Genomic DNA, 53,862 nt, shown 5'->3' with positions numbered 1-53,862 from the left:
CAGGTGCCCGGGGCGCTTGCCGCCCAGGCGCAGGCGCGCGCCTTCGGCCAGGGCGTCGGCCACCAGGCCTTCGACCACGGCCAACTGCTGGGCGGTGGCCATCGGGCCCATCTCGCTGCTGTCGTCCTGCGGGTTGCCGATGCGGATGCGCTGGGCGCGGGCCACCAGGCGCTCGACGAATTCGTCGTAGATCTCGTCCTGCACCAGCAGCCGCGAACCGGAGACGCAACTCTGTCCGGACGCCGCGTAGATCCCGGCGATGGCACCGTTGATCGCGCTGTCCAGGTCGGCATCGGCAAAGATGATGTTCGGCGACTTGCCGCCCAGTTCCAGGGACAGCTTGGCGAAGTTCTCGGCGCTGCTGCGCACCACATGGCGGGCGGTGGCGGCGCCGCCGGTAAAGGCGATCTTGCGCACCAGCGGGTGGCGGGTCAGGGCGGCGCCGGTGCTCGGCCCGTAACCGGTGACGACATTGACCACGCCGGGCGGAATGCCGGCTTCCAGGGCCAGCCGTGCCAGCTCCAGCACGGTGGCCGAGGCATGTTCGGAGGGTTTGAGCACGAGGGTGTTGCCCGCGGCGAGGGCCGGCGCCAGCTTGATCGCGGTCAGGTACAGCGGGCTGTTCCAGGGGATGATCCCGGCGACCACGCCCAGGGCTTCGTGCACGGTGTAGGCGAACAGGTCCGGCTTGTCCAGCGGCAGGGTGCCGCCTTCGAGCTTGTCGGCCAGGCCTGCGGTGTAATGGAAGAACTCCGGCAGGTAGCCGACCTGGCCACGGGTCTCGCGGATCAGCTTGCCGTTGTCGCGGCTTTCCAGCTGGGCCAGGCGTTCCTTGTTATCAGCGATCAGATCGCCGAGGCGGCGCAGCAGCTTGCCCCGGGCGGTGGCGCTGAGGCCGCGCCAGGCCGGGTTTTCGAAAGCCCGTTGCGCGGCCTGGACGGCGCGCTCGACATCCGCTTCGTCGGCGTCGGGCAATTGAGCCCAGGGCGCGGCGAGGGCCGGATCGAGACTGTCGAAGGTCTTGCCGGACAGGGCATCGACCCATTCACCGTCGATGCACATCTGGAAGCGGGCGAGTGTCATGCAACGATCCCCTTTATTGGATTTGGACGGGTATGCGCTGTCGCGAGGAATTCCAGGAGCATCTGGTTGACCATGCGCGGCGATTCTACCGGCATCATATGCCGCTGCTCGGGCAGCACGGTAACCCGTGCGCCGGGTATGCGCCGGGCCAGTTGCTCGGCCATTTCCGGGGTGGAGCCCGGGTCCAGTTCGCCGGTGGCGATCAGGGTTGGCACCTGGATGCTGCCCAAGTCCTCGGCGCGGTACATGTCCTGGGTGGCGAACAACTCGTAGGTGGTCAGGTAACCCAGGGGATCGTTGCCGGCCAGGGTCTGGCGGATGGCGGCGATCTGTGCCGGGTTCGCCGCCTGGTACTCGCGGCTGAACCAGCGTGACAGGGCCGCCTCGGCGTTGGCATCCGGACCGTGTTGCGCCGCCTGGCTGGTGCGGGCGATCACCCCGGCACGCTGCTCGGCGCTGCGGTTGAACACGCTGTTGAGCACCACCAGGCCTTGCAGCTGTTGCGGGTAGTGCAGGGCGAAGGCCCGGGCCACCAGGCCGCCCATGGAAAAGCCGATCACATGGGCCGCCGGCACCTGCAGGTGTTCGAGCAGTTCGTGCAACTGATCGGCGTACCCGGGCAGCCCGCAGTCCGGGTCGGGGCGGGGGCTGGCACCGTGTCCGAGCATGTCGTAGGCGATCACCCGGTAGTGCGGCGCCAGGCCGACGATCTGGCCGCCCCACATTTCTTTGTTCAGCCCTACGCCGTGGATCAGGACCACGGGCGGGCCCTCGCCGGTCGCCAGGTAACTGGTGCCGGCCGGGGTGCGTTCAGCAGTGTGCCGAATCATGGAGCGCTCCTGCCTTGCTTGTTGATTACCGGGCTTTCTCGGCGGCCAGTTCTTCCAGGTCGATGTAGCGGTTGCCGATGCGCGGGTGCACGCGGCCACCGTCGGCGCAGCCCAGCACCACGACGATCTCGTCGGCGCGCGGGGCGTCTTCGATGCGCATTTCCAGGGTGATGTAGTGCGAGCGCAGGCCTTCGTCGTCCTTGTGCATCATCGGGATCTGGATCGAGGTGCCGGGACCGCCGCGCTTGTTGGTGAAGCTCAGGTAGCTCTTGGCCTGGACCGCCTCGCGGTAGTGGTTGCCGAAGCGCAGGGTATGGATCACCGCCGAGGCGTGTTCGATTTCACCGTCGGCGCCGACCACCGCGGCCTTGCCATAGGCTTCGATGCGCTCGGCGCCGCCGATGGCCGCCACCAGGCGTTCGACCATCATGGCGCCCAGGTCGGAGCAGTTGGCGCGGATTTCCGGTTTCAGGTCTTCGACGAAACCACGACCCAGCCAGGGGTTTTTCATCACCACGGCGAGGCCGATCATGGTCACCGGTTTGTCGGTGGCCTTGCCGCCTTCGATCAGGGTCTGTTCGGCATAGCTGACGATCTTGCGGATTTCGAAACTCATAAGGGGCTCCTGAGGTGCACGTTGAACATATGGTCTGATGGTATACCATAATATTTGACGTGCAAGCCCCTTGTGAAAGTTTGTGGGTCCTGTCTCCGTATGGGATCTTGAAAATTCCGAAAAACCTGTAGGCGCCAGCTTGCTGGCGATGAGGCCCGTCAGTCTTGTATCGACTTCAGGGACGCCATCGCCAGCAAGCTGGCTCCTACAGGGGGCGGTGTTTTTTAGCGACAGCCGGTCAAGGTGACCTTGCAGGTCGACGGCGTTCCGTCCGATTCAGCGGCGTAGCGCCGGCAGTTATCCAGCGCTTTCACACTGGCGCTCTTCACGCTCGGTCCCCAGGCCAACCCGCCATCCCCCAGCGTCGGCACCGCCTTGGCGTAGCAGGCGTAACCTTCGACCGGGGTTTGCGAACGCCTCCCCGAGCAACCGGCGATCATCGAAAAACCGAGCGCCAGCATCAGCAGGCAGGGGATGCTTCGTGAGATGTGTCCGTTCATGTCAATTGTCGCTGTTGCAGAGTAAGTCCCGCCTATTGTCCCGTCTTATTGATGAACCGGATAGTCCCGTTGCAGAGCCAGGTTCAGTGCCAGCACATTGGCCCGCGACTCGCCGAACACTCCCAGCGAGGGTGCCTGGGTATTGGCCTGGACCAGCGCCAGTACTTTATCCAGGGCCACGCCGCGTTGTTGCGCCACGCGGCTGGCCTGCAGGGTGGCATTGGCCGGGCTGATGTCCGGGTCCAGGCCGGAGGCCGAGGTGGTCAGCATGTCGGCGGGCAGGGGCTGGCCGGCAAGCTCCGGCTGGGCCTGCTCCAGGGCATGCCGGTCAGCGGTCAGCCGATCGCTCAGGGCCTGGCTGGTCGGGCCCAGGTTGGAGCCCGAGGAGCTGGCCGCGTTATAGGGCGACGGCACGGTTTTCAGCGGGTCCTTGGGATCGGTGTCGGTGGTGGCCGACGGGCGTCCGTGGAACCACTGCGGGGCATCCCACTGCTGGCCGATCAGCGCCGAGCCGATGACCTGGCCTTCGGGGCTCTGCACCAGGCTGCCGTTGGCCTGCGCGGGAAACAGCAGTTGCCCGATCCCGGTGATGGCGAACGGGTAGGCCAGGCCGCACAGTACAAAGGTAACGGCCGTCACACGCAGGGCCGGTGACAAGAACTTGATCATGATCGGATCCTCCTACAGGAAGGGCACCAGGCACAGGTCGATGAGCTTGATGCCGACAAAGGGCGCAATCAGCCCGCCGACGCCGTAGACCAGCAAGTTGCGATAGAACATGGTTTCCGCGCTCTTGGGCATGAAGTTGACACCGCGCAGGGCCAGGGGAATCAGTGCCGGAATGACCAGTGCGTTGAAGATCAGTGCCGACAGGATCGCGCTTTGCGGCGTCGCCAGGTGCATCAGGTTCAACGCCGCCAGGCCCGGCAGGGCGACCATGAACAGCGCCGGCAGGATGGCGAAGTACTTGGCCACGTCGTTGGCGATGGAGAAGGTCGTCAGCGCGCCCCGGGTGATCAGCATGCGCTTGCCGATGGTGACCAGGTCCAGCAGCTTGGTCGGGTCGGAGTCCAGGTCGATGATATTGGCCGCTTCCTTGGCCGGCATGGTCCCGGTGTACATGGCCAGGCCGACATCCGCCTGGGCCAGGGCCGGGGCGTCGTTGGTGCCGTCACCGGTCATGGCCACCAGGTGCCCGGCCGCCTGCTCGCGGCGGATCAGCTTGAGCTTGTCCTCGGGGGTGGCCTGGGCGACGAAGTCGTCGAGCCCGGCCTGGGCGGCGATCACACTGGCGGTGGTCGGGTTGTCGCCGGTGATCATCACCGTGCGGATGCCCATCGCGCGCAATTGCGCGGCCCGTTCGCGGATCCCCGGCTTGAGCACGTCGGACAGCTTGATGATGCCCAGGATCCGCCCGTCGATGGCCACCGCCAGGGGCGTCGCGCCTTGCTGGCTGACGCCCAGGGCGATGCGTTCGAGGTCGGCGGGAATCTCGCTGCCATAGCTGTCTTGGACGTAGCTGACCAGGGAATCCACTGCGCCCTTGCGCACCACGCGCCCGTCGGCCAGGTCCGAACCGCTCATGCGGGTCTGCGCCGAGAAGTCCATGCCCACGGCTTCTTCCAGCCGGCTTTCTTCAAAGATGCCCTGGGCCTTGGCAAAGGCCGTGGTGGACTTGCCTTCCGGGGTGCTGTCGAACAGCGAGGCGAGGTAGGCCGCCTGTTGCAGTTCCTGACGTGTCACCCCCTTGACCGGCAGGAGTTCGGTGGCCTGGCGGTTGCCGATGGTGATGGTGCCGGTCTTGTCCAGCAGCAGGGTGTTGACGTCGCCGGCGGCCTCCACGGCCTTGCCGGACATCGCCAGCATATTGAAGCGCAGCGTGCGGTCGATGCCGGCGATACCGATGGCCGAGAGCAGGGCGCCGATGGTGGTGGGAATCAGCGCGACGATCAGGGCCACCAGGTCGGCGACGTTGATCTGCGCGTGGAGGTAGCTCGCCACCGGGGCAATGGCAGTGACCACGATGACGAAGATCAGGGTCAGCACCGAAAGCAGCACGGTGAGGGCGATCTCGTTCGGGGTTTTCTGCCGTTTGGCGCCTTCCACCAGGCTGATCATGCGGTCGAGGAAGGTGTTGCCCGGCGTGGCGGTGACCAGGATCACCAGCGAGTCGGAGATCACCTTGGTCCCCCCGGTGACCGAGGAGTTGACGTCCGAGCCTGACTCCTTGATCACCGGTGCGGATTCTCCGGTGATCATCGACTCGTCGACATAGGCCGCGCCTTCGACCACTTCACCGTCCATGGGAATCAGCTCGTTGCGGCTGACCCTGATCAGGTCGTCCTTGCGCAGCGACGCGGCGGACACCACTTCCGTGCGGCCGCCGGCGAGCAGCCGCGTGGCATTGAGTTGCGTGGTGGTCTGGCGCAACGACGCGGCCTTGGCCTTGCCACGACCCTCGGCCATGGCTTCGGCGAGGTTGGCGAACCACACGGTGATGAACAGGATGAAGGTCACCACGCCGTTGTACAGCGAGGTGGCATTCGACGGTCCGAACAGCTGCGGGTCGAGGGTCAGCGCCGCGGTCACCAGGGTGCCGATCCAGACCACGAACATGACCGGGTTCTTGATCTGCACCCGTGGATCGAACTTCTTCAGCGGCTCGACCAGGATCAGCCGCAGACGCTCCTGCCGATTCTCCTGGCGCCGGTCCTTGCGGGCCTTGACCGGGGTCGACAGCGGGGCCAGTGGCAATGCTTTTTCAACTTTCATGTCAGTCTCCTCGGCCTTAGAACAGCAAGTGCTTGTTCATGGCGAAAAACTCGGCGATCGGTCCCAGGACCAGCGCCGGCAGGAAGGTCAGTGCGCCGACGATGACGATCGTCGCCAGCCACCAGATGCCGAACAGCGGGGTGTCGGTGCGCAGGGTGCCGATGTTGGGCTCCAGGGTCGGCTTGGCGGCCAGCGAGCCGGCGACCGCCATCAGGAAGATGATCGAGGGATAGCGACCGATCATGATCACGCAGGCGATGGCGAGGTTGTACCAGGGCGTATTGGCGTTCAGGCCGCCGAAGGCCGAGCCGTTGTTGGCGGCGGCGGAGGTGAAGGCATAGAGCACTTCCGAATAGCCATGCACGCCGGCGTTACCCAGCGCGGCCACGCCATAGGGCACCACCATGGACCAGGCCGAAGGGGCGAGGATCACCAGCGGGTGAATCAGCATGGCCAGCGAGACCAGGATGATTTCGCGTTTCTCGATCTTCTTGCCGAGAAACTCCGGGGCGCGCCCGACCATCAGGCCGGCGACGAAGATCCCGATCAGGCCGTAGATCAGGAAGTTGAGGAAGCCCACGCCCTTACCGCCGAAGACGCATTGCAGCATCATCTGCACCAGGGTCGAGAGGCCGCCCAGCGGGGTGAAGCTGTCGTGCATCGAGTTGATCGAACCGGTGGTGAACGCCGTGGTGTAGGCGGCGTACAGTCCGCTCTGGGCGATGCCGAAACGTACTTCCTTGCCTTCCATGTTGCCGCCGGCCTGCAGGGCGCTGGCGTGGGTGTCGATGCCTAGCTTGGTCAACAGGGGTGTACCGGCCTGTTCCGGAATCACGCAGAGCAGCAGGAAACCCACCAGCATCAAGGCCATGACGCCGTAGATCAGCGTGCTCTGGCGGTGGTTCCTGATCATGTGGCCGAACATCACCACCAGCGCGGCGGGCAGGCTGGCCATCAGCAGCATCAGCACGAAGTTGCTCAGCGCGCTGGGGTTCTGGAACGGGTGCGCGGCGTTGACGTTGAAGAAGCCACCGCCGTTGGTCCCCAGGTTTTCAATCGCTTCCTGGGCCGCGACCGGCCCCAGGGTCAGGGTCTGGTGGCCGCCCTGGAGGGTGTCGGTCACCACGCTGGCGTCCAGGGTCTGGGGCACGCCTTGCCAGATCAGGAACAGGCTCAGCAGCACGACCACCGGTAGCAGCACCCGGGTGGTGAAGCGGATCAGGTCGCGGTAGAAATTGCCGAGATTGGCGCCGCCGTCGCTGACCAGCAAGGCGCGGATAAAGGCAATCGCGACCACGAAGCCGGTCGCCGCCGAAGTGAACATCGGAAAGGTGATGGCGGCCATCTGGCTGAAGTTGGACAGGGTGCTTTCCCCGCCGTAGCTCTGCCAGTTGGTGTTGGTGATGAAGCTGATGGCGGTGTTGAACGCCTGCATCGGCTCCATGCCGGCGAAATGCTGCGGGTTGAGCGGCAGCACATTCTGGAAGATCAGCACCAGGTAGATGAGCAGGGCCATCACCAGGTTGGTCGCCAGCATGTGGAAGGTGTAGCTCTTCCAGTTCATGGCCTGGCTGCAGGCCTGCTTGCCGATCAGCCGGTAGAGCAGGTTGTCGAACGGATCGAGCACCCGGTCGAGCACGGTTTTCTGATCAGTCACCACCCTGGCCAGATACCGTCCGACCACCAGGCTCAGCGCCAGCGTGGCGATCAATGTAATGATGATTTGTAGCCAGAGGTGTGACATTGCATGAACTCCTGAATCAACGGACTGTTCTGGCGTGCTCCAGCAAACATGAAGAGAACGCTCAGAACTTCTCCGGGTTGATAACGGCATAGAACAGGTAGATCACTACGCCGACCACCAGCGTCAATAACAGATCAATAGCCATATCGAACTTTCCTTCTTGTTGTTCCTGAGTGGGGCCGCGGGCGCAGATCGCCCGCAGCGCTGGTTCAAGCCCTGTCGATGAGCGGTTTGCAGGATCAGTTGCGGCTGTGCCGGTTTGGCAGGACAGGCTTGATGTCCGGGGCTTTCGAGGGCGTGATGACGGTCTCGGCAAAGAAGACGATCAGCCCGCACAACAGATAAAAGCCGATGATCGCTGCGAACAGGAGTGCGCTGAGTAACATGGCGTTAGTCCTCGATACCTGTAGCGTTAGTGGGCACTTTCAATCGACTGGGTCGATCTCGGTGGGTACACCTAAAGTATAAGTAGAGGATTATTCGGGCCCGATAAGGCCTGCGTCTTTTTAGGCTTTCGCGCTATCAATTTTCCGTAAAAAAACTTGGCGTAATTGATACGCAGGGTCCTAACTGACCATAAGGCGATAAAACATTTAATGGGTGGCGCTCATGCTCAAACTGGAACGGCTGGCGCAGGGGCTTATCGGGCCCGCGCGCGATCCACTGGCCCCCGATACACGCGCCCATACCTTGCTGGTCGGCCTGTTGGCCTGGGCTGGCCTTGGCGCCAGTGGCCTGTCTTCCGTCAGCTACGGTCCGGAGAGGGCCTATCTCGCCTTGGGCGCCCATCCTCAGTTGGGGGTATTCCTGGCGCTGGCGACGCTGCTGACCGTCTGGGTCCTGTCGCTGGCCTATCGTCAGGTCGTCGAGCTGTTTCCCTCGGGCGGCGGGAACTACAAGATCGTCTCGGAACTGCTGGGTCCCAGGTTTGGCCTGGTGGCGGGTTGTGCCTTGCTCGTCGACTATGTGCTGACCATCTCGGTCTGCCTGGCCAGTGGCACGGACGCCTTGTTCAGCCTGCTGCCGGTCGCTTTCCAGAGCCACAAGCTGACGGTGGAGATCGGTCTGGGGCTGCTGCTGATCCTGGTGAATCTGCGCGGTATCGCCGACTCGATCCGCTTGCTGCTGCCCCTGACGCTGGGGTTCGTGCTGGTGCACGTCGGGCTGATCGTTTATGGCGTTGCATCGAAAGCCGCTGACCTGACCGGCACGCTGGCCAGAAGCACCACCCAGACGTTGGCATTGTCCGGGGATATCGGCTGGCCGCTGCTGATGGCGCTGTTCCTGCGTGCCTACTCTCTGGGCGGGAGTACCTACACGGGGCCCGAGGCAATCGCCAACAACGTCAACCTGTTGGCCGAACCCCGGGTCAGGACCGGGCGTACCACCTTGCTCTCGGTGGGTTTTCCACTGGCGTTCATGGCCGGCGGCATGATTCTTCTATACAGCCTCTGGGGCGCGCAACCGACCTATGGCCAGACCCTCAACGCGGTGGTGTTCAAGTCCGTTATCGAGCAACTCGGGATTGCACCGGGCGTCGGCCATGGGTTGCTCTTGCTGACCCTGGCGCTGGAAGGCGGCATTGTGTTCGTCGCCGCCAACGCGATCCTGATCTTCGCCCCCTCGCTGCTCGGCAACATGGCCGCCGACTCCTGGCTGCCGCATCGTTTCTGCAATTTGTCCAACCGCCTGGTCAAGCAGAACGGAGTGGTCTTCGTCGGTGTCTGCGCGTTGCTGATCCTCCTGCTGTCACGCGGATCCCTCGGGATGCTGGTGGTGCTCTACAGCATCAATGTGTTTCTCAGCCTGGCCCTGGCCAAGGCCGGGTTGTGCCGGCACTGGTGGCAGCATCGGCGCGAAGGGCCTTGGTTGGGGCGGATACTGGTGGCGGCAACAGGCTTTTGCGTGGCCTCGGGCATCCTGCTGGTGACCCTGACGGAAAAATTCTTCGAAGGCGGCTGGGTGACGCTCTGCCTGACCCTGCTGGTGATCGGCGGATGTGCCGTGGTCCGGCATCACTACGCCAGGGTGGAAGCCCTCCGGACGCAGATGGACACCGAGTTCACACTGCCGGCGCAAGTGCTGGCAACGGTTACCCGTATCGAGCCCTCGCCGCAGGCGCCGACGGCGGTGATTCTGGCCACCGAACATTGGGGCGCGGCGATCCATACCTTGCTCTGGGTGCAACGTCTGTTCCCGAACCGCTTCACCCATGTGCTGTTCGTCGGCATCGTCAAGGTGGAGGGCCAGGTCTGGGGGCGGATCGACGGTGTGCAGCAACGCAAGACCCGGCTTGACGAATCCATGGATCAACTGGAGGCCTTCTGCGCCCAGGCCGGTCTCAGCTCGACGCGGCGGATCGGCTACGGGACCGACCCGGTCGCCGAGCTGCAGAAGCTGCTCGGCGAAGCCACCCGGCATTACCCGGGTTGCGTGTGCTTCAGCAACAAACTGATCCTGCAGAACAGTTGGGGCTTCAGCGAATGGCTGCACAATCAGACGCCGCTGTTATTGCAACGTCAGTTGCATCTGGATGGCATTCCCCTGGTGATTCTGCCCCTCAAACTGAACGGGGCCGGGCACAAGAGTGTGATGGCTTGAGTGCTCCGGGGTACCGCTGGGGGAACGCACAGGTGTTGATGGGTATCGAAGGCGGAGTGCTTGTTTTATATAAAATGTAAAAAATAGACTATTCATATAATTTTGCATATTCTCTGTCCAAGGCCTGATGTCCCTGACGCGAAGGCCGTGACCTGAACAGACTTGGGGGAAAACGCATGGCCACACTTCCGGATTTCCGACTGGAAACCTACTTTTCCAAGTGGGAATTCTCCGCGCGCTACCACATGACCGCGTCCGATGCGCAAAGCATGGCCCTCAAGGACCTGCTGGCCCTGGCCGATGCGGCGGACCGCGAAGCCTTCGAGACGCTGTCCCTGGGCTACACCCAGACATTCGGCGCCCCCGAGTTGCTGGAAGTGATCGCTTCAACCTACGAGCGCCAGACCCCGGCCGACCTGCTCTGCTTCGCCGGGGCCGAGGAGGGGCTCTACGTGGCCATGCATGCGCTGCTGGACAAGGGCGACCATGCCATCGTGGTGACGCCCAACTATCAGTCCTCGGAAACCATTCCCTTGAGTCTCTGCGAGGTCACCGGCGTGGCCCTGGACCCGGAGCAGGGCTGGACGCTGGATATCGATGCGCTGGCGGCGGCGATTCGGCCCAACACCCGGCTGATCTCCATCAACTTCCCGCATAACCCCACCGGCAAGATCCTCGAACGCGAGCGTTTCGACGCCCTGGTGAACCTCTGTCGCCGGCACGGTATCTACCTGTTCAGCGACGAGGCCTATCGCTTGCTGGGGCAGGGTGCGGGCGGGCAACTGCCGGCCGTGGCCGATGTCTACGAGCGCGGTCTGTCGCTGGCGGTGATGTCCAAACCCTATGGCTTGCCGGGGCTGCGGATCGGCTGGATCGCCTGCCAGGACCGGGCGTTGCTGTCGCGCATGGAGCGGATGAAACATTACCTGTCGATCTGTAACGCCGGCCCCAGCGAGGTCCTGGCACGGATCGCGCTCAAGGCCCGCGAGCCGATCCTGGCGCGGATTCACCAGTTGATGCGCCACAACCTGACGTTGCTGGATGGGTTTTTCCACGAATTCGACGGGCTGTTCGAGTGGTATCGCCCCGATGGCGGTTGCATTGCCTACCCGCGTTACCTGGGGGCCGAAGGGGTCGAGCGTTTCGCCAGCGACCTGGTGGAGCGCACCGGTGTGCTGTTGTTGCCGTCGAGCATCTATGAATCGGCGCTGGGGCCGGTGCCGCGGGATCGCTTCCGTATCGGTTACGGCCGGGCGCACATGGAGGAGGGGCTGGAGGTGTTCGCCCACTACCTGCGCGGTCGCCGCCCGTGAGCCCGCTGGCGCTGCCGGTCCACGGGCTGGGGGAGTTGCGCAGCGTGCTGCTGCGCAAGGACATGCTGCGGGTGGTGCGCGAGGCCTTTGTCCGTCATGCCGAGGGTGAGGTCGTCGCGCCTAGGGGCGGTGAGCTGCTGTTCCAGGACCCGCCGGGGGACTGTCATATCAAGTTCGGCCATTTTCGCGATGGCCAGGTGTTCGTGGTCAAGGTGGCGATGGGCTTCTATGAGAACGCCGCCAAGGGCCTGGAAACCAATAACGGCCTGATGCTGGTCTTCGATGCGCGGACCGGGGCGACTCTGGCTGTGCTCAATGACCAGGGTTGGCTGACCAGCTGGCGGACCGCCGCCGCCGGGGCGCTGGCGGCCAAGGCCGGTGCGCCGTCGCGGGTCTCGGCGCTGGGCATTGTCGGCAGCGGCCATCAGGCCGAACACCAGGCGCGCTGGACGGCCGAGATGTTGGGCGTCGAGCGGGTGTTTATCTGGGGGCGCAGCTCGGAAAAAGCCGCGCGGCTGGCCGCCAGCTTGAGCCATCAGGGCTTGATCGCCCAGGCTGTTTCGAGCGTGGAGCCACTGTTCGAACGGTGCAATGTGGTGATGACCTGCACGCCGTCGACCTCGGCGATCGTTCCGGCCGCGGTGGTGCGGCCCGGTACCCATATCGTCGCGCTGGGGGCCGATAGTCTCGGCAAGCAGGAGCTGGATCCGGCGATTCTGGGCCGGGCTCGGGTGATCATGACCGATGACCGTCATCAGTGCGCCGAACGAGGTGAGCTGGCCCATGCCCTGGCGGCGGGGTTGGTCGAGACCGGGGTCGATGTTTCACTGGGGCAGGTGCTGACTGGCAAGGTCCCGGGGCGTTTCAGCGACGATGATGTGACCGTGGCCGACCTGACGGGGCTGGCGGCCCATGACATCGCCATTGCCAGCCTGGCGGTCGAGTCGTTACGCAACGCAGAGTGGTAGGTGATAGCCTGTGGCCATCATTGGCGCGCTCGCTCCAGATGGGGGTATTGCGTACAATTCCCTTTCATTTTCAATAGCCCGGCTCCCCTATGGTCGATATCGCCTTCATGAACGCCGCTGCCGAGGGCTTCGCGGCGCTGCTGTTTCCCGACCTCGAAGCAGTGGTCCACGATGTCCGCAGCGGACGGATCACTCATATCGCCAACAGCTTTTCCAGGCGCAAGGTCGGCGATCCCTCGTTGCTCGACGACCTCGGTGAACTGGAGCAGGGCGCGGACGTGATCGGCCCCTACGAAAAGAACGGCGCCAACAACCGCCAGTTGCGTTCGATCAGCATTGCCGCGCGGGCCGACAGCGGCGAGATCGTGGCCCTGCTGTGCCTGAATTTCGATGTGACGGCGCTGTCCCAGGTGCAGAAACTGCTGGGCGGCTTTGCCGCCGGCCTCAAGCCGCAACCGCGTCCGCAGGCGTTGTTCAACGCCGATTGGCGGGAGAAGTTCAACGATATCGTCGAGGCTGTCTCGGTCCGCCAATGCGTGCGCCGAAGCGATTTCGGCCGCGCGGAAATCCGCCAGGCGCTGATCGAGGCCAAGGTCAGCGGGCTGCTGGATATCCGCAATTTCATCGATTATTTCGCGGAGTACTTCGAGATTTCCCGGGCAACGGTTTACAACTACCTGAAAGCCATTGCCGTCGACGACGGAAACGGATGATCCTCCGGGCGCATTAATGGCATCATGGCGCACTTGTCGAGGCGCACGAGCCTGTGCGCCGATCTTTCGAGTCTGGAGAGTTGATCAATGGCTGTGCAGCAAACCCTCACCGTGATCCCGCCGAACGCGTCCCTGAACGGAAAGGTGACGCCGCCCGGTTCGAAGTCGATCACCAACCGGGCCCTGTTGCTCGCCGCCCTGGCCAAGGGCACCAGCCGCCTGTCCGGGGCGCTGAAAAGCGATGATACCCGGCACATGTCCACCGCCCTGCGGCAGATGGGCGTGCAGATCGACGAGCCGGACGAGACCACTTTCGTGGTCACCGGCAATGGCCAGCTGCAAGTGCCTGAGCAAGCGCTGTTCCTCGGCAATGCCGGGACAGCGGTGCGCTTCCTGACCGCGGCGGTGACCACGGTGGACGGTCGCGTGGTGCTGGATGGCGACCACTATATGCGCAAGCGTCCCATCGGCCCGTTGCTCGAAGCCCTGCAACGCGGCGGCCTGGACGTCGCCAGCGAGACCGGTTGCCCGCCGGTGATCGTGAACGGCCGTGGCGGTGTGCAAGCCAGGCGCTTCGAGATCGATGGCGGCCTGTCCAGCCAGTACGTGTCGGCCTTGCTGATGCTCGCGGCCTGCGGCGAAGGCCCGATCGAGGTGGCGCTGACCGGCAAGGACATCGGTGCCCGCGGTTACGTCGACCTGACCATCGCCTGCATGCAGGCCTTCGGTGCCCAGGTCGAGGTGCTGGACGAAACCCTGTGGCGCGTCGCGGCCACCGGCTATCGCGCCTGTGACTACCGGATCGAGCCCGACGCGTCGGCCGCCACCTACCTGTGGGCGGCGCAGGCCCTGACCGACGGCCAGATCGACCTGGGCGTGGCCGGCGAAGATTTCACCCAGCCGGACGCCAAGGCGCTGGAGGTGATCCAGCAGTTCCCGCACATGCCGGCGGTGATCAACGGTTCGCAGATGCAGGATGCCATTCCGACCCTGGCGGTGCTGGCGGCGTTCAACGAAACCCCGGTGCGCTTCGTCGAGTTGGCGAACCTGCGGGTCAAGGAATGCGATCGGGTCCAGGCGCTGTTCGACGGCCTCAACGGCATTCGTCCGGGGCTGGCGAGCGTGGAGGGCGACGACCTGCTGGTGGCTGCCGATCCGGCCCTGGCCGGCACCACGTGCGATGCGCTGATCGACACCCACTCCGACCATCGCATCGCCATGTGCTTCGCCCTGGCCGGCCTGAAAGTGGCGGGTATCCGCATCCAGGACCCCGATTGCGTGGCCAAGACCTACCCGGATTACTGGAAGGCCTTGGCTTCGCTGGGCGTACAGTACGCCTGAGCGATCTGATCAGGCCTGGACCAGCGCCAGGCCCTGTTCGTTGATATCGACGGCGACCTGTAGGTAATCGGCCAGCACCCGGTGCGGGGTTTGCATCGGGTGGGCGTGGGTGGCACTGATCACCACCACCCGTGCAGCAGCGGCTTCTCCCGCCGCGATGCCCGCCGGGGCATCTTCAAATACCAGACAGTCTTGTGGCCTGACGCCCAGGCGCTGCGCCGCCAGCAGGTAGCAGTCGGGCGCCGGCTTGCCGTGGGCGATGTCTTCGGCGGTGATCACCAGGGGTGGGAAGTCCAGGCCGGCGGCGGCCATCCGGCGTTCGGCCAAGGCTCGCGGCGCCGAGGTGACAATGGCCCAGCGCTCCGCTGGCAGGGTCGCGAGAAAGGCTTTCGCGCCTTCGATGGCGATCACGCCCTCGACGTCGTCGATTTCGGCCTGGGTGATCGCCGCCGCCTCTCGTTCGGGATCGACCCCGGGCAGGTTCTGGCGGCGCACGGTCTCGACACTGCGCACCCCGTGAATGGTCTGCAGGAAGGCTTCGACATCGAGGCCGTGGCGCGCTGCCCAACGGGCCCAGACGCGCTCGGCGCTGGCGATGGAATTGAGCAGTGTCCCGTCCATATCGAATAGAAACGCCGCGAATCGCTGACCTTCAACCATCTCTGTTCTCCACTGTCGACCCCTGTCCCAGGGCAAGGCCCGCATGCTAGCACGGGCTTTTCGATTAATCGTTCAGCGCCGGCAAGCCGTTTGTGCCAGGTGAAAGGGGGGCGAGGGGCGGCAGGCTGTACCGGCATTGCCTACACTTGAATTGACAGCCCGGACGGTCCGGGCTGCTGATGCGAGGTGCGTATGGATACTCAACCTGCTTCCCCGTTCACGGCGTTTGCGCAACAGCGCGTCCAGGCCATGCCCTGGCGCAAGGTGCCGATCCCGGATGAGGACGAAGATCCGCCCAGTGAGAGCACGGACGACGAAACCGATCACGAGGCGCCGCCGCAAACCTGGAAACACCCCGATGATGGCAAGACCCTCTCGGAGCAGGACGAGGAGCTGCCGCTCAAACCCTGAAACCCGCGGCCCGGCGCGGAGCCGGGCCGCGCTGTGTGTGCGCCGCTGATACGCCGACAGTGCGAATGCGATCCTCGAACTTGAAGGTGGCGCGGCAAGGACTCATGATCGCTGACGACTTCATCTCCCTTTTCCAGGAAATACCATGAACCATGAAATTCGTGTTGTGGCCATTCTGCATGCCAAACCGGGCAAGGCCGCGGAGTTGGAAGCCCATCTCAGGGCCTGCGTGGTGCCGTCCCGTGCCGAAGCCGGCTGCCGCGAGTATGTCCTGCATGTCGATGAGGCCGACCCCGAGCGTTTCGTGTTCGTCGAGCGCTGGATCGACCATGCCGCCATCGAGCATCACCGCAACACCGGGCACTACCGGGCGATGGGCGCGGCGATCGGCGATTTGTTGAGTGAACGCCAGGTCCTGCTGCTGGATGAAGTGCCAGGGCAGTAACGAGGATGAACCTGGCGTGCCAGCGCCAGGCCCATTGCGGGTTGCCTAGAAGCGCACGGTCGCGCCGGTGGTGAACCAGCGGTCCCGGTCGCCGTTCAGGTGCTGGCCGAGCACCAGGTCGATATCGAGTTTCTCCCCGATATGCAGGCGCGGTCCGGCCTGCCATCCCTGGTCGCCACTTTGTTGGCCGAAGCGCTCGGCCACCAGGGTCAGCGACTTCAGCACATCGTATTCCACGCCGGTGCCCCAGGTCAGGCCCTCGCTCGGCTTGCCGTCGTTATAGGCGTGGTACCAGCCGGTACTGAGCGTCATGCGCAAGGCTTCGAAGGGTTTGTAGGTCAGTGGCACAGCGATATCGGCGCCGTCGAAGGCGTGCCGGCGATTCGTGGCGATGTGCGCCTGGCTCAGCACGGCGGCTTCGAGTCCGAGGTCTTCGCGACTGAAGATCGAGGCCTTGATGTGCGGACTCAGCAGGGTGGTGTGTTCACCGTCGTCGCGGCTGCGGTTGATGTCGGCGCCGAGTTGCACGGCGGGCAGGCCGGTGGGCGTGCAGTCCGCCGAGAGCACGCTCTCGCCGCGGGCGGCGTGGTGCCGTCCGCTCTTGTACCAGGTGTCGACATTGCACTGGCCGGGGTCGTTGATCCCGCCATCATCGACGACGTACGAGCCACCGGCTGCATGGGCCTTGGCGTAGAGGGACAGCAGCAGGAAGGTGCCGAAGGTGGTACCGACAAAGACCACCCCGCGCCGCAGGGCGCGGCGTTGGGCGGCAGGCAAGTGCTTGAACAGGGCGTTGGAAAGCATTGGCTGTTCATTCATGGTTGATGCTCCTTATTTCGATATTCATGGCCTTGGCCTGGGCCACCAGTTCTTCGGTGTCGCTGCCGCCCGGAAAGGCAATCACCAGCTCTGGTTTGCTGTCCATCAACATGAACTGGTTGCGCCGGCGTTCGGCCTGCTTGCCGTAGAACTGCCAATTGGACGGATAGCGCACCAGGTGCGTGCCGTTTTCCCGGGCCCAATCCTCGATTTCGCTGCCCAGGAACTGGTTGCCGCCGTGGATCAGCACACTGATCGTGCGGGTCTGGTGATAGGCCTCCAGCACCTTGCGGCACATGGCGGCGTTCAAGTAGTAGCGCCCGGCGCAGATCAGGACGCGCATGGGTAGTTGTCCTTGTCGATCAGGCTGTCGTCGTTGAGTTCAAGGGCGTGCACGGGCCCTGGCGCCGGTTCGCTCGCGCCCGGCGGCTGGGTTTCCAGGGCACGTTCTCCCGAACGTTCGAGGACCGGATAGGCCAGCGCCGCGATGTGGTGGTGCACGCGCCGGTAATCGCGCAGCACCCGTTGGAAAATATCCCCCGATTCGGCCCAGGTGCTCTTGTCGGCGCTGAGTTTGCGAAAGTGTTCGCGGCTGGCGCGGGCTTCCAGGCGGCGAATCACTTCCTTGCGCTCCACCAGCCGATGCGCGGTGGCGATGTCTTCACGCAGGAACACGGTGACCGCCAGGCTCAGGCTTTCGCGCAGTTCCTCGTGCAGCGGATGGATGTGCCCCAGCTCGAAGCCCGAGAAGCTTTCGCCACGGCGCCGACGGCGTGCCGCCAACTGGGCGAGGTTGGTGGAGAGAATGTCGCCGGCATGCTCCAGGTTGATCACGAACATCAGGATTTCCTGGGCGCGGTCGGCATCCTCGTCGCTCAGGCCGTCCTGGCCGATATCCGCGAGGTAGGCTCGGATCGCCGCGCTGAGCAGGTCCAGGGACTGGTCGAGCTGGCGGATAGCCTCGGCCGAGACTTCGCCGGGTTTCTGGAACAGCTGCAGCACACGCTCGAGCATGACCGAGAGCATGTCGGCGATGCGCAGGGCTTCGCGCACGGCGTTCGACAGACCGATATTGGCCACTTCCAGGCCGGCCTCGTCGAGGTACTGCGGCATGCCCGGGTCGGCGGCCTGTTCCGGCGTCGGCAGCAGGCGTGTCAGACCCTTGGCGAGCTCGTCCACCAGGCCGATAAAGCCCAGGGCCAGGAGCAGATTGAAGGCGATATGCAGGTAGACCACCCGATGCGCCGGGGTGACGGCGGCCTCGGCCAGGCACTTGCCCAGCAGGTCGGCGAACGGCAGCACCAGCAGCGCGCCGAACAGTCGTACCAGCAGATTGCCCAGGGGCAGGCGCCGGGCGACCGGGGTGGCGGCATTCATCAGCGAGGGCAGGGCGCCGCCGATATTGACCCCGAGCACCAGCGCCAGGGTGGTGACCGGCGACAGGGTGCCGGTGCCGGCCAGGGAGGCGATCAGCAGGACCACCGCGACGCTGGAGTGGCAGATCCAGGTCAGCAGCACCGCCACCAGCAGGGCGATCAGCAGGTCGCCGTCCAGGCCTTGCATGACCATATGGAACAGCGGTGTGTTTTCCAGCTGTTCAAGGGCGGCGCTCAGCAGACTCAGCGCGAGCATCATCAGGCCCAGGCCGATCAGGGCGCAGCCGATGCTTTCATGGCGCGAGTCGTCGCGCAGGCGGAACACCACGAAGCCCGCCAGCAGCACCAGGGGGATGGCGATCGAGGTGTCGAAGCTGAGCAGTTGCACCACCAGGGTCGAGCCGATATTGGCCCCCAGCATCACCGCCAGCGCCGGGGCGAGGCTGAGGGTGCCGGCAGCGGTGAAGGAGGTGGCCATGAGGCTCACCGCGGTACTGCTTTGCAGCACGCTGGTGATGCCGATGCCGCAGAGCAGGGCCTTCCAGCGTTTATCGAGATTGCGGCCCAGGCCATTGCGCAGCTGGGTGCCGAAGCCGCGCAGCAGTGCCGTTGAAATCATGTGGGTGCCCCACAGCAGCAGGGCAATGGCGCCGGCGAGGTGGATCAACAGAGCGGTTCCAGACATGAGGATTCTCCACGTACTGGTTTTTTACTTTCTGGGTGGGCGCAGCAGCCTCACCGAGACGCGACTGATGGTGCTGGAGAACGCCAGCAGGTAGCGCATTTCGATGGCGGTCAGCGTCCCTCGAACATAGAGCTTCACGGTGACCCGCCTGACCACTTTTGCCGCCTTGGTCAGGAACAGGACCGACAGCGCCCGATAGCTGTAGTCGAGAACGGTGAGGAACTGGGAGAGTGGTTCCATGGTGGGCTCCGGGGAATGGCCGGTTTTGTCGGGTGCGATGTTGCGAGCGGCGCGAACCCTGTAGGAGCCAGCTTGCTGGCGATAGCGGTGGTGAATGTTGCATCGCCATCGCCAGCAAGCTGGTTCCTACAGGTTCGGTTTCATTTCTTGAACCGCGTTAGAACCACTGCTTGAAGCGGCGGATGTAGAAGGTCTTCATGCCCTGGGCCACCACGCAGTAGGCCAGCAGGGTGCCAACCAGCCATGGGAAGTACGCCATCGGCAGGGGGACCAGGCCGACCAGCGTGCCCAGTTGCGAGAACGGCAGGTAGATGCCGATGGACACCGCCAGGCAGGTCATGAGGATGATCGGCAACGACGCGGTGCTCTGGAAGAACGGGATCTTCTGGGTCCGCAGCATATGCACCACCAGCGTCTGCGACAGCAGGCCCTCGACGAACCAGCCGGACTGGAACAGTGCCTGGGCTTCCACGCTGTTGGCGGCGAACACGTACCACATCAGGGCAAAGGTGGTCATGTCGAAGATCGACGAGGTCGGCCCGATCCACAGCATGAAGCGGCCGATGTTCTTCGCATCCCACTTGCGCGGCTTGCGCAGGAATTCCTTGTCCATCTTGTCCCACGGCAGGGCCAGCTGGGAGATGTCGTAGATCAGGTTCTGCAGCAGCAGGTGGATCGACAGCATCGGCAGGAACGGAATGAACGCGCTGGCCACCAGCACCGAGAACACGTTGCCGAAGTTGGAGCTGGCGGTCATGTTCAGGTACTTCATGATATTGCCGAAGGTTTCGCGGCCCTTGAGCACGCCTTCTTCCAGCACCATCAGGCTCTTTTCCAGGAGGATGATGTCGGCCGATTCCTTGGCGATGTCCGTGCCGCTGTCCACCGAGATGCCGACGTCGGCGTCCCGCAGGGCCGGGGCGTCGTTGATGCCGTCGCCGAGGAAACCGACGGTGTGGCCGTTGGATTGCAGGGCCTTGAGCACCCGGGATTTCTGCAGCGGGGTCAGCTTGGCGAAGACCGTGCGCTCCTCGACCCGCCGCTTGAGGGTCGCCTCGTCCATGTGCTCGATGTCCTGGCCCAGCAGCGGCAGGCCCGGCTCCAGGCCGACTTCACGGCAGATCTTGCAGGTGACCACGGCGTTGTCGCCGGTCAGTACCTTGACCGTGACGCCGATGTCGCGCAGGGCGGCAATCGCCGGTCCCGCGGTTTCCTTCGGCGGATCGAGGAAGGTCAGGAAGCCGCGGATGACCAGGCCACGCTCGTCGGCGGTCTTGTATTGCTCCTTGGTCTGCGCCTTGGGGATGTCGCGGGTCGCCAGCAGCAGGACGCGGAAACCGTCCTCGTTGTAGTCGTTGGCCAGGGTCAGCAAGGTCTTGCGGCGTTGCTCGTCCAGGGCCACGACCGCGTTGCCTTCCATGACGTGGCTGGAGATGGCGAGCATTTCCTCGACCGCGCCCTTGCAGACCAGCAGGTGATCGTTGCGGCTGTCCTTGACGATGATCGACAGGCGCCGGCGGACGAAGTCGAAGGGCAGTTCATCGACCTTGCTGTAGGCGAACGGTTCCTGGAACTTGGGGTTCTCCCGGGAGAATTGCAGGACCGCCTGGTCCATCAGGTTCTTCATGCCACTCTGGTGAAAGCTGTTGAGCCAGGCCAGCCCCAGCACCGCTTCATCGCGCAGGCCCGCGGCGTCGACGTGGTGTTCGAGGATGATCTTGTCCTGGGTCAGGGTGCCGGTCTTGTCGGTGCACAGCACGTCCATGGAACCGAAGTTCTGGATCGCGTTCAGGCGCTTGACCACCACCTTGCGCCGGGCCATGGCCATGGCGCCCTTGGCGAGGTTGGCGCTGACGATCATCGGCAGCATTTCCGGGGTCAGGCCCACCGCCACCGCCAGGGCGAAGAGCAGGGCATCGCTCCAGTCGCCTTTGGAAAAGCCGTTGAGCAGGAACACCACCGGCACCATCACCAGCATGAAGCGGATCAGCAGCCAGCTGACGCTGTTCACCCCACGGTCGAACGCGGTCTGTACCCGCGAGCCGACAATCGCCTTGGCCAGCGAACCGAAGTAGGTGCGCGCTCCGGTGGCGACCACCACGGCCTTGGCGGTGCCGCTGACCACGTTGGTGCCCATGAAGCAGATGTTCTGCAGGTCCAGCAGGTTGCTCTGGTCGGTGCCGGTGGTGGCGGATTTTGCCGCGACATCGCCGAGGGTGTCGTACTTCTCCACCGGCAAGGCTTCGCCGGTCAGCACCGCCTGGCTGATGAACAGGTCGCGGGATTCGATCAGGCGGATATCCGCCGGAATCATGTCACCGGCCGACAGGTGCACGATATCCCCGGCCACCAGTTCGCGCATCGGCACTTCACGCAGCACCGGCTTGTTGCCCATCTGTTCGCGCCGCAGCACGGTGGCGGTGGTGCGGACCATGGCCTTGAGGGCTTCGGCGGACTTGGCCGAGCGGTGTTCCTGCCAGAAGCGCAGGGTGCTGCTCAGGGTCACCATGGTCATGATGATGATGACCTTGGTCAGGTCGCCTTCTTCGCCGGCGCGCTCGGCCAGCCAGAAGTCGGTGAAGAAGCTGATGCCGGCGAGGATCAGCAGCACGTAGATGAAGGGGTTGTTCAGCGCCTGGAGGAACTGGATGAGGGCGTGCGGCGGCTTGTCGTGGGCGACTTCGTTGAAGCCTTCGCGTTGCAGGCGGCCGGCGGCGTCCAGTTCGGTCAGGCCGTCACGGCTGGCCTTGACGTTGCTCAATGTGGTGGCGAGGGTGTGTTGGGATTCACGGGCAGCGCGCATCGACAGCTTGGTGTCGTCCTTGGCGCGGTTTGCGGTAGGCCGGATAGGGTCTTTGACTGCGTTCATAACTATGCCTCTGTCACCTCTGTGTGACCGGGCATATAGACGATTCACCTATTCAACAGGCGAACGAATACAGGCCGAGTCACGCGGATGCGATGAATTCGAATTAGGGGGCGTATAGAGGTTTAACGTTCGCTGCCCGTCCACGAAATAATGACGGACAGCGAACCGCCTACTGGCTTCGTCCATAATGAAGTGCTCGACTGTTAATAATTAAAGACATGACAATGCCGTGCACTTCGAAGTTCGAAATGCTGTTGCGGTAGTTGTCATTGTCAGCGCAAGGCAATTAAGCGGCGCGGGCCTCGACAGACAGGTTCAGGGTCAGGCCGGCGCGCTGGGAGAGCTGCGCAAGCCCCATACTCTGCGGGTCCTGGCTGTCATCGAAATTCCAGCGTTGTTGCAGCTGGCCGGTGGTCGGGCAGATACGCCAGGCGACGCAGGCGCGTGCCGAAGCCTTGTAGGAAGGGGTCGCGAACAGCGCGTTGCCACGCGGGGCTTTCACCGACTCGCGGGACAGCTTGACGCGCATGTTCGAAGCAAAGGCGCGAACGCCTGGCATTACAGCGGATTTGAAAGTCATAACACACCTCGCGACCGGACTGGCGCCGGCAGAGGCGAGTTACGGAAGGAGCATCAAGCCCTGGCGCAGCTCACCCGACCTGTGCGTCGAGTCCCGTCATTTTCTGGGTTAAGCGCCCGGTGAACCGCATTCGCGGGAACCGGACAGCGTCTGGATACTGTGTCCATTGGGTTCTTTTGTGAGTTGAAAAAAGGCCTGAGCAGCAGGCCCGGGAAATTTACTCAGGCTCCGGCGTCAAGTCAACCTCAAATGTGCGTTTTGACGGAATTAAGTTGAATAAATGCTGAGGCGCAACTTTATTATCTGATTGTTGAGTGAGTCACAGCGTGAATGTAACGGTTTATATATCCGCCTCTATGCTTAACGGACTCTTTGAAGAAGAACTCCGATTTTGCGAGTGTCACGAAACCCAATGTAGGAGCTGGCTTGCTGCGGGCGGCGTTCCGACGATGGCGGCCGGATAGTCGCGGCAAGACTTTCGGTCCTCATCGCCAGCAAGCTGGCTCCTACAGAGGCGAGGGGGACTCAGGCCAGCACCGCCACCGCCTTGATCTGCGCCCAGAGGGTCTGCCCCGGTGCCAGCTTGAGCTGGTCACGGGAGTAGCGGGTGATCCGCGCCAGCAACGGCGTGCCCGCGGCCTCCAGCCGGACCAGCACGTGGGCGCTGTTGTCGGCGGGGATTTCACCGGTGATCGTCACCGGCAACAGATTGAGGATGCTGCTGTGCTCGCCCGGTTGCCGACTGAGGCTGACGTCCCGGGCCTGGATCTTGAAGCGCAGGCGCTTGCCCGGTGCCAGCGGCTCGTGAGCCACGCGCATGCTCAACTGGCTGCCGGGCAATTGCAGGGTCAGCAACTGATACTGGGGATCGTAGCCGCTGACCGTGCCCTGGATCACCACGCCGGCGTCATCGCCCAGGGCCATGGGCAGGTCGAGGCGCGCCAGGGTTTCACCGATGGGGCCGCTGGCCAGGGCCTTGCCCGCGCCGAGCAGGACGATATGGTCGGCCAGGCGCGCCACTTCGTCCTGGGCATGACTGACGTAGAGCACCGGGATTTCCAGTTCGTCATGCAGGCGTTCCAGATATGGCAGGATCTCGCTCTTGCGCTGGCTGTCGAGCGCCGCCAGCGGTTCGTCCATCAGCAGCAACTGCGGGCTGGTGAGCAGCGCCCGGGCAATGCCGACGCGCTGGCGTTCGCCGCCGGACAGGTGCTGCGGGTGACGGTCGAGCAAATGACCGATGCCCAGCAGCCCGGTGGCATGGGCCATGTCCACCCGGCGTTGCTCGCGAGGAATGCGGCGCAGTCCGAATTCCAGGTTGGCGCGTACCGACAGGTGGGCGAACAGGCTGGCTTCCTGGAACACATAACCCAGGGCGCGCTTGTGCGGCGGGACGAACAGTTGGCGGCTGCTGTCCTGCCAGACCTGGTCGTTGATCCGGATCAAGGCCTCGGGGGCCTTTTCCAGGCCGGCAATGCAGCGCAGGCAGGTGGTCTTGCCCGAACCCGAGTGCCCGTACAGGGCGGTAACGCCACGACCGGGCAGTTGCAGGTCGAGGTCCAGGGCGAAGTCCGGATAGTTCAGCCGCAGGCGGACCTGTATCGAAGCAGCCATGGCTCAACTCCAGCTCATTCTGGTCTTGCGGCTCGAGTACAGCGCCAGCAACACGAGGAAGGAAAACACCAGCATGGCGCCGGCCAGCCAATGGGCCTGCAGATATTCGAGGGCCTCGACGTGGTCGTAGATCTGCACCGAGACCACCCGGGTCTTTTCCGGAATATTGCCGCCGATCATCAGCACCACGCCGAATTCGCCGACGGTATGGGCGAAGCCGAGGATCGCGGCGGTGATAAAGCCCGGTCGCGCCAGGGGCAGGACCACGCTGAAGAAAGTGTCCCAGGGGTTGGCGCGCAAGGTTGCCGCCACCTCCAACGGGCGAGTGCCGATGGCACTGAAAGCGTTTTGCAGCGGTTGCACCACAAAGGGCATCGAGTAGATGACCGAGCCGATCACCAGCCCGGTGAAACTGAAGGTGAGGGTGCCCAGCCCGATGGACTGGGTGAACTGGCCGATAAAACCGTTGGGGCCGAAGGCGATCAGCAGGTAGAAGCCGATCACCGTCGGCGGCAGCACCAGCGGCAGCGCCACCACCGCCCCGACCGGCCCGCGCAGCCAGGAGCGGGTGCGGGCCAGCCAGAGCGCAATCGGAGTGCCGATCACCAGCAGGATGACGGTGACCAGGGACGCCAGTTTCAGGGTCAGCCAGATGGCGGCGAAGTCGGCACTCGAGAGCGGCATTTAGATCTGGTAGCCGTAGGACTTGATGATGGCAGCGGCTTTCGGTCCCTTGAGGTAGTCCACCAGGGCCTTGGCGGCGACGTTGTCCTTGCCTTTGTTGAGGATCACCGCGTCCTGCTTGATGGTGTCATGCATATCGGCCGGGACGATCCACGCCGAGCCGCTGGTGACCTTGCCGTCCTTGTAGATCTGCGACAGGGCGACAAAGCCCAGTTCGGCATTGCCGGTGGAGATGAACTGGTAGGCCTGGGTGATGTTCTGGCCGGTGACCAGCTTGTCCTTGACCTTGTCGGTCAGGCCCAGCTTGCCCAGTACCTGGGTGGCGGCCAGGCCGTAGGGCGCGGTCTTGGGATCGGCGATGGACAGGTGCTGGTAATGGTTGTCCTTGAGCACCTTGCCATGGGCGTCGACATAACCGTCCTTGGCCGACCACAGGGCCAGGGTGCCGACGGCGTAGGTGAAGCGCGAGCCGGGAACGATATCGCCTTCTTTTTCCAGTTTGGCGGGGGTGCTGTCGTCGGCGGCGAGGAACACCTCGAATGGCGCGCCGTTCTTGATCTGGGTGTAGAACTGGCCGGTGGCGCCGTAGGCCGCGACCAGCTTGTGGCCGGTGTCTTTTTCGAAATCGGCGGCGATGGCCTGGATCGGGGCGGTGAAGTTGGCCGCGACGGCCACCTGGACTTCAGCGGCCTGGACCGAACCGAAAGCAAGAACGCCGAGCAGCGCGGTCAGGCAGGTCGGGACAAAGCGTGAGGCACGAATGATCATGAAGCGGCTCCGTTCAAGCGTTTGGGGGCAGGCAACGGCGCCGCTTGTTATAAGAAGTATGCGGCGCTGATAGGGATGAATCGCTATATATCGAAATATATAGCGATTTCATTCCTGTGGCGAGCGGGCTTGCCGCCTTGAACGCGCCGCGTCCCTTGTAGGAGCCAGCTTGCTGGCGATGGACGTCAACGATAACGCGGAGAATCTGGATCACCGCGCTGCTCTTGCGTTCATCGCCAGCAAGCCGGCTCCTACAAGGGGGGATCAGCGGCCGGTCAGTTTTGCCAGGGCCTGTTCCGCCAATTGCCGGGTCAATGCCTCGGCCGGCAACTCCACGCCCAGGCGCAACGCCTGGCCCGCCCACAGGTTGCTGAAGTCCGCCTCGCCCTTGGCCCGCAGGGGCATCAGCGCACCGCCGGCCAGGGGGAACGCCGGGGCCATGTCGCTGATCGGCCCCAGTTCGCGCATCGCCCGGTTCATGATCCCCCGCGCCGGCCGGCCGGTGAACAGGTTGGTCAGGGCCGTCTGGCTTTCCTTCGCCGTGCGCAGCGCCTGGTGATGGGACGCCGACACCTTGGCCTCCGGGGTGAACAGGTAGGCCGTCCCCAGCTGTACCGCCGAGGCCCCGAGCATGAAGGCCGCCGCGATGCCGCGGCCGTCGCCGATACCGCCGGCGGCAATCACCGGTACTTTCACCGCGTCGACGATCTGCGGCACCAGGGCGAGGGTGCCGACCTGGGTATTGAGGTCGCTGCTGAGGAAAAGGCCGCGATGGCCGCCGGCTTCGTTGCCCATGGCGATGATCGCGTGGCAGCCGCGCTCTACCAGCCAGCGCGCCTCATCGACGGTGGTGGCGCAACCGACGATGGTCGCCCCGGTGGCTTTCACCCGGCTGAGCAACGCATCGGGCGGTAGGCCGAAATGGAAACTGACGATCTCCGGACGCAGCTCTTCCACCAGTTGGCAGCTGGTTTCATCGAAGGGCGCACGGCTGGACACCGGTGTCGGGGCGTTGAAGTCCACGCCCAGCTCACGGTAGTAGGGCGCCAGGCGCTCCTTCCAGCGTTTTTCGCGCTCCGGGTCCGGCGTCGGCGGTTGGTGGCAGAAGAAGTTGATGTTCAACGGCGCCTGGGTCGCGCTGCGAAACGTCTGCACTTCCTGGCGAATCAGCTCCGGGGTGAGCATCGCGCAGGGCAGGGACGCGAGGCCGCCGGCCCGGGCGACGCCGATCATCATGGCGGACGTGGTGGCACCGGCCAGCGGGCCCTGGATGATCGGTAGCTGGATGCCGAACAGGTCAAGAATACGGGTATCAGGCCAGGTGCTCATGACGACTTTTCTCCGGGGCAGATAAAAGGATAACGACGAGGACTGGGCAAATTTGTATCAGGAATACTGTCCGCAAGGCCAGTCGCGGTCTGTTTGAATGGACAAAAGAGTGATCGTCGGTGACGGCACCGGAGAATCCACCTAAAGTTGTCACACTTCAAAACCGCCGTTCAGGAGCACGATTCAGATGGATGTGAAACGCGTGGAAGTAGCCGCTTTCCAGGTGTCCGGCCCACAGGTCCGGACCCGTAACCAGGATGAACAGCAACCGCAAACCGCCAGGATCGGCGGGTTGTGGGGCGGTTTTTTCGCCGAGGGGTTGGCCGAACGAATCAGCACCCGGCAGCCGGATTCGCTGGTGTACGGCGTCTACTCCGGTTATGAGTCCGATGCCAGCGGTTATTTCGATGTGACAGCCGCCGTGGCAGTCACGGCGCCCGCACCCGGCCATGAGACGGTGCAGGTGCAGGGTGGTCCCTACCTGGTCTTCGAAGGGCGTGGCGCGATGCCGCAGACGGTGATCGACACCTGGGGCCGGATCTGGTCCTACTTCGAACAACATCCCGGGCAGCGTCGCTTTGCCACGGATTTCGAAGCCTATACCGGGCCTGACAGCGTTGCGGTGTATATCGGAATCGTCGAGTGACTCGGGGCTGGCCTTTGCCCACCTGTATCGGGTGGTCGAAGGCGCGGGCGGCTAACCGGCGGTGCGCAAGGTGAAGTTGAGGCGTTCGGCCCCCAGCTGCGGGTGATGGCCGTCCTTTATCGGCAGGACGCCATGAAAGCGCAGGCGGTCGACGCCGCCCCAGACCACGATATCGCCGTGCAGCAGCGGGATGCGCTGGGTCCTGTCGCTACGTGCATGGCCGCCAAACAGGAAGATCGCCGGCAGGCCCAGTGATACCGACACCACCGGTGCCGTGAGGTCGCGCTCGTTGCGGTCCTGGTGCAGAGACATCTTCGCCCCCGGCAGGTAGCGGTTGATCAGGCAGGCATCGGGGACGAAGTGTTCAAAGCCCGCCGTCCGTGCCGCCTCCACCGCCAGTTGCCGGAACACCTCGGGCATTGCTGGCCACGGGCGGCCGCTCTGCGGGTCGAGGCGGGTGTAGCGGTAGCCGTCGCGATCGCTGGTCCAGCCCAGCGCGCCGCAACTGCTCAGGCTGGCGGACATGGTGAAGCCGCCGGGGGTGACCATCTGCCGGAACGGCGCTTGCACCAGCACTTCGGCCAGGGCCGGCAACAGACGCTCCACCCAGGGCAGGGCGAAGCCGCGCAGCACGCAGGATTGTGCGCCGATGGAGTCGAGGCGTCCGGGTTGTTGCAGGTCCGCGTCGGCAAACAGGTCGAGGGTCATGGCAGGCCGTGTGCGGCGCGCTTACAGCGCCTTGCTGGCTTTCACATCGCTGATGACGTCGGCGCTTTCGCCATGAATGGCTTTCAGCGCGGCCAGGGCTTGCTCGTCGCTGCCGTTTTCCAGTTGGGCGAATTCGAAGCGACGCTCACCGTTGAGCTTGTATTTGATGACGTATTTGGTAGTGGGTTTGGTGTTCACGGCGATTCCTGTAACGGGAAGATGGACAGCGGTGCCATTCAGCGCAGTTTCGAGCTGGAGCGCCGGATGATGCGAATCGAGTGCGTCAGGTTCGGTTTGCGGGTAACGCTGATGGCGCGCTTGGTCACCACGGTATCGATGGTAATATTCCAGAAGCCGGTGCTCGGAACGGTGATCTTCGCCGGAAAGGTGTCAAACGCGCCACCGTGATAGGTGTGACGACCGCCATTCTTGAAGCTGCGAAAGTTGGCGTCGTTCATGAGGCGGATGTTGCACGTCTGGGAGCAGTCGATCACGACGATGTCGTCTTCGTTGAGGTGCTCGCGCTGGTGGATGAATTTCATGGGCGCCTCCAGAAGGCTTTTTCTACAAAATCAAAAAGATAGCATGTGGCGCAGGGCGTTTTTAGCGCGGTAGCGGATTTATTCGAGCGACCGGCTCCCAGTCTGACGGATTGCGTAGCCTTGTCGCCATAAAAGTTGGATTAAATCCTGGAGCAGGGGAGAAAAATCACCTGGTTGCTGTCCTACCGTCTTTATTGGAGATTTGCTTATGAAGTGGGGTGTGTGGGCGTTGCTGGCCCTAGCCATGAGCGGGTGCGCGAGTGTATCGGACATCGAGCAGTCACCGCCGACGATGAGCGTGATTTCGGGCAAGAAGCCCATGGCTTATGCCCAATGCTTCGATGCACGGCTGACCAAGGATCGCGGCCCTTCGTTGATCGAGCCCTATCACAAGGACGGGGTCAGGGTGGTCGTGCGTGACCGTTTCTCCACCCATCCGTCGGCGGTGCTATTGATTGAAGAGCGCTCCAGCGGCAGCAGCATCAAGGTCTTCGAGAGCATGTCCAACTTCCCGTTGCGTCCCCCAGCCGTGCTCAATGCGGCGGAGCACTGCATTTCAGGCTGAGCCGCCTGGCGAGTGCCCGGCTATTTGCACTCGACGTACACCGTGCGGCTTTTGAAATTGCCGACGTCGACGCCCAGGGTCTTGTCGCTTTCCTTGGGCGCGGGTGTGCCATCGGTGCCGACAATGACGTAGCCGGTACCGGCACAGGAGTCATCGGCTTTCTCGTAGCACTTGGCCCAGGACATGGCTTCGCCCGAGCAGTCGATGGCCAGCCCCTGCTGGCCGTTGGCCAGGTAGGTGTTGGACGCCGTCGCGCAGCCGCCAAGGGCCAGCAGCGCAATCAATGCCAGAAGCTTGTTCATGCCGTCGTTCAATCCTTGCTGCCACGGCGCCGCGCGGGGGCGGGGGTATCTTCGAACACCGAGGCCACTTCAATGGCCAGGGCTTCGGTGGGGAACGGACCGGCGACAGGTTCGCCGTCGCCCCCGGTCAGCCACCATTGGCCGTCCTTTGCTTGAGTGATCAGGTAACCGTTCACTTTTTTTGCTGCCGACATCGATCTGTCCCATGGGCTGATGAAAGGTGCCGATGATAGCTCAGATCAAGGCGCAAGCCTTCAATCCGCGGCTGAAGTCGATGCCCGCAGCGCAAACATCGACCATTGATCGGGCCACCGGGCGCCGGATGTCGCAATATTTGACACAATCCCGGAACTATCTGGCCTCAGGTTTCTCTATGTTGGCGTCAGTCTGCTATCAGCAGGGCATTGTAAGGTGGCCGCCGCCTGATTAGACTGCGCCGAAACTCGTACACACCGCCCTTTCAAGGACTTATATGATCAAGAAATGCTTGTTCCCAGCAGCCGGTTACGGTACTCGCTTCCTCCCAGCGACTAAAGCCATGCCCAAGGAAATGCTGCCGGTGGTGAACAAGCCACTGATCCAGTACGGCGTCGAGGAAGCGCTGGACGCCGGCTTGAGCGAGATCTCGATCGTGACCGGTCGCGGCAAGCGCGCGCTGGAAGACCACTTCGACATCAGCTACGAGCTGGAAAACCAGATCAAGGGCACCGACAAGGAAAAATACCTGGTCGGTATCCGCAAACTGCTGGACGAGTGCTCGTTCTCCTACACCCGTCAGACCGAAATGAAAGGCCTGGGTCACGCGATCCTGACCGGCCGTCCGTTGATCGGTGACGAGCCTTTCGCCGTGGTGCTGGCGGACGACCTGTGCGTCAACCTCGAAGGCGACGGCGTGCTGACCCAGATGGTCAAGCTGTACAAGCAGTATCGCTGCACCATCGTCGCGATCCAGGAAGTCGATCCGCAGGAAACCAACAAGTACGGCGTGATTGCCGGCGACCTGATCGGTGATGACCTGTACCGCGTACGCAACATGGTCGAGAAGCCGAAGCCGGAAGATGCGCCGTCGAACCTGGCGATCATCGGTCGTTACATCCTGACCCCGGACATCTTCAGCCTGATCGAGCAGACCGAGCCGGGCAAGGGTGGCGAGATCCAGATCACTGACGCCCTGATGAAGCAGGCCCAGGACGGTTGCGTGATCGCCTACAAGTTCAAAGGCAAGCGTTTCGACTGCGGTGGCGCCGAAGGCTACATCGAAGCAACCAACTTCTGCTTTGAACACTTCTACAAGACCGGCAAGGCTTACTGATCAGGTCTGTTTTGCAGGAAAAAAGCCGCCCAATCGGGTGGCTTTTTTTATGGGCGCTGATCCACGAGTTCGCGCCTACCATTTTTATTTCGTCCACACGCCCCCACATATTTCTGACGCTGACCCAGAAGGCTACAGCGGGTATGCTGTGCGCCTGCCGAGGAGATTGAAATGGCCTACGATTTTGACCTGTTTGTAATTGGTGCCGGTTCCGGCGGTGTGCGTGCGGCGCGGTTTGCAGCGGGTTTTGGCGCCAAGGTGGCGGTGGTCGAAAGCCGCTACCTGGGCGGGACCTGCGTCAACGTCGGTTGTGTGCCGAAAAAGCTGCTGGTATACGGCGCGCATTTCGCCGAGGACTTCGAACAGGCCCAGGGCTTCGGCTGGTCGCCGGGCGAGGCGGACTTCGACTGGGCGACCCTGATTGCCAACAAGGACAAGGAAATTCACCGTCTCAACGGCATCTATCGCACCTTGCTGGTCAACAGCGGTGTCACCCTGCTCGAAGGCCACGGCAAGCTGCTGGACCCGCATCAGGTCGAAGTCAACGGCCAACGCTACAGCGCCAAGCACATCCTGATCGCCACCGGCGGCTGGCCGCAGATTCCGGATATCCCCGGCAGCGAGCACGCCATCAGCTCCAATGAAGCGTTTTTCCTCAAGGAACTGCCCAAGCGCATCCTGGTGGTGGGCGGCGGGTATATCGCCGTCGAGTTCGCCGGGATCTTCCACGGCCTGGGCGCCGACACCCAACTGCTGTATCGCGGCGAGCTATTTCTGCGCGGTTTCGACGGTTCGGTCCGCCGTCACCTGCAGGAAGAGCTGACCAAGCGCGGCCTGGGCCTGAACTTCAACGCCGATATCGAGCGGATCGACAAGCAGGCCGACGGCAGCCTCAAGGCCACCCTCAAGGACGGTCGCGAGCTGGAAGCCGATTGCATCTTCTACGCCACCGGCCGGCGTCCGATGCTGGACAACCTGGGCCTGGAAAACACCGGGGTGATGCTGGACAAGAACGGCTTCATCCAGGTCGACGAGCTGTACCAGACCAGCGAACCGTCGATCCTCGCCCTGGGCGATGTCATCGGCCGCGTGCAATTGACCCCGGTGGCCCTGGCCGAAGGCATGGCGGTGGCCCGTCGGTTGTTCAAGCCCGAGCAGTATCGTCCGGTGGACTACGCGATGATCCCGACGGCGGTGTTCAGCCTGCCCAATATCGGTACCGTGGGCCTGAGCGAAGAGCAGGCGCGGGAGCAGGGCTATGACGTGCAGATCTTCGAAAGCCGGTTCCGGCCGATGAAGCTGACCCTGACCGAGTGCCAGGAGCGGACCTTAATGAAGCTGGTGGTGGACGCCAAGACCGACAAGGTGCTGGGTTGCCACATGGTCGGGCCGGAGGCGGGTGAAATCGTCCAGGGGCTGGCGATTGCCCTGAAGGCCGGCGCCACCAAGCAGCATTTCGACGAAACCATCGGCGTGCACCCGACGGCGGCCGAAGAGTTCGTCACCATGCGTACACCGGTGGCCGGCTGAACCATGGCCCTGGCCATGCCCCCGGACCTGAGCGACACCGACAGGCCCGTACAGCCGCTGGCGCGGACCTATCCGCGGGGCTTGTTCATCGAGCCCCACGCCCATGTCTGGGGCCAGTTGCTCTATGCGATGTCGGGGGTGATGTGGGTCGAGACACCCCACGAAGCCCTGGCGGTGCCGCCGCAGCGCGCGGTGTGGCTGCCGCCTGGCGTCTCCCATGGAATCCGGGTGGTGTCGGACCTGCAGATGCGCAATATCTACCTGCGCCCGGCGTTGGCCGAGACCCTGGAAAGCACGGTCCAGGTGATCGAGGTCGGCGGGCTGCTGCGCGAATTGATCGTGCATCTGGTGGAGCAGGGCGAGGATCCCCGGAGCGACTATTACGAAGCGCTGGTCAACCTGGCGCTGCTGGAGCTCAAGCGGGCGCGGCGGGCGTTTCTGAAGATTCCCATGCCGTCGGCCACTGACCGTCGGCTGATGAACCTGTGCCAGGCGGTCATGAGCGCACCGTCCCTGGACATTTCGTTCGAACAGCACGCGCAATCGGCCGGGGCCAGCGTGCGGACCCTGGCGCGCCTGTTCCAGGGAGAGTTGGGCATGGGCTTTGCCGAGTGGCGGCGTCAGGTGCAGCTGGCGACCGCCGTGGCGGAACTGATCCAGGGCGTGCCGGTGAGTCGTATCGCCCGGGCGCTGGGCTATTCGCCCAGCAGCTTCAGCGACATGTTCCGGCGCGCCCTGGGGGTTGCGCCGTCCCATTACCCGGCGGGCTAGCGACCGCCCCCCTCTGTAGGAGCGAGCTTGCTCGCGATGGACGTCAACGATAACGCGGGAAACCTGATACCCCGCGGTGCCCGGACCACCATCGCGAGCAAGCTCGCTCCTACAGATAGAGCGGGTTGGCCGAAATTCAGAAGCCTTTGACCGACGCCCCTGCTTTACCGGCCATAGACTCTGGGCATTCCCTCACCGAGCCTGGAGTTCGTCATGAGCTATCTTATTTCTCTCGCCATCGGCATCGCCGTCGGCCTGCTTTACGGCGGGCTCGACTTCCGTTCCCCGGCACCGCCCGCTGTGGCCCTGGTTGGCCTTTTGGGCATGCAACTGGGGGAAAAGGCCTGGCCCCTGGGCAAGCAATTGGTCGCCGGCTGGCTGTCCTGAATCCGCTGTTTTTCTCTGACTGGATGCATACCTTATGAAAGCCCTGCAATTTTCGAAAACCGGCGACCTCTCGGCCCTGCAACTGGTCGACGTGCCCACGCCTGTACCGGCTGCCGGAGAAGTCCTGGTGCAGATCAAGGCGGCCGGCCTGAACCCCAGCGATGTGAAAAACGTGCTGGGTCGTTTCTCCTACACCACGCTGCCACGGATTCCCGGCCGGGATTTCGCAGGTGTAGTGATCGAAGGGCCGCAAGCGCTGCTCGGCCAGGAAGTCTGGGGCACCGGCAAGGAGCTGGGTTTCACCGGTGACGGTTCCCATGCCCAATACCTGACCCTGCCCGCCAGCGGCGTGGTGATCAAGCCGACTCACCTGAGCTTCGCCCAGGCCGCCAGCCTCGGTGTGCCGTTCACCACCGCCTGGGATGCCCTGGAGCGCAGCCTGGTGAAGGCCGATACGCGCCTGCTGGTGATCGGTGCCAACGGCGCCGTCGGCAGCGCCGCACTGGCCCTGGCGAAGATCCGTGGGGCGCGGGTGCTGGGTGCGGTGCGGCGTGCGGAGCAGGTCAAGGCGCTGGAGGACAAGGGGATTGCCGCGATCCAGCTGGACAAGCCGGAGGACCTGGCGGCCTCGGTCAACCAGGTCTTCCCGGGCGGTGCCGACGTGATCTTCGACACCACCGGTTTCTGGCTGCCGGCGGCCGTGCCGGCCCTGGCGCCCTTCGGCCGGATCGCGATCATCGCCGCGCCGGCGGACGGTCATGTGCAGTTGCCGGCCCTGGCCCTGTATCGCAAGGGCGGTTCGGTGGTCGGGATCAACTCGTTGCTCTACGGCACCGAGGCCTGTGCGCGGATGCTCGATCAGTTCGGGCGCTTCTTTGACGAAGGCTTGCTGGAGCTGCCGACAGGGCTGCTGGAGTCGCCGCTGTCCGAGGGCCTGGCGCGTTATGCCGAGGTCGACCAGGGGGGCAGCGACAAGGTGATCCTGCTGCCCTGAGCAGGGACGCTGGCGGACCGGGCAAAAGCGTGCGGGCTGAGCTACAACTGTCTTGCCCATTCAAGGAGACAATCCGATGCTCGCACACTGGTCCCTGGCAGCACTCCATCTTCTGGCCTTCGGTATCGCCCTGGCGGCGGTATTCGGACGAGGCGGGGCCTTGCGCCGCCTCGCCGGCACAAGCCCGGCCGAGCTGCGGCAGGTGTTCATCTGGGACAATCTCTGGGGCATCAGCGCTGCCATCCTGTTGATCAGCGGCGGCCTGCGGGCTTTCGGTGGTTTCGAGAAGGGCACGGATTACTACCTGCACCAGCCGTTGTTCCACCTCAAGCTGACCCTGTTCGTGATTATCCTGCTGCTGGAGCTGGCGCCGATGATCAGCTTGATCAAATGGCGTATCGCGCTGAAGAAAGGCGCACCCATCGACATCGGTCGAGCCCGGCTGTTCGCCCGGATCAGTCATATCGAAGCGCTGTTGATCATGCTGATCGTGATTGCCGCCAGCGGCATGGCCCGGGGATTCCTGGCCGGGTAGGGCATACACCATCCTTGCTGGAACGGCTATCAGGGCTGCAGGCGCAGGCTCGCCCTGATGCCGTTGACCACCGGTTCCACACTCTTGTAGCCGTCCGCGGAGCCGGCATAGGCCAAGGAGTAGGCCTTGCCGTCGCGGGTCGCGGCCACCAGGGTCTGGGTCATCACGTGACCGCCGTTCTGGGTGATGGTGCAGGTGGTTTCCACCGCGGGCATGCCGCCCAGCGTGCTGTCGTGAATACGGTTGCACACGCTCATGAACCCGCGCTCGACAAAGTTCTTCTGCACCGCCTTGCGCATCTCCAGCAAAACGCCGGGGAGGTTGACTTCATGGCCGGGGTTGAGCGCCGACTCGGTTAATTCCATGACCATCAGCGGGTCGCCGTTGGGATCATTCTTCACCGCGCGCTGGCGCAGGCCGCTGATGACTTCGCCCGCCGCGTTTTGGGCCGGGGGCAGGGTCTGTACCTCCCAGTCGCCGGGCCAGGTGATGATCAGGTCGTCAGCCAGGGCCGCCGGGCTGCCCAGCAGTAGAAGAAGGGTGGTGAAACAGGCACGACATTGCACGGAGGTCATGGGAAAGCACTGATCGAAAGGCTGGATTTGATTGTTACAGTGTATCAATACTCTGCGCGCGATGGCTGATAAAACTGCCGGCGCGGTACACCGTTACTCAGCTAACCCTTTGCATCTCAAGCTTAATCCCGGACAATCGCGCCCCTCTTATTGGCCGGGACGCTGCCAGTGACCTGTTTTTATCCGTCCCGGTCGCGTGGTAATGACCGGCTAACGGAGATTCGACCGGATGACTGACCAGGCCAACAGCGTCGACGAACGCTATGAATCGGCGCCTGCTGCACTGAGCAGCTGGAGCCGCCAAGACACCACCTGGATGCTGGGCCTGTTTGGCACGGCCATCGGCGCGGGCACCTTGTTCCTGCCGATCAACGCGGGGCTGGGCGGCTTCTGGCCGTTGCTGATCCTGGCGCTGCTGGCGTTCCCCATGACCTTCTACGCCCACCGTGGCCTGACCCGTTTCGTGCTCTCCGGACGCGATGGCGCGGACATCACCGAAGTGGTGGAAGAACACTTCGGCCTCAAGGCCGGGGCGCTGATCACCTTGCTGTATTTCTTTGCGATTTTCCCGATCCTGCTGATCTACAGTGTGGCGCTGACCAATACCGTCGGCAGTTTCCTCGAGCACCAGTTGCACCTCGTGCCGCCGCCCCGGGCGCTGCTGTCGCTGATGCTGATCCTCGGCCTGCTGGTGGTGGTACGGTGCGGCGAGCAGGTGATCGTCAAGGCCATGAGCCTGATGGTCTATCCGTTCATCGTCGCCTTGCTGTTCCTGGCGGTGTACCTGGTCCCGCACTGGAACGGCGGCATCCTCGCCACGGCCGGCAGCCTGCCCGAGTCGTCGGCATTGCTGCACACCTTGTGGCTGGCGATTCCGGTGATGGTGTTCTCCTTCAACCATTCGCCGATCATCTCGGCCTTCGCGGTTGACCAGAAGCGTCGTCATGGCGCCCACGCCGAAGAGCGCAGCGCGCAGATCCTGTCGCGGGCGCACCTGTTGATGGTGGTGATGGTGCTGTTCTTCGTCTTCAGCTGCGTGCTGACCCTGTCGCCGGCGCAACTGGCCGAAGCCAAGGCGCAGAACCTGTCGATCCTGTCGTACCTGGCCAACCACTTCAGCAACCCGACCATCGCCTTCGCGGCGCCGTTGATTGCCTTCGTGGCCATTGCCAAGTCCTTCCTGGGGCACTACATCGGTGCCAGCGAAGGCCTCAAGGGCCTGATCGCCAAGAGCGGCCGCAAGCCGGGCGCCAAGGCCCTGGACCGCATGACGGCGGCGTTCATGCTGGTGGTGTGCTGGCTGGTGGCGACCTTGAACCCGAGCATTCTCGGCATGATCGAGACCCTGGGCGGGCCGATCATCGCGGCGTTGCTGTTCCTGATGCCGATGTACGCGATCCGCCGGGTACCGGCGATGCGTCAGTATTCGGGGCAGATGTCCAACGTGTTCGTGACGCTGGTGGGCCTGGTGGCGATTTCGGCGTTGATCTATTCGTTGTCGGCTTGACCTGAAGCGCGCTCCGCCTGTGGGTGGAGCGCGATCTTCTGTAGGAGCCGGCTTGCTGGCGATGACAACCGAACAGGCGATGCAAGACTCACCGGCCTCATCGCCAGCAAGCTGGCTCCTACAGGTTGGTGGTGTTCCTCAAGAACGCTTCAGACCCAGACATCGTTGCTGGCCGTCATATCGCCGCCTTCTTCCCCGGTATTGATCACCCCGCGCGGCTCGATCAATAGCATCTTGACCTCCCGCTCGGCGAACGGCTTGTGTTCGACGCCCTTGGGCACCACCAGCATTTCCCCAGCCGCCAGATGCACCTGGCGATCGCGAAAGTCGATGCGCAGCACGCCTTCAAGGATGATGAACGTTTCGTCGGTGTCGGCATGGGAGTGCCAGACGAAATCGCCTTCTACCTTCACCACTTTGAACTGGTAATCGTTCATTTCAGCGATGATCCGGGGTTGCCAGTGTTCATTGAACAGGGCGAGCTTTTCCGCGAAGTTGACCGGGGACGGTGGGTGCGAAGTAGTCATGGGCTGGGTCTCATAGGGGATCACGGAGGTTCAGCCTAGCACCGTCCAGGCTGCTTGATCGAATCCTGCAAGCTCACGCTGGGGTCATGTCTGAGCCGGGCCGGGTGTCGGCGGGTCTGTTAAACTCGGAGAATTTGAACGGATTGAGGTGTACCGATGAGCGAACCGATTCGTCTGACCCAGTACAGTCACGGCGCAGGCTGTGGCTGCAAGATTTCGCCCCAGGTGTTGGAAGTCATCCTGGCCGGCAGTGGCGCCCAGAACCTCGACCCGAAACTCTGGGTCGGCAACGCCTCGCGCGACGATGCCGCGGTGTATGCCATCGATGAAGAGCGCGGCGTGGTCTCCACCACCGACTTTTTCATGCCGATCGTCGACGATCCCTTCGACTTCGGCCGGATTGCCGCGACCAACGCCATCAGTGACATCTACGCCATGGGCGGCGACCCGCTGATGGCCATCGCCATTCTTGGCTGGCCGGTGAACCAGCTGGCCCCGGAAATCGCCCGGGAAGTGATTCGCGGCGGTCGCGCGGTGTGCGACGCGGCGGGTATCCCCTTGGCCGGTGGCCACTCCATCGATGCTCCCGAACCGATTTTCGGCCTGGCGGTGACTGGGCTGGTGGACAAGCGCCATATGAAGCGCAACGACACCGCGACGGCCGGCTGCACGCTGTACCTGACCAAACCCCTGGGCATCGGCGTACTGACCACGGCGGAAAAGAAAGGCAAGTTGCGCAGCGAAGACGTGGGCGTGGCCCGGGACTGGATGTGCACCCTGAACAAACCCGGCAGTCGCTTCGGCAAATTGGCGGGTGTCACCGCCATGACCGACGTCACCGGATTCGGCCTGCTCGGCCACCTGGTGGAAATGGCCGATGGCAGTGGCCTGACCGCACGAATCGTCTATGAGCAGGTGCCGCGTCTGCCGACGATCGAGTATTACCTGGACCAGGGCTGCGTGCCTGGCGGCACCCTGCGTAATTTCGACAGCTACGCCAGCAAGGTCGGCCCTCTGCGCGAGCTGCACAAGCGTGTGCTGTGCGACCCGCAGACCAGCGGCGGACTGCTGGTGGCGGTCACCGCCGAAGGCGAGGCGGAGTTCCTCGCCGTGGCTGCCGAGCTGGGCCTGAAGCTCGAGCCCATCGGTCAACTGGTGGAGCGACAGACCCACGCGGTAGAGGTGCATTGATGTCCCTCGATATCACCGACTACCGCAGTCTGTTTCTCAATGACACGCCGATGATGGATACCCGGGCTCCGGTCGAATTCAGCAAGGGGTCCTTTCCCGGAGTGGTCAACCTGCCGCTGATGAACGATCTCGAGCGGCAACGGGTCGGCACCTGCTACAAGCAGCATGGGCAGCAGGCCGCCATCGTCCTCGGGCACCAACTGGTGTGCGGTGAGGTCAAGGCGGCCCGGCTCCAGGCCTGGGCCGATTTCGCCCGCGCCCATCCCGATGGTGCGCTGTATTGCTTCCGTGGTGGGCTACGTTCGCAAATCGTCCAGCAGTGGCTCAAGCACGATGCGGGGATCGACTACCCGCGGGTCGGCGGTGGCTACAAGGCCATGCGCAGTTTTCTGCTGCAGACCGTCGAGCAGGCCGTGGCGCAGGCGGATTTCGTGTTGCTGGGGGGCATGACCGGCACGGGCAAGACCGATGTGATCGTCCAGTTGGAAAACAGCCTGGACCTGGAGGGGCACGCCAACCATCGAGGCTCCAGCTTCGGCAAGCGCGCCACCGGCCAGCCGTCGAATATCGACTTTGAAAACCGCCTGGCCGTGGACCTGCTGAAGAAGCGGAACCGCGGCATCGAGTCCTTCGTGTTGGAAGATGAAAGTCGCATGGTCGGGCGCTGCTCCTTGCCGCTGGCGCTGTACCAGGGGATGCAGCGGTTTTCCATGGTCTGGCTCGAGGACAGCCTGGAGGGCCGGGTCGAGCGTATCCTGCGTGACTATGTGGTCGGGCTCTGCGCGGAATTCGTCGCGGTGCATGCCGAGCAGGGCATGCAGTTGTTTTCCGAGCGTCTGCTGGGCAGTCTGGACAACATCCACAAGCGCCTGGGTGGCGAGCGGCACCAGCGGATGAAGGCCATGATGCAGGCGGCGCTGGAAGAGCAGGCGCGCAGTGGCGCGGTGGATCTGCACCGGGCTTGGATCGAAGGCTTGTTGAGCGAATATTACGACCCGATGTATGCCTTCCAGCGTGAAAGCAAAGGTAGCCGGATCGAGTTTGCCGGGGAGCGGGCGGCGGTGCTGGAGTATCTCAAGAGCCGCCGGCAAAGGGGCTGAACAGGCGCGCCGGCGAATTTCCGGAGTGCTACGGAGCCTGTGGGAGCCGGCTTGCTGGCGATAGCGGTGGTGAATGTGACATCGCAATCGCCAGCAATCGAGCGTCGACCGGCCGCTCCTACAGGTTTTATGGCGTCTTACAGGACCAGCATGGCCACCAGCCCGCTGGCCACGCCCACCAGCATCGTCAGCACGGCCACGGTCACCAGCACCTTGGCGTCGAACTCCTTGCGCAGCATCAGCAGCGACGGCAGGCTGACGCTCGGCAGGGTCATCAGCAGCGCCACCGCCGGCGCGGTGCCCAGGCCCAGGGTCATCATGGTCTGCACGATGGGAATCTCGGCCGCCGTCGGAATCACGAACAAGGTCCCGATAATCGCCAGCGGCACCAGCCACAACAGGCTGTTGCCCATGGCACCGTCAACGTGGGGGAACAGCCAGACCCGCGCCGCGCCCAGCAACAGCACCGCCAGGATATAGATCGGGATGGTGGTCCAGAACAGCGGCCACAGGGTCTTGCCCCAGCGCGCCATGAAGCTGCGCTGGTCCGGGCTGCTGGCATCGACCACGGCTTCCACCGCCGCTTCCGGCAGGATTTCCGGGCGAGCGACCCGCTGTGCCACCAGCGAAACCCCCAGCACCAGCACCAGGCCCGCTACCAGCCGGATCGCGGTGAAGCCCCAGCCCAGGACGAAGCCCATGAACACCAGGGTCGCCGGGTTGAGCACCGGGTTGGCAATCCAGAAGGCCAAAGCCGCACCCACCGAGACATTCTGTCGACGCATTCCGGCGGCCACCGGTGCCGCGCAGCACGAGCACATCATGCCGGGCAGGGCGAACAGCCCGCCACGCAGGGTCGAGGCGAAACCGGCGCGCCCGAACAGGCGCAGCAGCCAGTCGCGGGGAATCAGCACTTGCAGCAGCGAGCCGAGGATCACCGCCAGCACCGCGGCTTTCCAGATCGCCAGGAAGTACACCTGGGCGTAGGCCAGCGCGGCGGCCACCGGCGAGGCCGGGTTGTCGTTGATGATCGAGCCGCCGATGCTGTGGCTGTCGGCGGCGACGAAGGCCTTGGTGTAGTAGGGTGACCATTTGACGTAGTACAGGCCGATGGCGGCTACGGCGAGAAACAGCAGCGGTTTCCACCAGAGCGACCAGCCTCGGGCGGGAGCGACTTGGGTAAGAGTGGGCATAAGAGAGTATCCGGTGAAAGGGATGATGGGTGAATGATAACCCAGCCTAGGGCCTTCGCCAGCCACCAGCCCCCGCGCGGATTGAAGGTTTCGGCCTATCAGGCTGTGGGCGGCTTCTTATAGCGTGCCGGCTGCGTATCTTCGCCGGCTCAAGCACGCTTGGCGACCGGCCTGATGCTGCATTCCCCTGCGGAGGGGAGTTCTTTTCCGCAGAGGCGCCGAGCGGATGATTTCATGTCATGGGCGGCAAGCGGCGCTTGATCGGCGTCTTCTTGACGATGGCGGTGTTGGTTTCGGCGTGGTGGTTGAGGCGGTCCAGCAGCGTATCGAGTTGTTCCATATCGTGCACATGCAGGCGGGCGATAAAACAATCGTCCCCGGTGACCTTGTCGCATTCGGTGAACTGGGGAATCGCCTGGATCTGGCGCTCCACTTCCTGTAACTGGCCGGGCAGGGGGCGAATACGCACGATGGCCTGTAACAGGTAACCGAACGATTTGGGCTCGACATCGACGGTGTAGCCCTTGATCACGCCGCGTTCTTCCAGCCGGCGCAAGCGTTCCGCGACGCTGGGCGAGGACAGGCCGCTGACCTGTGCCAGGGCTTTGAGCGAACGCCGCGAGTCGCTCATCAAGGCGCTGATCAACAATTGGTCTATTTCATCAATCATTGCTGCCTCGTTAGGTAAGTTGTCAAAATTGCCTTGATAAGAAAGGCAAAGATAGATTCTAGCCTATTTCTGGCGCTGGAGAGTCGGGCAGGGGAGTTGGCATACTTTGGCCATCCACCAAGGGCCTACTCACAGGAACTGACTCATGAACACATCACTGCATCGCGGTTCGCTGGAAATGGTCGCGGCCATGTTGATCTCGGGGACCATCGGCTGGTTCGTGCTGGTGTCCGGCCAGCCGGTGCTGGACGTGGTGTTCTGGCGCTGCCTGTTCGGCGCGCTGACGCTGTTGCTGATCTGCGGGGTGATGGGCTTTCTGCGGCCTGGCATCCTGACCCGCACCACCTTCCTGCTGGCGGTGCTCAGCGGCGTGGCCATCGTCGGTAACTGGGTACTGCTGTTCGCCTCCTATTCCCGGGCCTCGATTGCCATCGGCACGGCGGTCTACAACGTCCAGCCATTCATGCTGGTGGGCCTGGCGGCGTTGTTTCTCGGCGAGAAGATCACCGCGCAGAAACTGTTCTGGCTGAGCCTGGCCTTTGTCGGGATGCTGGCGATTGTCAGTGCCCACGGACAGTCGGGAGAAAGTGGTGGCGAGTACCTGCTGGGCATCGGCCTGGCGTTGGGGGCGGCGCTGTTGTATGCCATCGCCGCGCTGATCATCAAGCGCCTGACGGGCACGCCGCCGCATTTGATTGCCCTGGTCCAGGTCTGCACCGGGGTGTTGCTGCTGGCGCCCTGGGCGCATATTGCGGCGTTTCCCCAGCAGCCGAGTGCCTGGGGGAGCCTGCTGACCCTGGGGATGGTCCACACCGGCGTGATGTATGTGTTGTTGTATGGCGCCATCCAGAAACTGCCGACGGCGATGACCGGGGCATTGTCCTTTATCTATCCGATTGCGGCGATCTTCGTCGACTGGTTCGCCTTCGGTCATCAACTGGTGCTGGTGCAGTGGGTCGGGGTGATTGCCATCCTGCTGGCGGCGGCAGGGATGCAACAGGGCTGGACGCTGGGCTTCAAGCGGGTGCTGGTACGTTGATGGCTCAGGAGTAACCGGTCATTCCTGATTCAACACCGTACGGTGGGAGCCGGCTTGCTGGCGATTGAGGCCAGCAAGTCTTGCATCGATTTTGCGGACGTCATCGCCGGCAAGCCAGCTCCCACAATAACCGTGTTGACCGCAGTTGCGAGCAAGGGTCAAGACGGTATCTGACGCCGGCTTCAGACGCCGTTGCGATAACGCGCCGCCGGCAGGACCTGACGGAAGTTCGGCAGCATTGCCAGGCGGGCGGCTTCCAGGGCTTTCCACTGGTCTTCATCGGGCAGCGGTGGAATGGTCACGGTTTCGCGGCGATCGAAGCCCACCAGCGCCGCGTCCACCAGGTCATCGACCTCCATCACCGCCGGCAGGTCCTCGATCCGCTTGCCCGAGCGCTCCCAGATTTCGGTGCGGGTGGCGGCCGGCAATACCGCCTGCACGTACAAGCCCTTGGCACCCAGTTCGATATTCAGGCCCTGGCTGAGGAACAGTACGAAGGCCTTGGTCGCCCCGTAGACGGTCATCTGGAGCTCCGGTGCCAGGCCGACCACCGACGCGACGTTGATGATCGAGCCCGTGCCCGCCTGGACCAGGCGTGGCGTGATCGCGCTGGTCAGGCGGGCCAGGGCGGTGATGTTGAGGTTGATGACCTGGCTTACGGCATCAGGCGCCTGTTCCAGGAAAGTCCCGGTGCCGCTCATCCCGGCGTTGTTGACCAGAATGCCGATACTCGCATCGTCCCGAACCCGCGACTCGATACGTGCCAGGTCGCCGGCATCGGTCAGGTCGGCCTGGAGCACATCCACCGAAACCCCGGTTTCCTCCCGCAGCCGCGCGGCGAGGCTGTCCATGCGGGCCTTATCCCGGGCCACCAGCACCAGATCGTGACCGCGCTTGGCAAAGCGGTCGGCATAAACGGCACCGATACCGGTGGATGCACCGGTGATCAGAACGGCGGGTTTGACTGTCATGACGGTAATCCTCAACGGGTTGCTTTATTCATGACGATTGTCATGTTTAGAAAATATGATGGCTGTCATGTATACTGTCAAGCCTATAGCGGAGGTTTCGAATGAAGGTCAGTCGCGAGCAGGTGGCAGAGAACCGGCGCAATATCCTCGACGCCGCCAGTCGGCTGTTCCGGGCCAAGGGTTATGAGGCGGTCACGGTGTCGGAAGTGATGAAGGCCGCCGGGCTGACCCATGGCGGCTTCTACGGGTATTTCGCCTCGAAGGACGATCTGGTGGCGCAGTCCCTGGCCCACGTGTTTTCGGCGTCAGCCCCGGCGGGCGCTGATCTTGCGGGTTATGTCAGGCAATATCTGAGTACCGCGCACTTGGAGGACTGTGCCGGTGGCTGCCCGGTGGCCGGGCTGGCATCGGAAACCAGCCGTCAGGCCCCCGAAGCGCGGGCGCAGATGACCAAAAGCATTCGTCGCCAGATCGAGCGTTTGAGCCCGAACATGCCCGGCGCCACACCCGCGGAGAAGCGTCGTGCCGCCACCGGCAGCTGGGCCGCGATGGTCGGTGCCATGGTGCTGGCGCGGGTCTGTGATGACCCGCAGTTGGCCGATCAGGTACTCGGCGACACACGCGAGTGGCTACTGGCGCAGGATCTGGAGTCCGCGGGCTAGGGGGCGGTTCTCCGCTTGAGCAAGTCCGTGGCTTATTGCGCTTCCCGATCCAGCAACTGCCGCTTGCGCTCGACGCCCCAGCGATAACCGGACAGGTTGCCGTCGCTGCGTACCACCCGATGACAGGGAATCGCCACGGCCAGGCTGTTGGCGCCGCAGGCCTGGGCCACTGCGCGAAAGGATTTCGGCGCACCGATCATCTGCGCAATCTCGGCATAACTCGCCGTACTGCCCACCGGAATATTGCGCAATGCCTGCCAGACCCGTTCCTGAAAGGCCGTGCCGCGCAGGTCCAGGGGCAGGTCCAGGCCAATGGCCGGTGCTTCGATAAAGCCCACCACCTTGGCGATCAGTTGCTCGAAGGCCGCGTCGCCACCGATGAAGTGTGCCTGTGGGAACTTGTCCTGCAGGTCCTTGGCCAGGGCATCCGGGTCATCACCGAGCAGGATCGCGCAGACACCCCGATCACTCTGGGCCACCAGAATCGCCCCCAACGAGCACTGGCCGATGGCAAAACGAATATCGGTGTTGGCGCCGCCGGCGCGATAGTCGCTGGGTTTCATGCCCAGAACGTCATTGGACGATTCATAGAACCGGCTGCTGGCGTTGAATCCGGCCTCGTACAAGGCCTCGGTAACCGAGCCGCCCCGTGCCAGCTGCGCCCGCAGTTTGCCGGCCCGGTGGGCCGTGGCGTAGGCCTTGGGCGTAAGGCCGGTGACCGCCTTGAACACCCGGTGGAAGTGAAAAGGGCTCAGTCCCAGTTGTTCGGCCAAGGGGTTGAGCGAGGGCGAGGTCTCAGACGCTTCAATGAGCTGGCAGGCGCGGGTTACCAGGGCCACGTGTTGTTCATTGATCGACGTCTGGTCGGCGGCGGCGCGCCGGCTCGGCCGGTAGCCGGCGGCTTCGGCCTGCTCGGGGCTATCGAAGAACTCGACGTTTTCCGGGTTGGGCCGACGTGCGCTACTGCTGGGGCGGCAATACACGCCCGTAGTCCTGACACCATAGACGAAGCTCCCGTCGGCGCTGGCATCCCGTGCCAGTACCGCTTGCCAGCGCGGATCATTTTCCACGGGTTTTCCTTGGGTCGAGGTTTTCATGGTGCTCTCCTGTCGGAATATTCAGTTCTCGTCCAGCGTAACGGCGTGGCGAGAGGGGAAAACTCCGAGTCTTGCGGTTGAATTCTACTGCCAGTAAGCGGGATGTCAGGTGGCGTCATGAAAGATGATGCCCAGGGTATGGCGCCGCCCTGTGTTCACGCGGCTGACGCCATGGCGCATATTCACCCGATAGAACCCGCGCGTGCCGTGCACCGGGCGTTGGGCCACGGCAAAGATCACCGCGTCGCCCTGTTTCAGCGGGACCACCTGGGGGCGGCTCTGCATACGTGGGCGCTGCTCGGTCAGGACGAATTCGCCGCCGGTAAAGTCCTCTCCCGGCCGGGACAGCAGAATGGCGACTTGCAGTGGAAATACCTGTTCGCCGTACAGGTCCTGGTGCAGGCAGTTGTAATCGCCGGCTACATATTGCAGCAGCAATGGCGTGGGGCGTTGCTGGCCTGCGTCATGGCAACGCTGGAGCAGGGCCTGGTGCGTCGGGGGGAAGGACACCGCGATTTGCATGCGCTGGTTCCAGTCATTGGCAATCGTTGCCAGAGGTGGATAGAGCTCGGTGCGTAGCTGTTGGACCAGGGCCGGGAGCGGATAGGCGAAGTATTGGTATTCACCCTGGCCGAAACCGTGGCGGGCCATGATGACCCGGGAGCGAAAGAGCTCTTTGCGTGTGTACAGGGCAGCCAGTTCCAGGCATTCGTCAGGGCTGAGCAGATTGGGCAACAGGGCATTGCCTTGCTGATCCAGGTCGCGGCCGATCGCCGGCCAATCCAGTGATTGCATTCGGATGTGCATGAGACTGCCTTGAGGAGTATCCGGGGCGTGCAGTCTAGAAAGGCCGCCGGGCGCAAACACTCCGACTCTTGCGGTTGAATTATCCTGGCACACAATGAGGTGGGCGATCCCGTTTCTCTGGCTGAGGGGGGCTGTGTTTCCCCTGCGCGCTCACCTAGGATGTTCCTTCTGTATTTTTGCCAGGAAACATTGCTTATGTCCGCCGCTTATCGTCTTGCCGTGCCGTTGTCCAAAGCCTACCGTCTGCTTAATCACGGTCCTACGGTACTGGTCAGCGCCGCTCATGACGGTCAGCGCAATATCATGGCGGCCGCCTGGGCCATGCCGCTGGATTTCGAGCCGCCGAAGGTGGCGGTGGTGATCGACAAGTCCACCTGGACGCGGCGTCTGCTGGAAGCCTCGGGCACCTTTGTGTTGAACGTGCCCTGTGTCGCCCAGGCCGATGTCGTGCAAACCGTCGGCACCACCTCCGGCCTTGAGCTGACCCAGAGTCATGGCCGTGACAAGTTCGATGCCTACGGCCTGGAAACCTTCATCGGCGAGAAGACCGATGCGCCGATGCTGGAGGGCTGTGTCGCCTGGTTGGAGTGTCGGTTGTTGCCGGAGCCGCGCAACCACGAACAGTACGACCTGTTCCTCGCCGAGGTCATTTCCGCCCAGGCCGATTCGCGGGTCTTCAGTGAAGGTCGCTGGCATTTTGAGGGGCACGATGAGCTGCGCACCTTGCACCACGTCGCCGGCGGGCATTTCCTGAAAATCGGCGACGCGGTGGACGGTGAAATCTTGCCTTCTTGACTCAGCGATTCGCCATCAGATGCGCGCCGAACAGCAGGTAGCAAGTCCCGGCGAAGCGATCCAGGCCTTTGCGGCAACGGCTGTAGAAGGCTGACATCCGCGTACTGGCAAACACCAGGGCCACGCTGGAGTACCAGCAGAAGGACAGGCTGCTCATGATCGCGACGGCCATGGCCAGCAACGGGGCGGGCGGGGAGCTGGGCATGGTGGTGGCGAAGATGGTCGCCACGAACAGCGCTGACTTGGGATTGGTCATATTGCCCAGCAGACCCCGGCTATAGGCCGAGAGCAGGCTGCGTCGCGGTTCGTGGAGTGTTGGCTGCTGACCGGCGCTGGCGGGCTGCTTGCGCAGGAACAGCTTGATGCCGAGGTAGATCAGGTAAGCACCGCCGGCGATCTTCAGCGCCAGGTACAGCGATGGCGCGGCGGTGAACAGGGACTTGATCCCCAAGCCACCGGCCAGACCCCAGAGGATGGTGCCCGTGGCGACACCCAGCGCGCAGGCCACGCCATGCTTGCGCGAGTTACCGGCGGCGAGCTGGGCGGTGGTGAAGAAATTGGGGCCCGGTGTGACCACGGCAACGACCCAGAGCAGGGCGAGGGAGATCAAGGGGCCAGCGTACAGGAGGTGCTGGTTTTCCATAGAGACTGTCCTGTTGGGGGATTGGCGACATGGCACCTTAGGGCGCGTTGACCGGCTGTCCCTACAACGGATGGCGTTGCTCGGTAATCCGTGTGCTGGCTGTCTGAGATTCTTGTACGAAACGGTGGCAGCTATTGCTGTAAATTTCCAGTTTTTATTTTTTTGGTGTTTCTAGGTTGTATGTGCTTGTGGTGTTACGGGGCTTTATTTATATGCCGCTTGAGTTTGTTAAAGGCGCGGTAGCAAGCCAAAATCGATATCTCCCTCCATGGATATGCAAAAAATCCAATCTAAATTTTGTGGTGTTACGTAAGAGTGTTGCGGAATTTCATCAAGCTCTTTTAGTGCGAGAGAGAGGTCAAGGCTTTTTATTTTATAGATGGTGTTGGTGGCAGAATCTCCTATTAGAAAGACGTTTTTTGTCGTGTCGATGGCCTTGGTTGTGATGAAGGAAAAAGCCTCTTGCTTACTCGTTGTGTCGAAGTGGGTGGTGTCTGACATTTCTTCCCATGAGATTTTTGAGCCTGAAAATGGGAAAACTGCATTAATAGTGGAGACTAGTTTGTCATGTTCGCGTATTTCCAGTTTTTCATATGAGATTTTTAGCTTGTGAAGTGCTTTGGTTAACTCGTCGTCGTAGTAGCTCATGACTGAGTTTCCTATAAGGAATGGCGAATTTATTTTCTGGGTTGAGATGGAGGTAAATTTATACTCAATGGTTCTTGAGGGTTCAGGTTTTTGGCGTTTCGCGCCATTTTATATAGAAGGCTTCCTGTTCCTCGCGGCTATTGGTGAGATCGTTTTCCTCGTAGTCAAAAATATCTACTAAATCTTTTGGTGAGGCAGATTTTCCAAGTGTTAATTCATATGCTTTTATGCCGAGAGACATTTGTGATGACATGCTTGATGGGCGAACATTTATTTTTGAGCCTTTGCAGAGGAATTTTATATTTGGATGCTCTTTTCTGACTTTGCCGAGGCATTCGTAGAAGTCCTCGGCAGTGTAGGTTTCTTCAGGGTTGTTGCTTGTTATGAATTTCATTGATGTTGTTTTGGTGTCGCACACTAGAGTTGCAGTTTGTTTTTTGCCGTTGAAGAGTATTTTGATTTTTATTGGTTTCAATTTATTTTCTCCTGGGATTTGGTATGGAGTGCCCTACGTAGCTACCGTCCGACTTCAGTGGGGTCGCACCTAAAATGTCTTCGCTGTTGATTCGGTTCGGTATAGCTATTTCCATTTCGTATTGATATTCTGAGTTTTTTCCTAGCTCTTTGTTTACGTCGCGTCCATGAACTCTTTTTAGCGTGAATAGATACCCTTTTTTAGTTCTAAAATTGGTTGCAAAATCTATTGCGACGTCTCTGGATGTTGAAGTGCTTATAAAGTTGCTTGGTGGGTCTTTGCTGTTTAGTGCATGTAGGTACAGGTCCGTGCTATCACCTTTGCTTTTGAAACCGTGTTCAAAGATTTCACTGGGGCGGTATTTGTTTTCTCCTCGATAGAGATAGCTTTTATCTCCACTAGCCTCAGGAACCTTTGGCTCCCGACTTTCGGTATGAGGTTCTTGGGAGCGGTTTGTATCGCTTTTCTTTTTGTCTGCGCCAGGACAGTCACAACTCAACCCCAGCGGATCCACCCACCCCGTAGGGTTGGGCACGTACTGGTAGCTGTTCAGCCCGCCCGCCAGTTTGATCGGGTCGGGGGTGAGGTAGCGGCCGGTTTCGGGATTGTAGTAGCGATGCCGGTTGTAGTGTAAGCCGGTTTCTGTGTCGAAATACTGGCCCTGGAAACGCAGCGGATTGTCGATATCGGCGCGGTCGAGGTGGGCTATCCGGCCATAGGCGTAGTACCGCGCCGCCCAGCGGATATTGCCGGTTTCGTCCGTAAGTTCCTGGGGCGTGCCCAGGTGGTCGAGTTGGTAATGAAACACTTCGACCTGCTCCGGTCCCTCGCCATTGAGCAGGGCCAGGGGGCGGAAACTGTCCGGTTCGTACAGGTAGCTGCGGTAATGCGCCGGACCGCTTTCGGCAATCAGTCGATCGCCTTGCCAGAGGTATTCGGTGGTCCGGCCTGCGCAGGTCTTGGCAATGCGTCGGCCAAAGGCGTCGTAGCGGTAGCTGACCGTGCCGCCATTCGGCAGGCTGACACCGACCAACCGGTGCTGGCAGTCATAGCGGTATTCGGTAACGAGCTGTGGCTCGTTCCCATTGCGCTCGCGGATCAGGTTGCCGAAGGCGTCGTAGTCGAAATGGCTATGGCCCCGGAACAGCAGGCGATTGCCCTGGGTACGTGCCATGCGAGGGCTGTCGCCCAGCAGGTTGCCGGCAGGGTCGTGGGCGAAACGTTCGCAAGGATCGCCACGGACTTCGCTCAGTCGGTCCAGCGGGTCGTACTGGTAACGGCGTAGGCCGTGGCGGCTGTCGTCGATGCTCGCCAGGTTGCCGTTGGCTTCATAGGCGTAGAAGCGTTGGTAGCGCTGGCTGTTGTCCTGGCCGAGACTGTGCTTGAGCAGCCGGCCTTGTTCGTCGTAACGGTAATGGCTGAGCAGTTGGCCCTGCTGGCGCAGGCGCTCGTGGCCGGCTTCGAAGCGGTGGCGGGTCAGGTGCCGGCCGTTGAGATCGACGCCGATCAATCGACCGCCGGGCAGGTAGCGATAGTCGATCAGGTTGCCGTCCGGCAAACGGCAGTGAATCAACTGACCCACGGTATCGTAGCGATAGCGCTGGGTGGCCCAGCCCTGGTGTTCGCTGACCAGGCGGTCCTGGTGGTCGTAACCGTAGGTCAGCGGCCAGTGCCCGTCGTCGACGCTGACCAGCCGACCCAGCCCATCGTAGTGATAGTGGGTCTGGCGGCCATCGTCGAGACGCTTGAGCCGCAGGCGTCCGGCGCTGTCGCGCTGGTAGGCGGTGACGAGCTCGCTGCCGTCGTCACCGAACTCCTTTTTCTCCAGCAGGTGACCGTTGAGGTCGTAGGTGTAGGCGGTGCGCCGCCCGTCGAAGCCGGTTTCCTCGCGGATCAGGCCGTTGGGGTAATAGTCGAGGCGGTAGTGCTCGCCACGCTCGTTCTCGATTTCGCTGAGCAGCAGCCGGGCATTGTCATAGCGATAGCGCAGCTGACTGCCGTCGGGGTTGAGACGACGACTGACCAGGTGCAGGTTGTCCGCGTATTCATAACGCGTCACCCGTCCCAGTTCGTCGGTCTCGGCAGTGATCTTTCCGTAGGCGTTGTAGCTGAAACGACGTTTCGCCCCGCCGGGCATTTCAACCTGGCTCAGACGGCCAATGGCGTCCCACGTGTAGCGGGTGGTGGCGCCGTCCGCTGTCTGGCGACGGGTTTGTCGGCCTTGTTCGTCGTAGCCGTATTTCAGCAGGCTGCCGTCAGGCAGTCGTTCTTCCAGCAGATGGCCGAGTCGGTCCCAGGTGAGGCTGTGCCGGCTGCCGTCCGGGTGACGGATCTCGTTCAGCAGGCCCCGGCGGTCGTATTCATACTCGGTGACCTGGCCCGTGGGGTCGGTCCTGCGGGTGATATCGCCCTGGGGATTGCGAGCATATTTCCAGTGCGCCCGGCCACGTTGCACGCTGCACAAGTGACCGTTGTGATACTCGTAGAGCGTCGGCTCGTCTTCGGGCGGGATAATGGCCAGCAGCCGGCCGGCTTCGCTGTAGCGGTATTCGGTGATGGCGCCCAGGGCGTCCTTTTCGGCAATCAGGCGGCCTTGGGCGTCATAGGTCTTGTGTTGCTCGGCGCCATCGGCATCGACCTTGCGGATCAGGCGCGCCCGCTCATCATGGACAAAGACTTCTTCGCTGCCGTCGATGTGCCGGGCGGTGACGCTGCCGTCGTCGCCCCAGGTGTAGCGGCTGTCCATCTGCGCAAAGCTGGCCCAGTGACGTACGCAGCGCGCCTGCTTGCCCACGCCTTGCCACTCCCAGTAGAACGCGGCGCCGCCGGCCAACTGGCGTTCACGAATGACGTGGTGTTCGTCGTAGGCATAGCGCTCGCATTCGTCGACGGCGTTGGCGGCCTCGATCAGGCGGCCCGGGTCGTCGTAGCGATAGCGGACCAGCGTGCGCAAGGTCTGCCAGCTATCGGCGGGAAACGCGGCCGCCTGTTCCTGCTGGTACTCGACCGCGATGATGCGGGCACGGTCGTAGCGCAACAGCAGGGCACGTCCGAGGCCGTTGTCCAGGCGCTGGATACGACCCTCGAGGTCATGGCTGATGCTCAGCCGATTGCCATGGCGGTCACTGAGGGAAAACAGCCGGGCGCCGTGTCGGTCGTACCTGAAGTGATAGAACCAGGGCGTGTCGCCGGCCTGGGTCAGGATCAGTTCATCGGACGTGTCGCCCAGGTAGATCGCCGCTTCGCTCAGGCTGTTGTGGATGGCCGAACGTTGTTGACTGGGGCGAGGGAAACGGATGGAGCGGTTTTCCTGGTCGGTCCAGATAACCTCGTCGCCGTCGAACCTCAGGCTGTGGGCCAGTGCATGGCTCCAGCCGGGACCGAGGCCCTGGCGAATGTCCACGGCACTGGTGCGATACAGCCGGCTCCAGGAGAACGGCAGTGGGCCGTCCAGTTCGCCATCGACCAAGGTCAGCAGTTCTTCGCCGGTGACCATCGACACCGGACAACCCTGGGTCTGGGTCTTGTCCGCGCGTTCGGCACCCTGGCCGTTGGGGTTGGCGGCTTGCCGGGGAACGTCGTCGAGGTGTTCGGTCTGGCGCAGGGTGGCGTTCTTGCGTCCGTCCCAGCGCATTTGCAGGACGCCTTGTTTCTGTGCACCCGCCACGCCCCGGGCGGCGACGGCCTTGTAGCGACCGACATAACCCATGAAGCCGTCGAGCAGGCTGAACAGGCCCTGGATGAAACGAGTTCCGGCTGCAACCATCTGGCTGCCGTATTTCTTCAGGCGCAGGGCCAGGTAAGCGACGCCGGCTCCCGCGGCTGCGACGGTGAGCACCAAGCCCAGGAGCAAGTCGATCAGCACGGAAACCAGGGTGCTCGCCACGACATGCGCGGTATCCCCGGCCAGTTGGCTCGGCGGCAGCGATGCCAACCAGATCGCGGCGGTGCGCAATAGCAGGAAGAGCGCGGCCTCGTCGCTGGCCAGCAACATGGCCTTTTCCATCACGGCCGGGGCCCGTCGCGCGAGGTCGGCCAACTCCTGGGCGCCGCTGCCCAGCCGGTCGACATAGGCCAGGGGATCCTTGAGGATGTCGAGCAGCAACTCGATTCCTTCCCAGACGCCCTTGATCGCCTCCCAGCTGCCGCTGACCAGACCCTCGCCGACGGCCAGTAGCACCGTCGAGGCGGTCTGTGCCGACCATTGCGGCTTGAAGCCGCTCCACTCGCGACGCAGCCAGGCTTCCAGGTCCCGGGTCAGCTCCGAGTAGCCATCGAACAGGCTGTCGACCTGCTCGGGCGTTACGCCACCTTGCACCCGCACCCGATAGAACTGGCCCGGTTGGCCCTGGAAGCTGCCCTTGCCCTGGGCGTCGAGCAGAATGGGGGTCGAAGGACCGCCAGCGACCGGTATGACCTCCACCAGCAGGTCGCCCAGTGGAATCTCATGGACCGACTCGAACCGGCTCTCGATGGTCAGCACGCCGTTGGCCGGGCACTGCGCCACGTTGGACAGGAAGTCTCGGTCCTCAAGTCCGACGACCTTGCGGCTGTCGCCAAGGCGGATGATCCGGTCCATGCCCAGCAACGAAGGCAGGTCCGCGGCGTGGCTGACCTGGTCGAGCGCCTGGGCATACCAGCTGCGGGTCTGCTCGCGATAGAGGGTCAGGCTGTCGTTGAAACCGTCGAGTTGTGCTTCGATGTAATCG

The 53,862-nt window shown here is 63.0% G+C and carries 57 protein-coding genes (2 of these 57 only partly in view); 21 read left to right on the top strand and 36 right to left on the bottom strand.

Annotated elements, in window-relative coordinates:
• From UCMB321_RS15850 to UCMB321_RS31455, 9 genes are all read right to left on the bottom strand, one after another.
• Positions 1-1,083, bottom strand: partial view of an aldehyde dehydrogenase gene (locus UCMB321_RS15850; RefSeq protein WP_040068437.1) — the 5' portion only. The gene continues 399 nt to the left of window position 1, outside the view; only the first 1,083 of its 1,482 coding nucleotides appear in the window; the start codon lies at positions 1,081-1,083; its stop codon lies beyond the left edge, outside the window.
• Positions 1,080-1,913 carry an alpha/beta fold hydrolase gene (locus UCMB321_RS15845; RefSeq protein ID WP_040068435.1) on the bottom strand — a complete coding sequence of 278 codons (834 nt, stop codon included), beginning with the start codon at positions 1,911-1,913 and terminating at the stop codon, positions 1,080-1,082. Before UCMB321_RS15845 ends, UCMB321_RS15850 begins: the two co-directional genes overlap by 4 nt.
• A gap of 25 nt (positions 1,914-1,938) precedes the next feature.
• On the bottom strand, positions 1,939-2,529 hold the full coding sequence (locus UCMB321_RS15840) for an amino acid synthesis family protein (protein WP_040068432.1): 591 nt from the start codon (positions 2,527-2,529) through the stop codon (positions 1,939-1,941).
• A 224-nt stretch (positions 2,530-2,753) separates the two neighbouring features.
• Positions 2,754-3,029: a hypothetical protein gene (locus UCMB321_RS15835; protein ID WP_040068430.1), complete on the bottom strand. Its 276-nt coding sequence runs from the start codon at positions 3,027-3,029 to the stop codon at positions 2,754-2,756.
• A 45-nt stretch (positions 3,030-3,074) separates the two neighbouring features.
• A complete protein-coding gene (kdpC, locus tag UCMB321_RS15830) occupies positions 3,075-3,698 on the bottom strand; it encodes a potassium-transporting ATPase subunit KdpC (RefSeq protein ID WP_040068429.1) in 624 nt (207 codons plus the stop codon).
• Positions 3,699-3,710: 12 nt separating this feature from the next.
• Positions 3,711-5,801 (bottom strand): potassium-transporting ATPase subunit KdpB, encoded by a 2,091-nt coding sequence (kdpB, locus tag UCMB321_RS15825; RefSeq protein WP_040068427.1) that lies wholly within the window; start codon positions 5,799-5,801, stop codon positions 3,711-3,713.
• A gap of 16 nt (positions 5,802-5,817) precedes the next feature.
• Positions 5,818-7,545, bottom strand: a complete 1,728-nt coding sequence (gene kdpA, locus UCMB321_RS15820) for a potassium-transporting ATPase subunit KdpA (protein ID WP_040068426.1) — start codon at positions 7,543-7,545, stop codon at positions 5,818-5,820.
• Positions 7,546-7,606: 61 nt separating this feature from the next.
• Positions 7,607-7,690 carry a K(+)-transporting ATPase subunit F gene (gene kdpF, locus UCMB321_RS31780; protein ID WP_084615063.1) on the bottom strand — a complete coding sequence of 28 codons (84 nt, stop codon included), beginning with the start codon at positions 7,688-7,690 and terminating at the stop codon, positions 7,607-7,609.
• 94 nt (positions 7,691-7,784) lie between these two features.
• Positions 7,785-7,931 (bottom strand): hypothetical protein, encoded by a 147-nt coding sequence (locus tag UCMB321_RS31455; RefSeq protein WP_245220811.1) that lies wholly within the window; start codon positions 7,929-7,931, stop codon positions 7,785-7,787.
• A 223-nt stretch (positions 7,932-8,154) separates the two neighbouring features.
• Between UCMB321_RS31455 and UCMB321_RS15815 the strand changes: the two genes are divergently transcribed.
• The 5 genes from UCMB321_RS15815 to UCMB321_RS15795 all read left to right on the top strand — a co-directional run bounded on the left by UCMB321_RS15815 (position 8,155) and on the right by UCMB321_RS15795 (position 14,481).
• On the top strand, positions 8,155-10,146 hold the full coding sequence (locus tag UCMB321_RS15815) for an APC family permease (protein ID WP_040068423.1): 1,992 nt from the start codon (positions 8,155-8,157) through the stop codon (positions 10,144-10,146).
• A gap of 176 nt (positions 10,147-10,322) precedes the next feature.
• Positions 10,323-11,459 (top strand): aminotransferase class I/II-fold pyridoxal phosphate-dependent enzyme, encoded by a 1,137-nt coding sequence (locus UCMB321_RS15810; RefSeq protein WP_040068421.1) that lies wholly within the window; start codon positions 10,323-10,325, stop codon positions 11,457-11,459.
• Complete coding sequence (locus tag UCMB321_RS15805; RefSeq protein ID WP_040068418.1) at positions 11,456-12,427, top strand: Rossmann-fold NAD(P)-binding domain-containing protein; 972 nt, start codon at positions 11,456-11,458, stop codon at positions 12,425-12,427. Before UCMB321_RS15810 ends, UCMB321_RS15805 begins: the two co-directional genes overlap by 4 nt.
• Positions 12,428-12,516: 89 nt before the next feature.
• Positions 12,517-13,140 (top strand): helix-turn-helix transcriptional regulator, encoded by a 624-nt coding sequence (locus UCMB321_RS15800; RefSeq protein WP_040068417.1) that lies wholly within the window; start codon positions 12,517-12,519, stop codon positions 13,138-13,140.
• 87 nt (positions 13,141-13,227) lie between these two features.
• Positions 13,228-14,481 (top strand): 3-phosphoshikimate 1-carboxyvinyltransferase, encoded by a 1,254-nt coding sequence (locus tag UCMB321_RS15795; protein WP_040068415.1) that lies wholly within the window; start codon positions 13,228-13,230, stop codon positions 14,479-14,481.
• Positions 14,482-14,490: 9 nt separating this feature from the next.
• Here the strand turns inward: UCMB321_RS15795 and UCMB321_RS15790 are convergent, their stop codons facing one another.
• Entirely contained in the window at positions 14,491-15,141 is a 651-nt protein-coding gene (locus tag UCMB321_RS15790) for an HAD-IA family hydrolase (RefSeq protein WP_040068413.1), read from the bottom strand.
• 192 nt (positions 15,142-15,333) lie between these two features.
• Between UCMB321_RS15790 and UCMB321_RS15785 the strand changes: the two genes are divergently transcribed.
• Complete coding sequence (locus UCMB321_RS15785) at positions 15,334-15,552, top strand: hypothetical protein (protein WP_040068412.1); 219 nt, start codon at positions 15,334-15,336, stop codon at positions 15,550-15,552.
• 145 nt (positions 15,553-15,697) lie between these two features.
• The gene (locus UCMB321_RS15780; RefSeq protein WP_040068411.1) at positions 15,698-15,997 is read left to right on the top strand and encodes a putative quinol monooxygenase; all 300 of its coding nucleotides are present in this window, start codon (positions 15,698-15,700) and stop codon (positions 15,995-15,997) included.
• A 45-nt stretch (positions 15,998-16,042) separates the two neighbouring features.
• On the opposite strand, the gene UCMB321_RS15775 is transcribed toward UCMB321_RS15780, so the two are convergent.
• The 10 genes from UCMB321_RS15775 to UCMB321_RS15730 all read right to left on the bottom strand — a co-directional run bounded on the left by UCMB321_RS15775 (position 16,043) and on the right by UCMB321_RS15730 (position 26,961).
• Positions 16,043-16,816 (bottom strand): hypothetical protein, encoded by a 774-nt coding sequence (locus UCMB321_RS15775; RefSeq protein ID WP_052451248.1) that lies wholly within the window; start codon positions 16,814-16,816, stop codon positions 16,043-16,045.
• Positions 16,809-17,159: a DUF2493 domain-containing protein gene (locus tag UCMB321_RS15770; RefSeq protein ID WP_040068410.1), complete on the bottom strand. Its 351-nt coding sequence runs from the start codon at positions 17,157-17,159 to the stop codon at positions 16,809-16,811. The genes UCMB321_RS15775 and UCMB321_RS15770 overlap by 8 nt, the downstream gene beginning before the upstream one ends.
• Positions 17,147-18,877, bottom strand: coding sequence for a Na/Pi cotransporter family protein (locus UCMB321_RS15765; RefSeq protein WP_040068409.1), 1,731 nt, complete (start codon positions 18,875-18,877; stop codon positions 17,147-17,149). The genes UCMB321_RS15770 and UCMB321_RS15765 overlap by 13 nt, the downstream gene beginning before the upstream one ends.
• A gap of 24 nt (positions 18,878-18,901) precedes the next feature.
• Positions 18,902-19,117 carry a hypothetical protein gene (locus tag UCMB321_RS15760; RefSeq protein ID WP_040068408.1) on the bottom strand — a complete coding sequence of 72 codons (216 nt, stop codon included), beginning with the start codon at positions 19,115-19,117 and terminating at the stop codon, positions 18,902-18,904.
• Positions 19,118-19,274: 157 nt separating this feature from the next.
• A complete protein-coding gene (gene mgtA, locus UCMB321_RS15755; protein ID WP_040068407.1) occupies positions 19,275-21,986 on the bottom strand; it encodes a magnesium-translocating P-type ATPase in 2,712 nt (903 codons plus the stop codon).
• Between the two features lie 286 nt (positions 21,987-22,272).
• On the bottom strand, positions 22,273-22,566 hold the full coding sequence (locus tag UCMB321_RS15750) for a hypothetical protein (RefSeq protein WP_040068404.1): 294 nt from the start codon (positions 22,564-22,566) through the stop codon (positions 22,273-22,275).
• Between the two features lie 525 nt (positions 22,567-23,091).
• Positions 23,092-24,180 carry a molybdenum ABC transporter ATP-binding protein gene (gene modC / locus UCMB321_RS15745; RefSeq protein WP_040068402.1) on the bottom strand — a complete coding sequence of 363 codons (1,089 nt, stop codon included), beginning with the start codon at positions 24,178-24,180 and terminating at the stop codon, positions 23,092-23,094.
• A 3-nt stretch (positions 24,181-24,183) separates the two neighbouring features.
• A complete protein-coding gene (gene modB, locus UCMB321_RS15740; protein ID WP_040068399.1) occupies positions 24,184-24,864 on the bottom strand; it encodes a molybdate ABC transporter permease subunit in 681 nt (226 codons plus the stop codon).
• Positions 24,865-25,632 carry a molybdate ABC transporter substrate-binding protein gene (gene modA / locus UCMB321_RS15735; protein ID WP_040068397.1) on the bottom strand — a complete coding sequence of 256 codons (768 nt, stop codon included), beginning with the start codon at positions 25,630-25,632 and terminating at the stop codon, positions 24,865-24,867.
• A 264-nt stretch (positions 25,633-25,896) separates the two neighbouring features.
• A complete protein-coding gene (locus tag UCMB321_RS15730) occupies positions 25,897-26,961 on the bottom strand; it encodes an NAD(P)H-dependent flavin oxidoreductase (protein ID WP_040068396.1) in 1,065 nt (354 codons plus the stop codon).
• Between the two features lie 187 nt (positions 26,962-27,148).
• Here UCMB321_RS15730 and UCMB321_RS15725 point away from each other — a divergent pair, with 187 nt between their 5' ends.
• Positions 27,149-27,607, top strand: coding sequence for a GyrI-like domain-containing protein (locus tag UCMB321_RS15725; protein WP_040068395.1), 459 nt, complete (start codon positions 27,149-27,151; stop codon positions 27,605-27,607).
• 51 nt (positions 27,608-27,658) lie between these two features.
• On the opposite strand, the gene alkB is transcribed toward UCMB321_RS15725, so the two are convergent.
• The 3 genes from alkB to UCMB321_RS15715 are packed head-to-tail and all read right to left on the bottom strand — an operon-like array spanning position 27,659 to position 28,857.
• Positions 27,659-28,315: a DNA oxidative demethylase AlkB gene (gene alkB / locus UCMB321_RS15720; RefSeq protein WP_040068393.1), complete on the bottom strand. Its 657-nt coding sequence runs from the start codon at positions 28,313-28,315 to the stop codon at positions 27,659-27,661.
• A gap of 21 nt (positions 28,316-28,336) precedes the next feature.
• Complete coding sequence (locus UCMB321_RS31075) at positions 28,337-28,513, bottom strand: hypothetical protein (protein ID WP_167337445.1); 177 nt, start codon at positions 28,511-28,513, stop codon at positions 28,337-28,339.
• A 38-nt stretch (positions 28,514-28,551) separates the two neighbouring features.
• Positions 28,552-28,857 (bottom strand): DUF1883 domain-containing protein, encoded by a 306-nt coding sequence (locus UCMB321_RS15715; protein ID WP_040068390.1) that lies wholly within the window; start codon positions 28,855-28,857, stop codon positions 28,552-28,554.
• Positions 28,858-29,065: 208 nt separating this feature from the next.
• Between UCMB321_RS15715 and UCMB321_RS15710 the strand changes: the two genes are divergently transcribed.
• Complete coding sequence (locus tag UCMB321_RS15710; RefSeq protein ID WP_040068388.1) at positions 29,066-29,422, top strand: hypothetical protein; 357 nt, start codon at positions 29,066-29,068, stop codon at positions 29,420-29,422.
• Positions 29,423-29,442: 20 nt separating this feature from the next.
• Here the strand turns inward: UCMB321_RS15710 and UCMB321_RS15705 are convergent, their stop codons facing one another.
• Both UCMB321_RS15705 and UCMB321_RS15700 read right to left on the bottom strand, forming a co-directional pair.
• Positions 29,443-29,724 carry a hypothetical protein gene (locus tag UCMB321_RS15705; RefSeq protein WP_040068385.1) on the bottom strand — a complete coding sequence of 94 codons (282 nt, stop codon included), beginning with the start codon at positions 29,722-29,724 and terminating at the stop codon, positions 29,443-29,445.
• An 8-nt stretch (positions 29,725-29,732) separates the two neighbouring features.
• On the bottom strand, positions 29,733-29,918 hold the full coding sequence (locus UCMB321_RS15700) for a hypothetical protein (protein WP_040068382.1): 186 nt from the start codon (positions 29,916-29,918) through the stop codon (positions 29,733-29,735).
• 278 nt (positions 29,919-30,196) lie between these two features.
• Here UCMB321_RS15700 and galU point away from each other — a divergent pair, with 278 nt between their 5' ends.
• From galU to UCMB321_RS15675, 6 genes are all read left to right on the top strand, one after another.
• Positions 30,197-31,036, top strand: coding sequence for a UTP--glucose-1-phosphate uridylyltransferase GalU (gene galU, locus UCMB321_RS15695; protein WP_040068380.1), 840 nt, complete (start codon positions 30,197-30,199; stop codon positions 31,034-31,036).
• A 171-nt stretch (positions 31,037-31,207) separates the two neighbouring features.
• Positions 31,208-32,566, top strand: a complete 1,359-nt coding sequence (gorA, locus tag UCMB321_RS15690; RefSeq protein ID WP_040068378.1) for a glutathione-disulfide reductase — start codon at positions 31,208-31,210, stop codon at positions 32,564-32,566.
• Positions 32,567-32,569: 3 nt separating this feature from the next.
• Positions 32,570-33,337, top strand: a complete 768-nt coding sequence (locus UCMB321_RS15685) for an AraC family transcriptional regulator (RefSeq protein ID WP_040068375.1) — start codon at positions 32,570-32,572, stop codon at positions 33,335-33,337.
• A 213-nt stretch (positions 33,338-33,550) separates the two neighbouring features.
• Complete coding sequence (locus UCMB321_RS30130) at positions 33,551-33,724, top strand: DUF1427 family protein (protein ID WP_084615061.1); 174 nt, start codon at positions 33,551-33,553, stop codon at positions 33,722-33,724.
• Between the two features lie 34 nt (positions 33,725-33,758).
• Entirely contained in the window at positions 33,759-34,718 is a 960-nt protein-coding gene (locus UCMB321_RS15680; protein WP_040068373.1) for a quinone oxidoreductase family protein, read from the top strand.
• Between the two features lie 76 nt (positions 34,719-34,794).
• Positions 34,795-35,253, top strand: coding sequence for a DUF2214 family protein (locus UCMB321_RS15675; RefSeq protein ID WP_040068371.1), 459 nt, complete (start codon positions 34,795-34,797; stop codon positions 35,251-35,253).
• Between the two features lie 29 nt (positions 35,254-35,282).
• On the opposite strand, the gene UCMB321_RS15670 is transcribed toward UCMB321_RS15675, so the two are convergent.
• The gene (locus UCMB321_RS15670) at positions 35,283-35,828 is read right to left on the bottom strand and encodes a DUF4946 domain-containing protein (protein WP_040068369.1); all 546 of its coding nucleotides are present in this window, start codon (positions 35,826-35,828) and stop codon (positions 35,283-35,285) included.
• A gap of 229 nt (positions 35,829-36,057) precedes the next feature.
• Between UCMB321_RS15670 and UCMB321_RS15665 the strand changes: the two genes are divergently transcribed.
• Positions 36,058-37,335, top strand: coding sequence for a serine/threonine transporter (locus UCMB321_RS15665; protein WP_040068367.1), 1,278 nt, complete (start codon positions 36,058-36,060; stop codon positions 37,333-37,335).
• A gap of 149 nt (positions 37,336-37,484) precedes the next feature.
• Here UCMB321_RS15665 and UCMB321_RS15660 read toward each other — a convergent pair whose 3' ends face one another.
• Positions 37,485-37,862 carry a cupin domain-containing protein gene (locus tag UCMB321_RS15660; protein ID WP_040068364.1) on the bottom strand — a complete coding sequence of 126 codons (378 nt, stop codon included), beginning with the start codon at positions 37,860-37,862 and terminating at the stop codon, positions 37,485-37,487.
• A 156-nt stretch (positions 37,863-38,018) separates the two neighbouring features.
• Between UCMB321_RS15660 and selD the strand changes: the two genes are divergently transcribed.
• Together selD and mnmH are read left to right on the top strand one after the other, a co-directional pair.
• Positions 38,019-39,053: a selenide, water dikinase SelD gene (gene selD / locus UCMB321_RS15655; protein ID WP_040068362.1), complete on the top strand. Its 1,035-nt coding sequence runs from the start codon at positions 38,019-38,021 to the stop codon at positions 39,051-39,053.
• Positions 39,053-40,153, top strand: a complete 1,101-nt coding sequence (mnmH, locus tag UCMB321_RS15650; protein ID WP_040068360.1) for a tRNA 2-selenouridine(34) synthase MnmH — start codon at positions 39,053-39,055, stop codon at positions 40,151-40,153. The genes selD and mnmH overlap by 1 nt, the downstream gene beginning before the upstream one ends.
• 137 nt (positions 40,154-40,290) lie before the next feature.
• Here mnmH and UCMB321_RS15645 read toward each other — a convergent pair whose 3' ends face one another.
• Together UCMB321_RS15645 and UCMB321_RS15640 are read right to left on the bottom strand one after the other, a co-directional pair.
• Positions 40,291-41,346: a permease gene (locus UCMB321_RS15645; protein ID WP_040068357.1), complete on the bottom strand. Its 1,056-nt coding sequence runs from the start codon at positions 41,344-41,346 to the stop codon at positions 40,291-40,293.
• Positions 41,347-41,578: 232 nt separating this feature from the next.
• Entirely contained in the window at positions 41,579-42,016 is a 438-nt protein-coding gene (locus tag UCMB321_RS15640; RefSeq protein WP_040068355.1) for an Lrp/AsnC family transcriptional regulator, read from the bottom strand.
• Positions 42,017-42,161: 145 nt separating this feature from the next.
• Here UCMB321_RS15640 and UCMB321_RS15635 point away from each other — a divergent pair, with 145 nt between their 5' ends.
• On the top strand, positions 42,162-43,055 hold the full coding sequence (locus tag UCMB321_RS15635) for a DMT family transporter (RefSeq protein ID WP_040068352.1): 894 nt from the start codon (positions 42,162-42,164) through the stop codon (positions 43,053-43,055).
• A gap of 182 nt (positions 43,056-43,237) precedes the next feature.
• Here UCMB321_RS15635 and UCMB321_RS15630 read toward each other — a convergent pair whose 3' ends face one another.
• A complete protein-coding gene (locus UCMB321_RS15630; protein WP_040068350.1) occupies positions 43,238-44,026 on the bottom strand; it encodes an SDR family NAD(P)-dependent oxidoreductase in 789 nt (262 codons plus the stop codon).
• Between the two features lie 101 nt (positions 44,027-44,127).
• Here UCMB321_RS15630 and UCMB321_RS15625 point away from each other — a divergent pair, with 101 nt between their 5' ends.
• Entirely contained in the window at positions 44,128-44,688 is a 561-nt protein-coding gene (locus UCMB321_RS15625; RefSeq protein ID WP_040068348.1) for a TetR/AcrR family transcriptional regulator, read from the top strand.
• Between the two features lie 32 nt (positions 44,689-44,720).
• Here UCMB321_RS15625 and ada read toward each other — a convergent pair whose 3' ends face one another.
• Positions 44,721-45,785: a bifunctional DNA-binding transcriptional regulator/O6-methylguanine-DNA methyltransferase Ada gene (gene ada, locus UCMB321_RS15620; RefSeq protein WP_040068345.1), complete on the bottom strand. Its 1,065-nt coding sequence runs from the start codon at positions 45,783-45,785 to the stop codon at positions 44,721-44,723.
• A gap of 105 nt (positions 45,786-45,890) precedes the next feature.
• The gene (locus tag UCMB321_RS15615; RefSeq protein ID WP_040068343.1) at positions 45,891-46,592 is read right to left on the bottom strand and encodes a 2OG-Fe(II) oxygenase; all 702 of its coding nucleotides are present in this window, start codon (positions 46,590-46,592) and stop codon (positions 45,891-45,893) included.
• A gap of 195 nt (positions 46,593-46,787) precedes the next feature.
• Here UCMB321_RS15615 and UCMB321_RS15610 point away from each other — a divergent pair, with 195 nt between their 5' ends.
• Entirely contained in the window at positions 46,788-47,387 is a 600-nt protein-coding gene (locus tag UCMB321_RS15610; protein WP_040068341.1) for a flavin reductase family protein, read from the top strand.
• Between the two features lies 1 nt (position 47,388).
• Here the strand turns inward: UCMB321_RS15610 and UCMB321_RS15605 are convergent, their stop codons facing one another.
• The 4 genes from UCMB321_RS15605 to UCMB321_RS15595 all read right to left on the bottom strand — a co-directional run.
• Positions 47,389-48,030 carry a LysE family translocator gene (locus tag UCMB321_RS15605; RefSeq protein ID WP_040068339.1) on the bottom strand — a complete coding sequence of 214 codons (642 nt, stop codon included), beginning with the start codon at positions 48,028-48,030 and terminating at the stop codon, positions 47,389-47,391.
• Positions 48,031-48,258: 228 nt separating this feature from the next.
• Positions 48,259-48,678 (bottom strand): hypothetical protein, encoded by a 420-nt coding sequence (locus UCMB321_RS15600; RefSeq protein ID WP_040068337.1) that lies wholly within the window; start codon positions 48,676-48,678, stop codon positions 48,259-48,261.
• An 82-nt stretch (positions 48,679-48,760) separates the two neighbouring features.
• Positions 48,761-49,153, bottom strand: coding sequence for a hypothetical protein (locus UCMB321_RS30125; protein WP_084615059.1), 393 nt, complete (start codon positions 49,151-49,153; stop codon positions 48,761-48,763).
• Between the two features lies 1 nt (position 49,154).
• Positions 49,155-53,862, bottom strand: partial view of an RHS repeat-associated core domain-containing protein gene (locus UCMB321_RS15595; RefSeq protein ID WP_052451247.1) — the 3' portion only. The gene runs 11 nt beyond the window's last position; 4,708 of the gene's 4,719 nt are visible here — the last part of the coding sequence; the start codon falls outside the window, past its right edge — the gene reads right to left on this strand; its stop codon occupies positions 49,155-49,157.

Source organism: Pseudomonas batumici (genome assembly GCF_000820515.1).
Lineage (GTDB): Bacteria > Pseudomonadota > Gammaproteobacteria > Pseudomonadales > Pseudomonadaceae > Aquipseudomonas > Aquipseudomonas batumici.
Note: the sequence above shows the minus strand (reverse complement) of the source record. Positions and strands in the feature narration are given on the sequence as shown.

What these genes read in the sequence shown, in the direction of transcription:
- alkB (WP_040068393.1), bottom strand. Translation starts at nt 28,315, where the DNA reads ATGACCCTCGACCTGTTTGCCGACGCGGACCTGCAACAACCCGGACGC.
- UCMB321_RS15725 (WP_040068395.1), top strand. Translation starts at nt 27,149, where the DNA reads ATGGATGTGAAACGCGTGGAAGTAGCCGCTTTCCAGGTGTCCGGCCCA.
- UCMB321_RS15610 (WP_040068341.1), top strand. Translation starts at nt 46,788, where the DNA reads ATGTCCGCCGCTTATCGTCTTGCCGTGCCGTTGTCCAAAGCCTACCGT.
- ada (WP_040068345.1), bottom strand. Translation starts at nt 45,785, where the DNA reads ATGAAAACCTCGACCCAAGGAAAACCCGTGGAAAATGATCCGCGCTGG.
- kdpF (WP_084615063.1), bottom strand. Translation starts at nt 7,690, where the DNA reads ATGGCTATTGATCTGTTATTGACGCTGGTGGTCGGCGTAGTGATCTAC.
- UCMB321_RS30130 (WP_084615061.1), top strand. Translation starts at nt 33,551, where the DNA reads ATGAGCTATCTTATTTCTCTCGCCATCGGCATCGCCGTCGGCCTGCTT.
- UCMB321_RS15640 (WP_040068355.1), bottom strand. Translation starts at nt 42,016, where the DNA reads ATGATTGATGAAATAGACCAATTGTTGATCAGCGCCTTGATGAGCGAC.
- UCMB321_RS31455 (WP_245220811.1), bottom strand. Translation starts at nt 7,931, where the DNA reads ATGTTACTCAGCGCACTCCTGTTCGCAGCGATCATCGGCTTTTATCTG.
- UCMB321_RS15635 (WP_040068352.1), top strand. Translation starts at nt 42,162, where the DNA reads ATGAACACATCACTGCATCGCGGTTCGCTGGAAATGGTCGCGGCCATG.
- UCMB321_RS15730 (WP_040068396.1), bottom strand. Translation starts at nt 26,961, where the DNA reads ATGAGCACCTGGCCTGATACCCGTATTCTTGACCTGTTCGGCATCCAG.
- UCMB321_RS15710 (WP_040068388.1), top strand. Translation starts at nt 29,066, where the DNA reads ATGAAGTGGGGTGTGTGGGCGTTGCTGGCCCTAGCCATGAGCGGGTGC.
- kdpC (WP_040068429.1), bottom strand. Translation starts at nt 3,698, where the DNA reads ATGATCAAGTTCTTGTCACCGGCCCTGCGTGTGACGGCCGTTACCTTT.
- gorA (WP_040068378.1), top strand. Translation starts at nt 31,208, where the DNA reads ATGGCCTACGATTTTGACCTGTTTGTAATTGGTGCCGGTTCCGGCGGT.
- modA (WP_040068397.1), bottom strand. Translation starts at nt 25,632, where the DNA reads ATGATCATTCGTGCCTCACGCTTTGTCCCGACCTGCCTGACCGCGCTG.
- kdpA (WP_040068426.1), bottom strand. Translation starts at nt 7,545, where the DNA reads ATGTCACACCTCTGGCTACAAATCATCATTACATTGATCGCCACGCTG.
- UCMB321_RS15795 (WP_040068415.1), top strand. Translation starts at nt 13,228, where the DNA reads ATGGCTGTGCAGCAAACCCTCACCGTGATCCCGCCGAACGCGTCCCTG.
- UCMB321_RS15680 (WP_040068373.1), top strand. Translation starts at nt 33,759, where the DNA reads ATGAAAGCCCTGCAATTTTCGAAAACCGGCGACCTCTCGGCCCTGCAA.
- UCMB321_RS15780 (WP_040068411.1), top strand. Translation starts at nt 15,698, where the DNA reads ATGAACCATGAAATTCGTGTTGTGGCCATTCTGCATGCCAAACCGGGC.
- modC (WP_040068402.1), bottom strand. Translation starts at nt 24,180, where the DNA reads ATGGCTGCTTCGATACAGGTCCGCCTGCGGCTGAACTATCCGGACTTC.
- UCMB321_RS15700 (WP_040068382.1), bottom strand. Translation starts at nt 29,918, where the DNA reads ATGTCGGCAGCAAAAAAAGTGAACGGTTACCTGATCACTCAAGCAAAG.
- UCMB321_RS15600 (WP_040068337.1), bottom strand. Translation starts at nt 48,678, where the DNA reads ATGAGCTACTACGACGACGAGTTAACCAAAGCACTTCACAAGCTAAAA.
- UCMB321_RS15705 (WP_040068385.1), bottom strand. Translation starts at nt 29,724, where the DNA reads ATGAACAAGCTTCTGGCATTGATTGCGCTGCTGGCCCTTGGCGGCTGC.
- UCMB321_RS15760 (WP_040068408.1), bottom strand. Translation starts at nt 19,117, where the DNA reads ATGGAACCACTCTCCCAGTTCCTCACCGTTCTCGACTACAGCTATCGG.
- UCMB321_RS15815 (WP_040068423.1), top strand. Translation starts at nt 8,155, where the DNA reads ATGCTCAAACTGGAACGGCTGGCGCAGGGGCTTATCGGGCCCGCGCGC.
- UCMB321_RS15645 (WP_040068357.1), bottom strand. Translation starts at nt 41,346, where the DNA reads ATGCCCACTCTTACCCAAGTCGCTCCCGCCCGAGGCTGGTCGCTCTGG.
- UCMB321_RS15675 (WP_040068371.1), top strand. Translation starts at nt 34,795, where the DNA reads ATGCTCGCACACTGGTCCCTGGCAGCACTCCATCTTCTGGCCTTCGGT.
- UCMB321_RS15845 (WP_040068435.1), bottom strand. Translation starts at nt 1,913, where the DNA reads ATGATTCGGCACACTGCTGAACGCACCCCGGCCGGCACCAGTTACCTG.
- UCMB321_RS15715 (WP_040068390.1), bottom strand. Translation starts at nt 28,857, where the DNA reads ATGAAATTCATCCACCAGCGCGAGCACCTCAACGAAGACGACATCGTC.
- UCMB321_RS15840 (WP_040068432.1), bottom strand. Translation starts at nt 2,529, where the DNA reads ATGAGTTTCGAAATCCGCAAGATCGTCAGCTATGCCGAACAGACCCTG.
- UCMB321_RS15625 (WP_040068348.1), top strand. Translation starts at nt 44,128, where the DNA reads ATGAAGGTCAGTCGCGAGCAGGTGGCAGAGAACCGGCGCAATATCCTC.
- UCMB321_RS15790 (WP_040068413.1), bottom strand. Translation starts at nt 15,141, where the DNA reads ATGGTTGAAGGTCAGCGATTCGCGGCGTTTCTATTCGATATGGACGGG.
- mgtA (WP_040068407.1), bottom strand. Translation starts at nt 21,986, where the DNA reads ATGAACGCAGTCAAAGACCCTATCCGGCCTACCGCAAACCGCGCCAAG.
- UCMB321_RS15750 (WP_040068404.1), bottom strand. Translation starts at nt 22,566, where the DNA reads ATGACTTTCAAATCCGCTGTAATGCCAGGCGTTCGCGCCTTTGCTTCG.
- UCMB321_RS15810 (WP_040068421.1), top strand. Translation starts at nt 10,323, where the DNA reads ATGGCCACACTTCCGGATTTCCGACTGGAAACCTACTTTTCCAAGTGG.
- UCMB321_RS15770 (WP_040068410.1), bottom strand. Translation starts at nt 17,159, where the DNA reads ATGCGCGTCCTGATCTGCGCCGGGCGCTACTACTTGAACGCCGCCATG.
- UCMB321_RS15615 (WP_040068343.1), bottom strand. Translation starts at nt 46,592, where the DNA reads ATGCACATCCGAATGCAATCACTGGATTGGCCGGCGATCGGCCGCGAC.
- UCMB321_RS15765 (WP_040068409.1), bottom strand. Translation starts at nt 18,877, where the DNA reads ATGTCTGGAACCGCTCTGTTGATCCACCTCGCCGGCGCCATTGCCCTG.
- UCMB321_RS15670 (WP_040068369.1), bottom strand. Translation starts at nt 35,828, where the DNA reads ATGACCTCCGTGCAATGTCGTGCCTGTTTCACCACCCTTCTTCTACTG.
- UCMB321_RS15660 (WP_040068364.1), bottom strand. Translation starts at nt 37,862, where the DNA reads ATGACTACTTCGCACCCACCGTCCCCGGTCAACTTCGCGGAAAAGCTC.
- mnmH (WP_040068360.1), top strand. Translation starts at nt 39,053, where the DNA reads ATGTCCCTCGATATCACCGACTACCGCAGTCTGTTTCTCAATGACACG.
- UCMB321_RS15785 (WP_040068412.1), top strand. Translation starts at nt 15,334, where the DNA reads ATGGATACTCAACCTGCTTCCCCGTTCACGGCGTTTGCGCAACAGCGC.
- UCMB321_RS15835 (WP_040068430.1), bottom strand. Translation starts at nt 3,029, where the DNA reads ATGAACGGACACATCTCACGAAGCATCCCCTGCCTGCTGATGCTGGCG.
- UCMB321_RS15630 (WP_040068350.1), bottom strand. Translation starts at nt 44,026, where the DNA reads ATGACAGTCAAACCCGCCGTTCTGATCACCGGTGCATCCACCGGTATC.
- UCMB321_RS15800 (WP_040068417.1), top strand. Translation starts at nt 12,517, where the DNA reads ATGGTCGATATCGCCTTCATGAACGCCGCTGCCGAGGGCTTCGCGGCG.
- UCMB321_RS15775 (WP_052451248.1), bottom strand. Translation starts at nt 16,816, where the DNA reads ATGAATGAACAGCCAATGCTTTCCAACGCCCTGTTCAAGCACTTGCCT.
- UCMB321_RS15665 (WP_040068367.1), top strand. Translation starts at nt 36,058, where the DNA reads ATGACTGACCAGGCCAACAGCGTCGACGAACGCTATGAATCGGCGCCT.
- UCMB321_RS15685 (WP_040068375.1), top strand. Translation starts at nt 32,570, where the DNA reads ATGGCCCTGGCCATGCCCCCGGACCTGAGCGACACCGACAGGCCCGTA.
- galU (WP_040068380.1), top strand. Translation starts at nt 30,197, where the DNA reads ATGATCAAGAAATGCTTGTTCCCAGCAGCCGGTTACGGTACTCGCTTC.
- modB (WP_040068399.1), bottom strand. Translation starts at nt 24,864, where the DNA reads ATGCCGCTCTCGAGTGCCGACTTCGCCGCCATCTGGCTGACCCTGAAA.
- selD (WP_040068362.1), top strand. Translation starts at nt 38,019, where the DNA reads ATGAGCGAACCGATTCGTCTGACCCAGTACAGTCACGGCGCAGGCTGT.
- kdpB (WP_040068427.1), bottom strand. Translation starts at nt 5,801, where the DNA reads ATGAAAGTTGAAAAAGCATTGCCACTGGCCCCGCTGTCGACCCCGGTC.
- UCMB321_RS15605 (WP_040068339.1), bottom strand. Translation starts at nt 48,030, where the DNA reads ATGGAAAACCAGCACCTCCTGTACGCTGGCCCCTTGATCTCCCTCGCC.